This is a genomic window from Hoeflea sp. CAU 1731 (assembly GCF_039888615.1).
Lineage (GTDB): Bacteria > Pseudomonadota > Alphaproteobacteria > Rhizobiales > Rhizobiaceae > Flavimaribacter.
The window spans coordinates 1-55,491 of sequence record NZ_JBDQQS010000024.1; the positions used below are offsets into that span (position 1 = coordinate 1).

Sequence of the window (55,491 nt, forward strand, 5' to 3'; positions counted from 1 at the left end):
AGGCCCCGAACGATGTCGACAACAATGAGGCGTTGCGTCCCAGCCAAGGAGCGGTCTCCTGTCCGTTATTCAGGTTTGTGTAAAAGCTCATCCTACTGGAGGTTCAACCCATATTTCCCGCTCAGCCGCCCTATCAGGCAATCTTTGTGCGTTCCCGGGTTGTTCCCTTCCTATCGTGGAAAGCGCCGGCACGATCACCGGCGAGATCTGTCACATTCATGCACAGAAAGCAGGCGGACCTCGATTTGACAGCACCCAAACCGATGAAGATCGCCACGGATTCGACAACCTGATCCTGCTGTGCCGACATCACCACCGAATTGTCGACTCACAACCAGAGGCATTTTCGGCAGAGGCGTTGGAAGAACTCAAGAAAATTCGGGAAAAGGAAATGGGTAGGCCCGAACAGGCGACAGACGCGTTCTTCGCAAAGATCCTGCTCGGCGACCTAGGGCGTGGTGACGAATTAACTATTTGAGCCAGATTGCGATAGCGGCAAGTTTGACGAAGCCCATGAAGTTGGCGAGGAGCTTGTCGTATCGGGTTGCAACGCGTCGGAATTGTTTGAGTTTATTGAAGAAGCGCTCGATGCGGTTTCGCTCCTTGTAGAGTTCGGCGTCGTATGGACGTTGAGCCTTGCGATTGCGTTTAGGCGGAATGATCACTTCCATGCCTGTTTCTACGATCCTTGCGACGAGATGATCGGCATCATAGCCCTTGTCGGCCAGCATGGCATCGGCCTCGATGCCCTCGACAAGGTCATGAGCCAAGGCGATATCGTTACGCTGTCCGGGCGTGCCGATCAGGCGTATCGGCAGTCCGAGCGCTTCCGTGGCAGCATGGATTTTCGTGCTCAACCCGCCGCGAGACCGACCCAGGCCCTGGGCATCCGCCCCCCTTTTTCCTTGCGAGCGCCGGCCGCATGCTGATGGGCGCGCACGATGGTGCTGTCGATCATTAGCCACTCGAGGTCGGCTTCACGCGCCAGAACCGACAGCATATCGTCGAGCACGCCCATCTCGATCCAGCGGTAATAGCGCCGTTTCACCGAGCGATAATCACCCAGCCGCTCGGGTAGGTCACGCCAGCGCCCGCCAGACCGGGCCATCCACAACAGCGCATCAAGGAAAAGCCGGTTGTTCGTGCGCGGACCTCGTTTGCCTTTGGTTCCGCCGGGCACAAAGGCCTTGATCCGTTCCCACTGATCATCCCGAAGGGCATCGCAATCCATCACTGACCTCCAAAAGCCAGTTTTGAATCTGATTTGCAGACATTTGGGAAGCCTAAAAACTTAAATCGTCACCACGCCCTAAGGCGCGTTATCGTGAACAAGGACAGCGGCAATGTCATTGTCGACAGTCCTGGAGCGATTCAGGCCCACACCGTCAATCTGAGAACGACACGCAAAGCGCTACATATCCAACCGGCAGCTGGAACGATCGGTGCCGATCAGGAGGCCAGTCGGTATGTCCAGTACCTGATCAGCAGGTATAACTAGTTCGCCAGCGCCGACAGGTCGCGTGCAACAACATTCAGCTATGGCGCCATCTCGAAAAATGTTGAGAAATCTTTCGGAGCGCCTTGGAGGATGCTGGCGATAGAGGACTTTGAGCCCGTTTGTGCATATCTCCAGCAGCGTATCGGCAAGACGCGCATCGCAAAATCGAATCTTTCCAAAGGGGCAAGGTCGTTCACGATCTTCGCCGATTTTGGCAAAAAGTCAGGCGACAAAGGGTGAATGACGTCAACGAACTCGGCCCGGGCGTTTCTCCTGGTCGCCGGATGCAATGCAGGCGTGGGACCGCGGGAAGCGAACAGACAACCCTGCACACAATCATGGAGGTTGGCGAAGTTGGTGAACGAATAGGGACGATCGCGCCGCAGTTCAGCGCGATTTGACCTTCCACCCACCGGAGCGTTTAGGCTTTTCCGCAAAACCAAAGCCAGGGTCTTTCCATGCGCGCAATAACGTACCAGCCCGAATTCAACATCGTCGTATTCTCCTTTCTCCTCCATTTCGTATGGGAGTTCGTCCAGGCACCTACCTATGCCGGGATGATCGAGATGAACCATTGGGACGGCATCAAGCTTTGCATGTCAGCGACATTCGGTGATGTCGGCTTTGCCCTTGTTGCTTTCGGTCTCACAAGCCTGGCAGCGCGGACGCGTCAGTGGTTTCTCCGTCCTGCCGCTTGGCAGTATCTGATGTATCTCGGCATCGGGATCGGCCTGACAGTCGGTTTCGAGTATTACTACACGCAGGTCTCGGTGCGCTGGACCTATTCGGAACTGATGCCTCTGGTGCCACCGTTTGGAACAGGTCTGAGCCCTCTGTTGCAGTGGCTGGTCATTCCAACAGTTGTCTTGTGGATCACGCGAAGACAGATCGTCGGAATCAAGGTCAAGGAAACCGAGCAATGATGGACAACAGTCTGGGAAGCGGCATGATGGGATTTGGTGGCATCGGGATGCTGCTGATCGGCATCCTCGTTGTGTTGGCGATTGCGGCCCTGGTCAAATATCTGATGAAGTGATCGCATTCACGTCGCCATCGACCGATCAACGAGCGCGTCGATTGCGCGCGCTCGTTCCTCGTCATGACATCGGGTCTCCACCTGAATTGTTGTAAAGAAAAATCCGAACTCATCCACGAGCTTTCCTTGTGCAATCGTCAAGACCTCGTCCGAATCAACTTCGGCGCGTTTATCCACCATAACATGTGCCGAGAACACATATTTGCCGCTTGTAAGTGCCCAGGCGTGGACGTGATGAACATTCTTCACACCCGGAATTACCGCGAGAGCGGCCTTGGCTTCGGCAAGCGAAATCTCATCAGGCGTTCCCTCCATGAGAAGATGAATGGCGTCGCGCAGTATCCCCCAGCTGGCCCACAGAAGCACAAACCCGAAGATAATCCCCAACAAGGGATCAATTGCGAGGAAGCCGGTAAATCGGATCACCAGTGCAGCGACAATGATTATTAGACTGCCGACGAATGTCTGTATGATGTGCCAATAGGCACCCCGTACATTCAAATCACTGCCCTGTTGCCGGTACAAAAGATACAGCGAAATGAACTCCGTAACGAGGCCTCCCGCCGCTGCAATCAGCATCGGACCGGTGGGAAGATCGATCGGGTTTCCGAGCCGCATCAGTCCCATGACAATCACAACCAAGGCCATGATCAGAAGAAATGCGCCATTCACGAGCGCGCCGATGATTTCGGCGCGCAACCAGCCGAAGGACTTTTGTTCGTCCGCTGGCCTTTTCGCGATGCGGGCTGCGATGATTGCAACCAGAACGCCTCCGACCGCGGAGAATGTATGAAAGGCGTCGGAGATGACTGCGACCGAGCCGGTCCACAATCCAATGCCGAGCTCCACGATAAAATAGACGCCCGTCAGCCACGCGGAAATCGAGAGCGCCCGGCCGCTTGATGGCATATGACCGGCATGGTTTTCTGACATCGGTTTTACCTCCTCTCAGGTCAGTTCGGAGCTAGGTCACAGTAAACTGCCCCATCATGCCACCATCCTCATGCTCGAGAATGTGGCAGTGATACATGAAGGGCGTTCGATCGCCTGCGGGCTGCGTGAAGCGCATCAGCAATTCGGTTTCGCCATCAATGACGACAGTATCCTTCCACCCACTGCTTTCGGGCAGCGGATCACGACCGTTTTCGCGGACGACCTGAAACGACACGCCATGGACGTGGAAAGGATGGGCCAGCATGGTTGTGCTGACGACCCATTTCTCGGTGTCGCCAAGACGCACGCGTTGGTTGACGACGGCCATCTCGAACGGATCTCCGTTGATGGCAAACCCGCCCATCATGGCTCCTCCCATCATGCCTCCTCCCATGCCCATGTCGAGTGAGAAACGCCTGGTCTTGGCAATTTCAAAATCCGCAAGCGAGGGCGCTTTGCCTCCTATCGTATCGGGGATTTTGTCAACCGCGACCGGGAGGCGTTCATCGACAAGGATTGGCAGGACCTCGAAACGCCGCGCGCCCGTCAAACCATCGAGCATTCCCCGCGCGCGGCCCATCATGCCGCCCATTCCCTGATTGGGATCACCGTCACTCACGAGAGAAACGTCATGCCCGCTCGTGAAATCAACCAAGACCTCAGCCCGCTCACCGGGACCCATTCGCAGAGTTTCAAGTGCGATCGGCCGGGCAAGATACCCGCCATCGGTCGCGATGAGATGCATCGGGCGGGAGTCGCTCAGGCGCAACGAATAAATGCGGGCATTGGAAGCGTTAACAATCCGCAGCCTGACAATTCCTTTCGGTACATGCGCCGCCGTTCCAATCTGGCCGTTGACCAGGATCGTATCTCCGGTCATGCCATGCATGATGTCCATCATCGAATTCGCATAGGCCAGCCCCCCGTCACCGGCAAATCTGCGATCCTGAATGACCAGTGTGAGATCGTCCGTGCCATAGGTTTCTGGCAATCCACGCTCCGCATCGTGGCCATCAACGATGTGGATCACTCCGGCCAAACCGGCATAGACATCCTGTGCCGTTCGCCCGTGTATGTGTGTGTGAAAGAAGGCCGTGCAAGGCGGCTGGTCGATCTGCATATCAGGCGTCCAGTTGGAACCTGGGCCGATCGGCAAATGCGGACCGCCATCGTGTTCGCCAGGTACGAGCAGTCCATGCCAGTGGGAACTGACAGGCCATGACAGGGCGTTGGCGACTTTCGGCTGCAACGGCCCCTTTTGAACGCGAACAACCGGCCCGAGATAAGGCTGGTTGAATCCGATTGTCGGTGTCGCCCTGCCACCGATAAAACTGGTCGTGCCGGACTGTGCGGTCACGTCGAAACGCCCCGATTCGGAGGTATCGAGCAATGGCGGCATTTGAAGCCGAGGGAAGCCGGTTGCCCTGGCAAGGTTCACGGACGGCCGTGCGCCCAAAACGCCGTAGGCGGCGGCGCCAGCGGCCAAAGCCACACCTCCTGCAAGCAGTCCGCGCCGTGTTGTCATTAGCGTCTCCCTTCAACATTTTCTGCCCAACCTGCGTTCATCTCGTGTCCCGCGGTTCCAAGGCGTAGCGCTTGTTCATCTCGTCATGGCCGGCGCGGATTTCATCGGGCCAGGTGCTCTTGATGTAAGACAAGACGGCGACGATCTCCCCATCCGACAGAATGCCCTCGTAAGCGGGCATCGCGGATGTGTAATCCTTCAGATTGGCCGCTTCGGCGACCCCAAGTTTGGTGATCTTGAAGAGCAACTCGTCGGGATGATGCCAAGTGTGTCCTGTTTCATCGTGCGGCGGAGCCGGCATCAAGCCGTCGGGTCCCGGGGAACGCCAATCCTCTGCCTGGCCCTGCAATTCCGCTCCGTGACAGGACGCACAGTTGGCAGTGTAGACCTGTTGGCCGAGCGCCACTTTTTCCTGGTCATCCGGCCTAAGGAGAGCCGCGCTTTCCCCATTACCTCGGCCGACCCCAATCATGGCGACGACGCCGATCGCAAGTAATGCCAGACCGGCAAGGGAAATTATCTTCAATCGTCTCATCGACATGGCTTCACCTAAACGACCACCAGGGAAGACCCGCTGGGGACACGGCTGTAGAGATCGATAATGTCCTGGTTCATCAACCGAACACATCCGCTGGAGACAGCCCTGCCGATGGTCCAGTATTCCGGCGAACCGTGAATCCGGTACAGTGTGTCCTCTCCGTCCTGAAAAATGTAGAGCGCTCTCGCTCCCAGCGGATTATCGAGCCCCGGTGGCATGCCGCCATTGCGTGCGCTCCATTTTTCGAGGTCCGGCTCCCGCGCGATCATTTCCTCGGGCGGAGTCCATTTTGGCCAAGCCTGCTTCCACTGGATGACCCCGCGGCCCGACCACGAAAATCCCGCCCTGCCGAGTCCTACGCCATACCGCATCGCCTTGCCGCCCTCCTGGACCAAATGAAGGTAAAACGTCTGCGTATCGACAATCAGGGCACCGACCGAATGAGGGCCCGAATAGTCGACCTGACGACGCCAGAACCTCTCCGGTACCTTGTTCAGATCGACGGCCGGTATCGGAAAACGCTCTCCGGGCATCGGCCCATACATGGTTGCATACGTGCCTGGAATTCTCGGTGCCGGTTGCGGCTCGAGCACCTGTTCGGGTGTGGTGGTTGTACAGCCGGAAAGGGCAAGCAACGACAGGCTGCCTGCCCCACCCAAGAGTTGCCTGCGATTCATTGCTTGCCGGCCTGGTAAAACAGGGTCGGCGTCTCTCCGGTTTTGCCGGTGAAGGCGAGGACGTCGTATTTCGCCTGTGGATCTTCGCCCATGCCCAAAGAACCCATCGGCATACCCGGCGTGGAAATGCCGCGAATATCCGGTTGTTCAGTCATGAGCTTGCTGATCGCTGCAAGCGGGACGTGTCCCTCGAGAACGTATTTGCGATCGCCTCCGATGGCGGCCGTGTGACAAGCTTCGAGTTTTGCCGGCACGCCTGCCTGCTTCTTGATCGAGGAGAGGTCTTCCATATCCTTTGTTTCAACGGTGTAGCCGGCCTTTTCGACTGCATCGACCCAGACCTGACAGCACCCGCATCAGGGTGTCTTGAAGACGGTGATATGCTTGTCATCGGTTTCGCCTGCATGTGCATGCAGCGTTAGCAGGTTGCCGGCCAACCAGGATGCGGCCGCGATTTTGATCAGTGTTTTCATTTCTGGTCTTGTCCTTTGTGTGTCTGATGGCCGTGACAGGTCCGGCCCATGATCTTGTGCATGACGAGGTGTGCCCCAAGGCAAAAGCCGATTGGCGCCAATGCGCCGAGGCGTTCAGCCCAACCTGCGCCAGCGCCCATGCCCCAAAGCAGCAATCCGGCGCCGCCGACCATCTGAATGCAGCATGCGATCATGATCCAGGTGCCGAATTTCCGCGGTTCGGGAACGCCCGTGACGTCATGTGCTCGAATTCTCGGCACCCCGGAGGAAAGTGCATAGGGCGATGGTTTTTGCGGGTCCTGAGCCATCACAGCACGACCACCTTTGCGCCCACCGGAACCCTTTCATACAGGTCCTCGACATGCGCATTGATCATCCGGATGCAGCCGTTCGAAACGGAGCGCCCGATCGAAGATGGCTGAGTGGTGCCGTGAATCCGATACATCGTGTCACGGCCACTGCGGTACAAATACAGCGCGCGTGAACCAAGCGGATTTCTGGGTCCGCCGGGAACGCCTTTTGCATATCTGGCGTATTTGCCCGGCTCACGCCTGATCATGTTCTTGGTCGGGGTCCAACTTGGCCACTTTGCCTTCCGACCGACGGTGGCCGAGCCCCGAAAAGCCAGACCGGCTCGGCCGACGCCGACCCCATATCGCCTTGCTGTTGTCCGGCTTGTTTGCAGGTAGAGAAAGTGGTTGCCTGGATCGACCACCAGCGTGCCGGGACTGTATCCGGAGAATCGAACAGTCTGCGGTTCGAACCGCGGATCAAGTTTGAAGACGCGTTTGTGTGCCTGTGCCAACGAGGCAGGCAGGAATGCAGACGACAAAGCGCCAAGCATGAAGCTACGTTTGGAAAGCATGGTTTCCCTCTCAAATCCAATTACTCGATGAACGCCATTGATGGCGGGCGAAGTAAGATCAGATAGAGATGGGAGGCCTCATATGGACATATATCACTTCCAGAAGCGTCACGGACTGTGCCGGGATTTCAACCGACGCCAAGACAGGCGAATTTTGCAGGGGTGTGAATTCGGGAAGATAATGGCAATCGGCCGCACAATTGCCTTGGCGGTTATCCATGCCGCTTTTCGACTTCTGACAGCACTTCATCGCGGCCGTCTTGTCAGCGGCCAGAACCTCATGAACCTGACCGGTTACTTTCGTTGATGTCATGTCGGCATGCGATTGGATCACAGCCGGCATCATGGCCCCGAGGACCAGAACCAATATCATCAACGATGGCAAAAGTCTGCGCATTTTAGTAACATAGCGTCGTTTCAGTTAATTTTCTACAATCGTCTGAACTGACTTCGAACCATGTGGTCATGCCTGCCGCCGCGTGTTCCAGCATGTGGCAATGATACAGCCACTTGCCGGGAATTTCTGCGACGAAGGCAACCTCCGTCGTCTGCTCAGGTCCAATCAGGAATGTGTCGCGCCAGGGCTTGCCGTCATCGACGTCGGCTCCGGATCGGCTGAGAACACGGAAGTGATGACCATGGACATGCATGGCGTGTACCCAGCCTGTCTGATTTATCGTTTCCAGCAGAACCGTTTCGCCGCGCCGAACCGTGAAAAGCGGGGCCTCTGCCAGGTTTGCTATGCCGTTGAATGCCCAGGACTGGCCCGTTTTGCGGAAATCTTCCCCTTCAAGGCGCTTGCCCTTGTGGGTGATGTACACAAAGCCGCCCATGGCGCCACCTTCCATAACGACCTTCACATTCCGGGCGCCCGTCACATCGGGCTCCGGTATCAGGTTTACCGGAATTGAAGGCGCCGACTGCGCTGTACGCGATATCCCGCCGACGATCCCGTCGACCAGGGGGAATGGCTGATCGCCCGAAATCTCTTCGATCGTGAAATCAGCGTCCGGAACAACTAGCAGGTCGATCCGTTGCGCCGGTCCGAGAAGATGCGGGGAATAAGGCAGAACGACGGATTCCGGCAGCGCCTGTCCGTCATAGGCAATTACCTTTCCACCGAACCGATTGGGATCGAGTTCCAGAACACTGCGTTCGAGGCGTTGATCAGTCTAACGCGATAGGCGTCGCCACTGCGCAGCTTCAAGACCGGACGTGACTTGCCATTCACAAGGAGCCAGTTACCGAGACACCCTCCGTGGCTCCAATCCATCAAGGAACCAAAGCTGCCCGTGTCCAGAACGCCAGGCTGGCGCAAGCGCCAGTCATCAATGATGAGGGTGATGTCATGGTCGCGATCAAAGGTGGAGGTTTGCTCCTCCACGATCAACGGGCCATACAAGCCACGCCCGACCTCATTCCAACTCTTGTAGTGCGCGTGATACCAATATGTACCAGAATCCGGCAGCTCGAATTCATAGATGAAACTGTCTCCGGGCTGCACGGGTTCCTGGGTCAAGCCGGACACCCCATCCATCGCATTTTCGATGCGGATCCCGTGCCAGTGGATGGATGTGGGCTTCTCAAGATTGTTGCGAAAGTTGACGCGTATCCGCTCGCACTTTCGGGCCCGGATTTCAGGACCGGGTACAATGTCGTTATAAGCCCAGAGATCTGAGAGCTGCTGCTCGTAAAGTGCTCGCCGGACCGGTCCTGCGATCAGATCAAACTCCTGCGTACCCCTCTTTGCCACAGCAAGACCGGGCAGGATGCCTGCAGACACGAGCACCCCGGTTCCCGCCAGGAAATTGTGTCTGTCAATCATTCTCCCGCTCCAGCAGAAAGGTTGCGATTGCCGTCAGATCGTCCTGACTCGACACGCTCGCCCGACATGACTGCGACCGGCGTATGGCTGCCCCAGAGTTGCCCGTTGAGCGACCACACATAAGGGCTCATCTGGCCGCCCAGTATGACTATAGGCGTCCGGTACACCGACCGATCCGGTAGAGGGTTGAGGGCGCGGAGCCCCAATTCCGCCGTCATGTCCCCGGAATAGGCAGGGTACTCGGCGTCTGCCATTGTTGAGAGGCGCCGTACCTCGGTGCCGCGCGGGGCAAGCACGATACCGGTCCTTTGCGGCGCGCCTTCGCGCAGGGCGAGGATGGGCAATGCCGAGCCGTCTGCTGGCATATCAATCGCGATGTCGAGCCGTTGCCCTTGCGCGAAGCCGAAGCGCGTTCCTTCCATGGGCTCTACGGCATCTCCGTCGACGGCAACCAGCCGACCGACCACCGATCCGAGATCGACCCAGAATGCCGTCATCGACGCCGCGTTGATGGCACGCAGGAGAACGCGTCCACCCCGCTCGACCGCTATCACCTCGGGATCGTCCAGGGTCCGGTCATTGGCGAGATAGGCATCGAATTCGAAGTCGTTGAGATCCATCTCCATTCCGGAGTCGTGGCCCATCCCCGCCATGCCGCCCGACATCGCGTTCGGCATTGGCATGGACATCGGATCGGATTCGTGATGCCCGACGATCCGCCGCGGGAATTCTCCCATGGAGTGGCTTCCTTCCTGCACCTCGCCATGCGGCATCGCGCGGCCGGACGTGATCTCCTCAAGGACCTCTTCGCCGGAGCGGAAGGAAAAGTCATGCAGGAAGAGAACGACCTCCTGCCTGTCAGCAGCCAGATCTTCGGCACTTCGAACAATCAGGGGCGCTGCGAGCTGATCGACCTCCTGGGCCGGGACATGGCTGTGCATCCAGAACGTTCCGGTACGGGGCGCAAAATCAAAGGATCGGCTGCCGCCCGCCGGAATCATCGGGCTCGTGTTCGACACGCCGTCCTGGGCGTTCGGCGGGATCTGACCATACCAGTGCACGATGGTCTCGACATCGAGATCGTTCGTGAGGTCGACACGAAAGCGCTGACCGGGATCGAGGATCAGTCCGGGCCTTCCGGAGCCGTCGACAAGACCCAGGACCGAGGCGGCACGGCCGTCGACTTCGATCGTGCGACGCACGGCGCGCAATGTGAGCGCATTGGCCTTGGTAGAAGCTTGCGCGTACACGGTGCCGGGAAGCGACGCCATGATGCCGGCGGCAGCGCCGGATGCCAGGAAACTGCGACGTGAGAGTGGAGCCATTTTGACACCTTGAGCAAAAACGCGTTCAATTCCGAATTCAGAGGTCCAGCCGCCGCAATCTGAGCGCGTTGGCGATCACCGAGACCGACGACAGCGACATGGCGGCGGCCGCGATCATCGGCGAGAGCAACAGGCCGAAGACGGGGTAGAGCACACCGGCTGCGATCGGCACGCCGGCCGTGTTGTAGACGAAGGCAAAGAACAGGTTCTGCTTGATGTTGCGCAGGGTCGCCTTCGCGAGCTTTCGCGCCCGTACGATGCCGGTGAGATCGCCGCCGAGAAGCGTAAGGCCGGCGCTTTCCACGGCAACATCGGCGCCCGTGCCCATGGCAATGCCGACATCGGCGGCCGCGAGCGCGGGCGCGTCGTTGACGCCGTCGCCCGCCATGGCGACCGAAAGGCCCGCCGCGCGCAATTCGTCGACAAAGGCTTTCTTGCCTTCGGGCAGCACACCGGCGCGCACGTCGTCGATGCCGAGCCTGGCCGCGACCGCCTCGGCGGTACGCTGGTTGTCGCCGGTCGCCATGATGACCCGCAGGCCCTGCGCGTGCAGCGCGCGGATCGCGGCCGCCGTGGTCTCCTTGATCGGATCGGCCACCGCGACGATGCCGCAGAGCCGCCCGTCGACGGCGACGAACATCGCGGTCTTGCCCTCGGTCCGGAGCGCGTCGGCCTGGTCCTCACCGCCGGTGGCATCGCCGCCGATTGCCTGCATGAGCGCGGCATTGCCGAGCGCGACGGAGCGGCCGGCGACCGAGCCGGTGACGCCCTTGCCGGTCACCGCCTCGAAGTCGGTGGCCTTGTCGAGCGTCACGCCGCGCGCGCGGGCGCCCTCGACGATGGCCTCGGCCAGAGGGTGCTCGGAGCCACGCTCCAGCGCCGCGGCGAGGGCCAGGACCTCCTCCTCGGGAATGTCGCCGAGCGCGATCACATCGGTCAGCTTCGGGCGGCCCTCGGTCAGCGTTCCGGTCTTGTCGACGATCAGCGTATCGACACGCGCCATGCGCTCCAGCGCCTCGGCATCCTTGATCAGCACACCGGCCTGCGCGCCGCGTCCCGCCGCCGTGGTGATCGAGATCGGGGTTGCAAGCCCGAGCGCGCAGGGACAGGCGATGATCAGGACAGACACTGCCGCCGCGATTGCGAAGACGAAGGCGGGACTCGGCCCGGCAAAAAGCCAGACGACAAAGGCGAGGATGGCGATGCCGACGACCGTCGGTACGAAGACTTCCGAGACCCGATCGGCCAGGCCTTGAATGGGCGCGCGCGAACGGCGCGCCCCGGCCACCATGTCGACGATCTGCGCAAGCACCGTGTCTGAGCCGACCGCCGTCGCGCGAATCGCCAGCGTGCCGTTCTTGTTGATCGTTCCGCCGGTCACCCGGTCGCCCTCGGTTTTCTCGATGGGGACGGGTTCGCCCGTGATCATACTCTCGTCGATCGAAGACCGGCCCTCGGCCACTTCGCCGTCGACCGGCACGCTGTCGCCGGGGCGTACGCGTAGCAGGTCGCCTTCGACAATGTTCTCCAGCGGCGCGTCATATTCGGAGCCGTCGGACAGGATGCGTCGCGCGGTCTTGGGCGCAAGGTCCATCAGCGCCCGGATGGCGTCGCCGGTGCGCTCGCGGGCGCGCAACTCCAGCACCTGACCGACGAAGATCAGCGCGATGATGACGACCGCGGCCTCGTAGTAGGTGCCGACCATGCCCCCCATCCGGTACTGCTCGGGAAAGACGCCGGGCAGGAAGGTCGCAACGAGGGAGTAGAGATAGGCCGCGCCGACACCGAGCGATATGAGCGTCCACATGTTGGGCGATCGGTTCTTTACGGAGTCCCAGCCGCGCTGGAAAAACGGCAGCGCCGCCCACAGCACGATCGGCGTGGCGAGGAGAAACTCTAAGTAGATCGCGATCTGATGGCCGATCCAGTCGCGGACGGGAAGACCGACCAGTTCACCCATCGTCAGGATCACCAGGGGCACCGCAGCGGCGGCGCTGATCCACATCCGCCGCGTGAAATCGGTCAGTTCCTCGCTTGGCTCGTCGGACGGCACCATCGGCTCGAGCGCCATGCCGCATTTCGGGCAGGCGCCGGGTTCGTCACGCACGATCTCCGGATGCATGGGACAGGTCCACTGCGTGCCCTGCGGCGCACGCTTGCCGACCTTCGCCGCGTTGCCCGAGGCGTAAAAATACGGATCGGCATCGAACTTCGTCCGGCAGCCATCGGAGCAAAAGTAGAAGGCGTCACGCCCGAAGTCGCGCGTGCGCGCCTCCGGCTTGATCGTCACCGTCATCCCGCAAACGGGATCGGTTGCCGTTTCGCCGGCTTTCGGATTCGGGTGATCATGGCCGGCATGACCGTGGCCATCGTGATTGTGCGACGTTTGGTCGTGATGCTGGTGAGAATGCTGCGCCATTTCGAATGCTTCCTGACTGACTTGGCGCACAAGGTAGAGCTTCCAGTAACTGGAAGGTCAAGAGCCTGATTGTCCTTTTATCTTCCAGCTCAGCCCGAATGATGCATGTGACCGGTCGACGGCGGACGAAGCCGCAGGAATACCGCCTCGAAGGCAAAGACGACGGCAATCCCGCCGACGGCAATGACGACGATCGCCGGGTCCGCCTGCCACTTCATCAGTCCGAAGGCCGCGAGCACCACCGCGTCGAGCGTGATCGCCGTCAGCAGGATCCATGACCGGGCGCCGATGTCATGCCTGAGGTTCCGGTACACACCCCAGTGGATGACCATGTCCATCACCAAATAGAAGAACGCGCCGAGCGAGGCGATCCGGCTGAGATCGAAGAAGATGGTCAGAAGACTGGCGATCACCACAGTGTAGACGAGCGTATGATCACGGATCGCCCCTGGCATACCGAAATGGCTGTGCGGCACGAGCTTCATGTCGGTCAGCATAGCCAGCATGCGCGAGACCGCGAAAACGCTGGCGATCAGGCCGGACGCCGTAGCAATCAGGGCCAGAGCCACCGTCAGATAGAAACCAACCTGCCCGAAGGCCGGCGCCGCCGCCTCGGCCAGCGCATAATCCTTGGCGGCGATGATACGATCGAGCGGCAGGCTAGAGCCGACCGCGAAAGCCACAAGGAGATAGACGACGACGCAGATCGCGATCGAGACCACGATGGCGCGGCCGACATTGCGGTGCGGCTCGGTGATCTCGGCGCCGCTGTTGGTGATCGTCGTAAACCCCTTGAAGGCGAGGATAGCGAGCGCAGCTGAAGCCAGAAACCCTCCCGCCCCGGTCTCGCCGCCCGTCGCCTCGAAGGAAAAACCACCGGCCCAAAGCGCCGCAACGCCGAACAATGCGATCCCGAAAACCTTCAGGAACGCCATCACAATAGACAGCAACCCGACCGACCGGTTTCCCGACACGTTCACAAGCCAGGCGAAGACGATGACGGCAACGCCGATCACCGGCACCAGCCAGCCTGTGGGCTCAATCCCCAATCCCCGCAGCGCATAGGCGGCGAAGGTTCGCGCGACGAGGCTCTCGTTGATTACCATCGACAGCGCCATCAAAAGCGCCGCGCCTGCCGCGACGGTCGTCGGCCCGTAGGCCTTGACCAGGATCATGCCGATGCCACCGGCCGAGGGATAGGCGTTCGACATTTTGACATAGGTGTAGGCGCTGAAGGCCGTGACGATGGCGCCGGCGATAAAGGAGAGCGGAAACAGAGGTCCGGCCAATTCCGCCATCTGCCCGGTCAGAGCGAGGATCCCCGCCCCGATCATGACCCCGGTGCCCATGGCGATGGCGCCAGGCAAAGTAATGCTGTCTTTTTTGTAGTCCGTCATGATCGTCCGCTCGAAATCGCCGTTCCCAGTGTCGGCGAGTGACGCCGAGTCGCTGATCTATTTAAAGGTTCCAGCAACTGGAGGGTCAAGGGTCGGCGGATGGATCAGATCAGGAAGGCCTTGAGCGGCATCCAGATGCCCATGGCCATCATCATGAGGCTTTCGGTCAGGGAGACGAAGCCGAGCGGCACCGACGAGCTGCCCCCAACACAGGCGCATTTAAGCTCGCGCTTGTCGATGTAGACCGCCTTGATGATGCTGACCGCCCCGACCGTGCCGATGAACAGCGCCACCGGCGCCGATATCCAGGCGAGGATGCCGGCCGTCATCAGGATACCGGCCAGCGCCTCGCCAAACGGATAGATCGTGCCATAGGGCACCCACCGGCGCGCCAGCAGGTCGTAGTTCAGGAACATGGTCGAGAAGCTCTCGACATCCTGCAACTTCTGGATCGCCAAAATGGTCATCGACAGCGAGATGAACCACTCAAGCGCCCGCAGCGTCAGCACCGTGCCGTATTGGTTCCAGGACAACCCCAGCGCCAGCAGGGCGGCTACCGCGAAAATGGCGATAACCGGCTTATAGGAGGTGTCGCTTTGCGCCTCCGGCGGCGGATCGATCTCGAAATAGACCCGCAGATCGTCGTAACCACCGACCCGTTCGCCACCGATGAAGGTCTGCGGCGTCGTATCCACACCTTGGTCCTCCATAAAGGCGTCGGTCTCTTCGCGCGTGGTCAAGTGATGGTCCTCAACCTCAAAGCCCCGACGCTCGAGAAGATCCTTCGACTTCAGGCCGTAGGGGCAGAGGTGATCGGGCATCACCATGCGATAGAGTTGCGCGGTCCGGGTTCCATGCTTCGCCATCACCGCCTCCTAGGAGCCCGCGCAGGCGTACTGGCCGCGGAAGCCGGCCTCGTACTCCGCACCGGCCGTCACTACCAGATCGTAAAGATCGCCGCTGTCGGTCTCATGCAGTTCAGCCGAGAGCGGCCCGGCGGTGAACGTGCCCCCTTCGGGGCCGGTTTCGCTTGCGTCGAGGCGAACGAGGTCGCCGCTGATCTTGACCAAAGCAGCCGATCCTTCCGCGCTCTCGCCCGCGACCAGCACGGGCGGGCTGCCCTCGGTATAGGTGAAGCGGCAGGCTGCGCCATCCGGGAAAACCCGAGCGATCTCGTCCTCGGTCAGGAACTCCGGATCGACCTTGGAAAGTTCTTCACTGGCGAGCGCTTCATCAGCGCCGACGAGCTCCGCCGGAGTCGTCGCCGCGCGCTGCGTGGCCTTCCCGTTGGCGTCGATGTCGGCGATCAGATAGCGCATCTCGGCGATCTCCTTGTCCTGAGCGTAGATGATGTCGTCGGCCAGCGTCCGCACCCGCGCATCGGTGATGTTGGCGCGGCTCGACGTCATGATCGCAATCGAATGATGCGGGATCATCGCGCTCATGTAGCTGCGGTCCTCGACGGTCACCTGGCTGCGAACCAGCCATAGTGCAGCAGCGAAGACGACAACCGAACCGGCGAAAATGGCAATGTTCGCATTACGGTTCGTGTACATGCCGAGCATGAAGGCGAGCATGATGACCGCCATGGTCGCGCCCATCACGAGCGCCATGTAGGCCCTCGTCTCCGACCACAATACGTGGCTGAGAAGATAGGTGTTCAGATACATCAATCCGAACATTACCACCGTCGACGTGGCGATCATTGTGAAGAAACGGCCGTAATGCATGTTTCGCCTCCATGTTTTGTTCGCTTTTCCAATTAACGACCTTCCAGCGCAGGAAGGTTCCAAAGTCGGCAAGGGCCTTGACCTTCCAGCAGCTGGAATCCCTATATTGCCGCGCAACAGGAGGATGCGCCCATGAATATTGGAGACGTCGCCGAAGCAAGCGGCCTGCCCGCCAAGACGATCCGCTACTATGAGGACATAGGTCTCGTTCGGCCGAAGCGCGGCCAGAACGGTTACCGCGCCTTCAGCGAGGCCGACGTGCACAAACTCGCGTTCCTGTCGCGTGCGCGGTCGTTGGGCTTCTCGATTGAGGACTGTCGCTCCCTCATATCGCTCTACGAGGATCGCGATCGTGCAAGCGCCGACGTTAGAAATATCGCCAGCGATCACCTAGACCGGATCACGTCCAAGATCGCAGAGCTTCAATCGCTCCGCCGCACGCTCGAAACGCTGATCCATCGCTGCCACGGCGACGATCGTCCCGATTGCCCCATCCTCGACGATCTTTCGGGAAGCGAGGCGACGCAGTGAACAAGAGAACCGTGGCAGTGGGAGCCATCGTCCTGATCGTGGGCGGTGTCGGAGCCTGGTTCCTGCCCGCGCAGGACGAGCCGGCTCGATCGTCGCAAGCCGGTACGACCGTACGCCTGCCCGATCTGGAAGGCGCTGCCGCCGATGGCGCGGACCTTTTCGCGACCAACTGCGCCGTCTGCCATGGCGAGAACGCCGCCGGCACGGATCAAGGCCCGCCATTCATCCACCGCATCTATGAACCCAACCACCATGCGGACATGGCCTTCCAACTGGCTGTGCAGAACGGCGTGCGCGCCCACCATTGGCGGTTCGGAAATATGCCTCCCGTCGAAGGGATAAGCCAAGACGACGTCGAGAAGATCGTCGCCTATGTGCGCGCGCTGCAGCGGGCAAATGGCATCGAGTAGACAACGGAATGACGAAATGGACATCACAAGAAGAACCTTGCTCTCCGGCCTTGTCGCGACCGCGGCCGCAGCGGCGCTTCCCCGCCCGTTGCATGCGCAGACGGAGGCGGCCGAAACGCTCACGGCGCATGCGGCGACTGCACGCATCGCGCCAGCCGACTATCCGGATACGGCGGTGTGGTCCTACAACGGCGCCATTCCCGGTGCTCCCATCCGGCTTCGCCAGGGAGAGCGTCTGCGGCGGCTGTTCCGCAACGAACTCGACCAGCCTGGAACTGTCCATTGGCACGGGATTCGCCTAGACAACGCGATGGACGGCGTTCCCGACCTCACCCAACCCGTCGTCGCCCCGGGTGACAGCTACCTCTACGACTTCGAGCTTCCGGATGCCGGCACCTACTGGTACCATCCGCATAACAGGGCCTGGGAGCAGATGGCGCGCGGCCTGTCTGGCGCCCTGATTGTGGAAGAAGCAAGCGGTGCGCCGGAGGTTGATCTCGATGAGGTCTTGCTGATCGACGACTGGCGCCTCTCCGAAGACGGGCAGATCGCCGGCGGCTTCGACGACATGCATGACTGGGCCCATGCGGGCCGCATCGGCAACTGGGTGACCGTCAATGGCACGGGCGGCTGGCGCCGCATGGTCGCACGCAATGAGCGGATACGCCTTCGCGTCATCAATGCGGCAAACGCCAGAATTTTCAATATCGCCGCTCAGGGTCTCGAAGGCTGGGTCGTCGCGCTCGACGGCATGCCGCTGGACGCGCCCCGGCGCTTCGACCAAATCACTCTCGCCCCGGCGCAGCGCGCCGATCTCATTGTCGACATGACCGCAACCGTTGACGAGAAGGCCTATCTCGTCGGGCTTGAGGGCAATTCAGGCTATGCACTGGCGACCTTCGATGTCGACGGCGAAGCGCATGCCGAACGGTTGCCTGCACCCAACGCCCTGCCCGCCAATCCGGTGTCTGCTCTCGGTGCGGTCAATGAGGCGCGCCGCATCGAATTGCGAATGGAAGGAGGCGCCATGGGATCAATGCGAGGCGCGACGATGTCCGGCCGTATGATGGGAATGTCCGAACTGGTGAGCGCCGGCAAGGTCTGGGCTTTCAACGGCATGGCGGACATGCCCGATAGTCCTCTTCTCGAAGCCCGCGCGGGAGAGACAGTCAAGGTCGCCATCGTCAATGACACGGCCTGGCCGCACGCCATGCATCTGCACGGGCATCATTTCAGGCAGGTCATGCGCGACGGCACGACAGGTCCGCTGAGGGATACGCTGCTGATGGACCGTGACGAGAGTGTTGAGATTGCCTTCGTCGCCGACAATCCCGGCGATTGGCTGCTTCACTGCCACATGCTGGAACATTCCGCCGGCGGGATGATGACCTGGCTTCGTGTGACATGAGGTAAATCCAACCGCACTCGGCAGCAGCCATCGATCGAAAATCCGAGCAACTCACAAATCATCCGCGATTACTCCTAAGCCGCCGGGCAGGAACGAACCGCCGTTCTCCTGACTTTGCACGCTAAGTGTTTGATCCCAGGGATTGATGGTTCATTCTTGTCATCCGAATCAAAGGAGGCACTATGGGCCAGGTTCTTCATGGGAGCGCCACGACGATAAAGGCGATCCAGTTTTCGGGGATCAGAGCATTATGAACTGACCCCTTAAAGTTGGACGGTTGATTGTCTGTGGTGGTTTAAGGGCTAGTTTCTGTATTGTACAGGGCTCAGCCCTTTGAGTTTCAGCTTGATACGATCATGATTGTAGTAGTGGATATAGTCTTCAATTCCGGCTTGCAGCGCGATGAGACTGTCGAAGCGGTTTTGATAGAAGAACTCGGAGCTAAGGGTTGCGAAGAAGTTCTCCATGGCGGCGTTGTCGAGGCAATTTCCCTTGCGTGACATGCTCTGACTTATGTTGCGCGCGCGCAGGATGCGCTGCCAGGCCGGCATCTGGTAGTGGCATCCCTGGTCGGAATGCAGGATCAGCCGATCATCGTCCTGTAATCGGCCCACGGCTTTGACGAGCATGGTTTCTACGAGTTTGAAGATTGGCCGTCTGGCGGTTTCGAAGGCGATGATCTCGCCGTTGTAAAGATCCATGACAGGGGACAGATTGAGCTTTTGGCCGGCCACGCTGAACTCCGTCACGTCGGTCACCCATTTCTGATTGGCTTTCTCGGCCTTGAACTGCCGCTTGACCAGATCGGGGGCGATGCGCCCCGCCTCGCCCTTGTAGGAGCGATATTTCTTCGGCCTGACGGTCGATCGCAATCCGAGTTCGCCCATCAAATGCTGGACGGTTTTGTGATTGACGGTCTCTCCGGCTGCGCGCAATGCAGCCGTCACCCGGCGATAGCCGTAACGGCCCCTATGCGCCACAAAGATCGACCTGATCCTGCCCTTCAGCTCGGCATGCCGGTCAGGCTGGGTTGAGGCCTTTTGCTGATAGTAGAAGGTGCTGCGAGCCAGTCCTGCAAGCTTCAACAGCCCCGCAAGCGGAAAAATTGGCCTTAACGCCTGGACGACTTGCGCTTTTTGGGCGCTTGTTCCCGCGTTAAGGCTTCCAGCTTTTTTAGGTAGGCATTCTCCATGCGCAGATTGTTCAGTTCCGCCAGGAGTTCCTCGCGGCTCTTGGCCTCGTCGTCCACCGGGCTCTCCGCTCCAGGCGGCTTGCGTGACGTCACCAACTTCCGCGGCCTCCCTTTGCGGCGCGGAGCCAGAGCCGCCAGACCGCCGCGTTCATAACGCGCAGCCAGAACTTGGCGCCTTCGGACTGCTTGATCCAGATGCCCAGGATCTCCTTGGCGCCATCGGGCAGGATGCCGAGTTCGATGTAGACGGCCTTGTTTCGAACAAAGCCTTCGTCCCTGATCTTGACGCGGATGGCTTCGAAGAAGACCAGCGAATAGCAAACATCTAGCGGCCTGTTTTGCCATTCGCCAACTTCCTACAGGACGGCATCGGTGACGGCCGAGATCAGATCGGGTGACACGACGATACCGTAGAGTTCCTCCACGTGTCCACGGATCTCGCGAACCGTCATGCCGCGTGCATACATCGAGATGATTTAGTCGTCGAAATCGGGAAAGCGGCGCTGGTATTTGGCGATCAGCTTCGGATTAAACGTGTCGGAACGATCACGCGGTATGTCCAGGCTGAGCTTCGACGTGCCGGTCAGAACCGATTTCTTCGATAAGCCGTTGCGGCGATTGGTGCGACCATCGCCGCGTTCTTCGTCGAGATGCTCATCCAGTTCAGCGTTCAAAATGCGCTCCGACAGAGCCTTCTTCAAATCGTCGAGCAGGCTGTCCTTCGCAAAAACCTTACCCGGATCGCGTCCCGCCAGAAGCCGATCCAGTAATTCCTTCTCAATGGCCATGTGATGATTCTCCTTTCCATCATCATGGCCTCAAGCACAAAATTCCTGACAGTCCCGTGGCCGCAAGATTAGGACTCACCAAACCCAAGCCATGGTTCAAAATCTTCCCAAGTTTCATCCATTGCGTAGGTTGACGACAAGTAGGGTATGCCGAAGTGCCCAAAAACGATCGAGATCTCATTCTCCGCGTTTTCCTCACCGGATTTTGCGATTGCAGCCATGTAGAGCGCGGACACCAGTCCGCTACGATCAGCGCCAGCTTTGCAATGGATCAAGAGTGGTTTTGGAGCGTTCTCCATCAGTTGGATAAGTTCCGTTGCGCGCGCTTTGGAGAGTCGGTGGCTGGCAGACATCCGGAAATCGAAATGCTCGATACCCAGCTTTTCGGATGACGATACTTCGTTATCGTACCAGGGGGCTCCCTCTTGCGAGCCTCTGAGATTGATGACTGACTTGATGCCATATTTTTGTTTGTACGCGGCCAGGCGTTCAGGCGTGACCTGGGCGGATCGGTAAAGCTGTCCCGAAACGACTGTGTGAAAGTTCCCGGACAATCGCTGCGCGCCCAGGAAGCCTCCACCCGCCAAGAGAAGGACAAAACCTACAACAATCAGCTTCGCTAAAACCTTTTTCATTTCGACCGAATATCCAGCTAGAGTCTCAATTTGCTGGCGCCGGTTTGACCGGCGCCAACGTGACGAGAGAATTCAAAACTCAGTCATCATCTCCGTCGTAGTCACTGTCTTCGGGAATTTGCATGGTCTTTCCCGTCGATGCATCGACATAGACTTTATGCTCGGAACCGTCCTGAGCGATGATCGTCACATCGAAGAGACTATTACCCTCCTCTGCATCGAACTGGACTTCGCCAACCTTTCCCGGCTGGATGGATTGAGCCGCCTTTATGGCGTCGACGGCAGTCAGTTTGGCCGAAAGAAGAGCCTTTGCTTCTTGAACATCATGGGTCACCGTAGAGGTTTCAGCCGTAGCCGCCGTTATAGCGGCGAAGCTGGAAGCTCCGACCAGGACGCAAGTTGCGATGATTGCGGGCTTAATCATGTCTTTTCTCCTTTTCTGAATGACACCGTGTCATTTCATGCGGAGATAGATGGCAATCTCAGTTCGCCGCTTCCTTTCATCCGGGTTACAAATTTGTAAGGTCGCCGAAAGCCTCTAGAAAAGCCGTCACTCCATAACCCGAAGTATCAACGACCATGTCGAAAACCGAACATGGCCATGTCGCCTGCGCTCTGAAAAGGAGATGGATCATGCAAAGCGTAGCATCCGCAGAACCTTCACTCGAGAAGGTTTACAATCGGGTTCCAAAGGTTACGACTGATTTCTGGATAGTCAAATTGCTAGCGGTTACAGTCGGGGAAACTGCAGCGGATCTGCTCAGTGTCGATCTCGGTCTTGGTCTGTCCGCCACGTCGGCCATCATGACTGGCTTCCTCATTGCGATACTGATTATACAGTTCTCGCAGAGGCGTTATGTTCCGGCCATCTACTGGCTTGCGGTGGTTGCAGTGAGCGTTGTCGGCACCTTGCTCACGGACAAGCTTGTCGATGATTTTGGCGTCTCTCTGGAAATCGCCACCATTGCCTTCTCGATAGCGCTGGCTGCAACATTCTACGCCTGGTATTCGGTGGAAAAAACGCTTTCAATCCATACGATATACACTCTTCGGCGAGAAGCTTTCTATTGGCTTGCGATACTGCTTACATTTGCTGTCGGCACAGCAGCAGGCGACCTTGTCGCTGAGAGTTTGGGATTGGGTTATTTTCCCGCAATGTTGCTCTATTTCGGGGTAATCGCCGTGATCGCCGGTAGTTACTATCTGTTCGGAATGAACAGTGTTCTGGCCTTCTGGCTGGCATACATCTTCACCCGGCCGTTGGGCGCGTCTCTGGGCGATTACCTGGCGCAACCGGTGGATGACACAGGTCTGGGATTCGGCACGATCACCACGAGCGCCATATTCCTTGGGCTGATCGTTGTCTTCATAACGTATATGATGCTGTCACGGGACGGTGAGGAAACTGGACACAAAACTTCGACAAGTGACCAGATTTCCACAACCAGAGGAAAATCCTATGCAAAATAATCCTGAAAACTCGAGCGTCGTCAACAAGATCGCAGAGGTCACGATCCTCTTCTGGATCCTGAAGATAATCGCGACGACCCTGGGAGAAACCACTGGTGATTTCATTTCCCAGACATTGAATCTCGGATATGTCGCCGGACTTGGAATCACCGGCGTAGCGCTGGTGTTGATATTAGCTGCGCAGATCCGCGCGGATCGCTTTCATCCCGCTCTTTTCTGGGCTGCGATCGTAGCAACGACAACAGCCGGCACGGAAGTATCCGATCTCATGGACCGGACACTGGGCCTTGGCTACACGTCAGGCTCACTGATCCTTACCGCCGGATTGCTGATAACTTTGGCCGTTTGGTACATGCGTGACGGGAACCTGAAAGTCGATCCGATTAACCGGAAAGACGCAGAGCTGATGTTCTGGATCGCCGTGGTGTTTTCCAACAGTCTCGGAACAGCGTTCGGTGACTACCTCGTCGACGTCGCGGGCCTCGGTTACGTCAATGCCGCATTGGTCTGCACAGGTGTAATCGGCCTTGTGCTGGTACTGCACCATACAAAGGCTATGAACGACGTCATCCTGTTCTGGGTAGCCTTCATATTCACGCGGCCATTCGGCGCGACATTCGGCGATTTCCTCACCAAGCCAATCGCGCATGGTGGCCTCGATCTGGGCACCTACAATGCATCGGCGATCTGTCTGTTGCTGATGGCAGTGCTGATAGTGGCCGCTGTGCGTTATAGGAAGCGGCTGGAAAATCGCTATTGACCTCCAACATATCGCCGGGCTCAATCGAGCCTGGCGGTCAAGTTTCGGAATTATGTCAGTGCGGATATTGATCCTGGAAGATGACTTGAAGACATCGAATTATGTAAAGTCCGGATTTGAAGAAGCCGGTCACGTATGCGATGTGCTGTCGAATGGGCATGACGGATTGTTTCAGGCAGTCCGCGAAAGCTATGACGTTGTCGTTGTCGATCGCATGCTGCCCGGAATGGACGGGATGGCGATCGTCAAGGCGATGAGAGCTGCCGGAAACCAGACACCGGTTATTTTTCTTACTTCAGTCAGCGGCGTGGACGATCGCGTCGAAGGCCTCGAGGCTGGCGCTGACGACTATCTGGTCAAACCATTCGCGTTCTCGGAGCTGTCCGCCCGCGTCAGCGCGCTGACGCGACGCCCGTCGCTCCAGGTCGAGCAAACCGTTCTCAGGGTTCATGATCTAGAGATGGATCTGGTCCGAAGGCGTGTAAAGCGCGCGGGTACGACAATCGAACTCCTGCCAAAGGAATTCACACTCCTGGAAGCGTTGATGCGAGCTGAAGGCCGGGTGCTCACGAGGACGATGCTTCTCGAGAAAGTCTGGGATTTTCATTTTGATCCCGAGACGAGTGTTCTGGAGACCCATGTGAGCCGACTGCGGGGAAAAATCGATCGCCCATTCGATATTCCCTTGCTGCATACAGTTCGCAACACAGGTTACACGCTGCATGCTCCGGAGTAGGTTGAGAAGCAGCGGTTTCAGGCTTGCACTCTATTTTCTCCTGTATGTCCTGGCAGCCGTTGTGATTGCCGGAACCGCCGCGTTCTTCGTTATCCAGGAAGAGTTGTCCCAACGGCATGAGCGGATGGTCGACAGGGAATACACTGTACTGAGCAACATCTACTCAAGAAGCGGCGAGGACGACCTGATAGAAACTCTCGGAGTTTTGACACAGTCGTCGCGTCGGGCTGACTATGTCTACTCGCTGTCCGATCCGGACGGCGGACAGGTGATCGGCAATATTCGTCCTCCATCAGAGAGTCAATCGACCGGCGAAGTCGACTCGCAGGAATTGGGTCTGGACAGGGACTTTCGCTATTTTCTGAAAACAGGAAAAGTCGGTGAATACACGCTGACCGTTGGAAGCAGCGCAGAGGACATCAGCGAAGTTGAGGAAGTTTTCCTTCAGGGAGCCGGCTGGGCCTTCCTTGTGTTGCTTGCGATTTCATTGGCCGGCGGCGTCCTTCTTTCATCCCGGATGAACAGTCGAATACAGGAAATACAGATCGCGATGCTCAAGGTCGCAGATGGTGATTTCCAGACCAAAGTGCCGCTGACCGGAAGCGGAGATGACGTTGACCGTATCGCGGCTTTGATCAACACCACTGTCGAGAAATTGGGGACGGTTGTGGAAATCAACAGGCGCATTACGACAGACATCGCCCACGATCTCAAGACGCCCCTGAACCGCTTGAAGATTAGCGTTGAAAAAGCAATGGAATCGCACCTGCGAGGTCAGGCGAACGATGATGAGCTCTCGGAAATAGAGAAGGATTGTCGGGTCATAATCTCGACTTTCGACGCCCTTCAGAGGATATCGCAGATTGAAGCCGGCGCTCGTCGATCCAGGTTCCGATCTACCGATATTGGCAAAGTCCTGTCCAATGTAGTGGAATTCTACTCAACCCATGCAGAAGTAGCCGGGGGGCATATTGAAGTTGAAATTGAACCGGGTATCCCCTCAGTGAGAGGTGATGACGAGCTGCTTACGCAGCTTTTCGTGAATCTGATAGAAAACTGCCTGAAACATGCCGGCGGCGCGCCGAACATCAAGTGCCGGGTGCGTCACGCGAATGGCTTTGTCACGGCGAACTTGGATGACAACGGACCCGGAATTCCCGAACGTGAAAGAGAGAACGTGTTCAGGAGCATGTATCGGCTTGAGAAGTCTCGGACAAAGCCAGGAGCCGGCCTAGGGTTAAGCCTAGTAAAGGCGATCTGCGACCTTCACGAAGCGAAAATCACACTAAACGAAAGTGATTCGGGCGGTCTTCTGGTGTCTATCTGGCTACCGGTGTAAGTATCGTGGTATATGGCCCAGGTCTCATGCGGTCTAATGTCGATCGCTCCACAATGTCCGTGAATGACGATTCGTCCATTATTGAAAGTACATGTCGATGGTGGCGCTCCTGCAGTGAGCCAATTTTTTACCGCCGGGAGTTGCAATTTTCCGAACTTGTCACGACGGCGGGCTGGTGAGGTGTTTAGATCCTTCCAAGTAGTGTGCTCGTATTATCTGACCAATAGGCGCCCAAGGCAGCACGCGATGGCCCAAGAGGATGGTGCTCCACTTGTATCCGGTTGGAGCCTCGCTCCCCACCATAATCCCGATTCACGGTCGCCAAACGGCTGCTGGCAAGCGCTGTACCAAACTACAACTCGGCGTATGTTTGGTTGCCCTCTCTACGCACGGTATCCGCACTTGCATTCAACTGCTTGTCGGCAGATGAGCTGTCTTAATTGGCGGTTATTTTTGCTCCGTCAGGGATAATGCCATCCTCGATGAACCTTCAAAACGCTACAGCCAGTTTGCGAGTCAACGCAACAATACCAACATTTCCAGATCGGCTTCCGCGTCCTGAGAATGAGACTGGTACCATTGGGTCAACCGGCTTTGTGGTTGATATTTGAGCCAGCACCAGGCCAGTTCGATAAGCATGACACGAGCCTGCTTGTTTCCCGCTTTGCTGATGCTCTGAGCCCTTAAAACTGGATCGTTTTTAATTGGAGTTTTCCGCGGTAATTTTCCTGGCTGGGAGAAGGAGCGGAAGCGATGAAAGCATCGAAGTTTTCGGACGCGCAGAAAGCGTTCATATTGAAACAGGGTGATGATGGCGTGCCTGTTGCTGAGATCTGCCGTAAGGCGGGGATCAGCCCGGCGACGTACTTCAACTGGAAAAAGAAGTATGCGGGTCTGCTGCCTGACGAGATGCGTCGGCTGAAGCAACTGGAAGACGAGAACAATCGGCTCAAGAAGATCGTGGCGGACCTGACGCTGGATCGCGAGATGCTGCAGGATGTCATTCGGCGAAAGCTCTGAGGCCTGCCCGGAAGCGCAAGCTGGTCGACGGAATGCTGGTGGACTGGGGCGTATCAATCAAACGGGCCTGCAAGGTCCTGACGTTCGATACCTCAACCTACCATTACAAGTCCCGACGCACCGGTCAGGCCGGCCTTGAACTGCGGATCAGGGAGATCTGCGAGACGAGGGTGCGCTACGGCTATCGGCGCGTCCATGTGCTGCTTCGCCGTGAGGGCTGGAGGGTCAACATGAAGAAGACGCGCAGGATTTACAAGGAGTTGGGACTGCAGCTCAGGAACAAGCACCCCAAGCGCCGGGTGAAGGCGAAACTGCGAGAGGACCGTCAGGAGGCCGTCGGGCCGAACGATATCTGGGCGATGGATTTTGTGCACGACCAGTTGGCGACAGGTAAGAAACTGCGGATTTTGACGATTGTTGACACGCATTCACGCTATTGCCCGGCAACGGATCCGCGCTTTACCTATCGTGGTGAGGATGTCGTTCAGACTCTCGAGCGGATCTGCAAAAGCAGTGGCTATCCGAAGACAATACGGGTCGACAACGGCAGCGAATTCATCTCCCGCGACCTCGATCTCTGGGCCTACGTGAACAACGTCACATTGGACTTCTCACGGCCTGGAAAGCCCACCGACAACGGCTTCATCGAGGCTTTCAACAGCAAGCTCCGGGCGGAATGTCTGAACGCAAATTGGTTCATGACCCTTGCGGATGCCCGTGAAAAGTTGGAGTTTTGGCGTCGACACTACAATGAGGACCGTCCTCATTCGGCAATCGGATACAACGTCCCGATTGCGCTGCATAATCCCGATGGCGTCACCAGTCCGCCATCGTGAAAGAGCCGGAAAATTCCAACTCCCGGCGGTCCAAACAATGGGCTCACTGCAAACGAGGCCGGACTCTAATCCAATCTGGAGGAAATTACCCGTGGCAGGTCACAGTTAGCCGGAAGGCGCGGAATATATGCAATATCTATTGGATTACGGCGACCGGGGAGCAAAACATCTTGCTGTAATACCCATTTTCCATCCAATTCGTCTATACTCGCAGACTCCAGTAAGGAAGTTGACACTACAAGAGAGGCGTCAATAGACTTAGCGATACCCTCAAGACGCTGAGCAACGTTCACAGCATCTCCGACCACAGTAAATTCGTCTTGAGTGCCACTCTTGAGGACGCCGCCGACAATGAGGCCAAAATGTAGTCCGATGACCGCATCAAAAGCAACTTGTTGCCCAATCAGCCGTCGATGCCTCCAATCGCTGAGCACTTGAATTAGATGCATTGCGCAAGCTAAGGCTTTAGCTGCATCGCCGTCCGAGGGTTTAGGCTGACCAAATACGGCCATTACGCCATCCCCAACGAATTTGTCGATTGTTCCTCCAAACTGAAAAATAACATTTGCCACCAAATCACGATATTCTGCAAGAACCGAGGCAAGCTGGGAAGCCGAGGCACTCTCTGCGTAAGTCGTGAAATCGCGTAGATCAACGAACATGATTGCCGCGTGTCTTCTTTGGAGACTTCGGTGTGCGCTGTCGTTTTCCAAATACGACACTACAAATGGAGAGAAAAAACGCGACAGATTACTTCGGCGCTTCCCAAGCTCTGCAGCTTCCCTTTTGGCCTCTTCCTGTTCAGAAACAAGGATGCAGACAGCCCATCCGGTAAAAGCAAAACTCATTGCCAAGGCCAAATCTACGTTCAAGAATGCAGAAACGAATGTGCCTGCTTGAAGACTTTCATGACGCCATGCCATAATCGCAATCATGGCAACCCATGAAATTGCAACTATACCGCTGTATATGAAAATAAGCCGCCTCTGTAAATTTAATGCAGTATGAATCAACAGAATAAACGCAATAACCAATCCTGTCGCCGTCACGCTATGGTCATCTGTCACTGATGTCGCAAGAATATGTTGATAAAGCACCGCAACAACAAACAGTGCATCTACGACTACCACTAAACTTTTATATTCCCTGTCCGACAATATTAGTGCCGAGACGACGGCATACAATGCACAGGCGAGGACGTAAGATATTGTTACGCCTATATGAATCCAAAAGTCGCCTTGGCCGAGGACAATGTTGAGCGTTAGTGCCAAGATCGCAGTAATGCGCAAAGATGATGTACGCAGTTTGCGCACCGCCCTTTGTTCCTCGTTTGGGAATTTGTTGATGACAAATCCCGTCATGCTGTGAATGCTGAGGTTATTTGCGGTTGTCTGAAAAAACCGCGGTTCTCGTTTGCCAGGACACGAATTGGCATAGGCATCTTCGGCATTCACGCGTTCAAACGGCAATTAGGATATAGAAGCATGGGAATTCGTTATCTCTAGATCTACTGGGAGAATCCTGGTTCATTTTGCCTCTTGAAAGACATGCAATTCAGCGTTCTACCGAAAATGCACGTCCGCGAAAGCTGCAACAGTAAAGTCGGTAAATTCGACACTGAAGCTTATTTCAGTTCCCGAGACTAAATCCTTTCTCAATTCCTGCACTTCTACGACAAGGTGGGAAGTCTCAGCGTCAAAAGTTTCTCCCAATTTGATAGGAACATAGGATACAGATTCATAACCTGATTCTGGCATCCTCATCTTTATCTGGGCGCTGCTCGCAATATCCGTGCTAATTTTCACCAGGTAGAGATTATTGGCTCCTAAATTCGCAACTCTAAATCGGAGACGTGCATTGCCTCCTGATTTTCCAGGCTCAATGACTGCGTTCTCGACCAACACATTGTTCAATTGTTCTGTGGTTATGTCGGCTGAGGCAATACTGGACTGAAACAGAAGAATTGTGGTCCCAACGGCCACACATGCGCCTTTCCATATATCAACAATTGCACCCTTTATTCTTTCGATCATCATCACGCTCCTGTTCTTTGACACTACACCAGGTGGCAGGCGAGATTTCGCCTGCCACTTGAAAATTTTAGCACACTACTTCTTGATCTCGATCACAGTCAGCTTGCCGTTGACACGATCTGCGATGAACTCGATGTCCTGCCCCTCCTCGATCGTGTCCAGCATTCCATCGTCAGCGGTGCGAAAAACCATTGTCATGGCTGGCATATCGAGGTTTTTCAGCTCTTCATGGATGATCGTCACCTTTTTAGCCTTGGCGTCGATTTTCTTGATTTTTCCCTTGGTGTACTCTTCTGCAAGGGATGTGGTTGCGGCTACGATCAGCATTAGAAACGCCAATGCGGCATTAATGATGATTTTCATGTCTTCTTCCTCTCAAGAAAAAAATGTGGCTACTTCGCGGAAACCTTCAGGTCGCCCTTCATTCCTGCGTCGTAGTGACCGGGTATCAGGCAAGCGAACTCAAACTCCCCGGCATTGGAAAACTTCCATATGACTTCGCCGCGCTTGCCTGGCTCGAGACGGATGGAATTCGGGTCGTCGTGTTCCATCTCGGGGAATTTTTCCATGACGGCTTTGTGCTCCATAACGTTGTCATGGTTGTCGAGAACGAACTCATGAACGAGTTCGCCCTTGTTCTTGATGATGAATTGCACGGTCTGACCTTCATCGACGGATATGGACGATGGCTGGAAAACCATCTCACCGTCGTCGGTTTCCTTCATCGTCAAGCTAATTCTCTTGTTGACCATGCTTTTGTTTCCAGGCTCACCGACCGCCATCTTCTCGTGATGATCTTTTGAGCCTTCGCCATCGTCGTGGCCGCCGGAGTGAGAACCGGCGGCGAGTGCGGCGTTTGTCGAGAAGAGTGCAGTCAGCATCAAAATTGTTGTCCGTTTCATTTTAGTCTCCTTGTTTTGGATTGGGTTTACTTGGAACTGAGTTCGATAGGGTTCGGTGTTGTGAGGCGCGTTTTCGCATCGGCCGCCTTCTCGACATTTGGCAATTCGCCAGTCCACTCGTACGCTTGGGTGCCAGGGGGATTTTCATACCAACCGGGGTCGCTGTAATCCCCGGCGGATATGCCCTCGCGCACTTTCACAACGGAAAACATCCCGCCCATCTCAATTGGACCGTACGGTCCCCAACCAGTCATCATTGGCACAGTGTTGTCGGGAAGCGGCATGGCCATCTCCGCCATGTCGGCCATGCCTGTTGTCCCCATCGGCATGTATTCCGGTTGGATGGTCCTGATTTTTCGCGCAAGGGCAGACTTGTCGACGCCGATAAAAGTAGGCACGTCATGACCCATGGCGTTCATCGTGTGGTGAGACTTATGGCAGTGAATCGCCCAGTCTCCCTTATGAACGGCGTCGAACTCGTACGCCCGCATCGCGCCAACCGGAATGTCTATCGAAACTTCTGGCCAACGCGCCTCGGGGCGCACCCATCCCCCGTCCGTGCAGGTCACTTCGAAGTCGTAGCCATGCATGTGAATTGGATGGTTGGTCATGGTCAGATTTCCGACCCTGACACGCACACGATCATTCCTGGAAACAACAAGGGGATCTATGTCCGGAAATATACGACTGTTCCAGGTCCATAGATTGAAATCAGTCATCTCCATTATTTTCGGCACGTAAGATCCGGGATCGATGTCATAAGCGTTCAGCATTATGAGGAAATCCCGGTCGACCGGCATGAAGGAAGGATCCTTGGGATGGATAATGAACATACCCATCATTCCCATGGCCATCTGTACCATCTCGTCGGCGTGCGGGTGGTACATGAATGTCCCGGATTTCACGAGATCGAATTCATAGACATAGGTCTTGCCAGGAGGGATGGCGGGGTGGGACAATCCGCCCACGCCATCCATCCCGGACGGAAGGATCATTCCGTGCCAATGAACTGATGTGTGTTCAGGCAGTTTGTTCGTCACGAAGATGCGTACGCGATCGCCTTCCACGGCTTCTATCGTTGGACCGATGGACTGGCCGTTGTAGCCCCAAAGATATGCGATTGTTCCTTCTGCGAGCTCCCGCTCCACGGGTTCCGCCACCAGATGGAATTCTTTCACGCCGTTGTTCATTCGAAACGGCAATGTCCACCCGTTCAATGTGACCACCGGATTGTAATCGGGTCCCGTTGACGGCATGACGGGAGGTTGCGTCCCGGCGTTGTCCATCAGTGCGGCTTCTGGAAGCCCGGCATTCGTCGATTTCGACCAGGCCGTTGTAGAGACCATGGCGGCGCCTGCCGCGCCCGCGCCCAGCAATTGTCTTCTATTCATCATTTCTGCATCCTTTCCTCAATGACCGCCGCCGCCGGCGTCGGCGACCGATATCGAGCCGCCCCCACCTGCTTCTGCTTCGCCTCCGCCATAAATCGCAGCCGACAGGTCGACGTCGGCCAGCCAGAATTCTTTCTTGGCGTTGACGGAAAGCAGCAGTGTGTTGATCTTGGCTCGTGTATCGGCGAGCAACTCGAAGGTATTGGTTATCATCCCGTTGTATGTGAGGAGGGATTCCTCCTCGACTGTCGTGCGCAAGGGCACAACGGAGTTTCTGTAGTGTCGAGCTATGTCGTAGTTTGATCTATAGGCAGTGTAAGCGGACCTCGCCTCCGAACGGACATTGACCGCCTTCTCGGCAAGCTGGTTGGCGGCTTGCATGTAGGCAAGTTCCGCCTTCCGCATTCTTGCTTTGCCACTGTCAAAAATGGGAATGGCAAAATCGATTTCGAATTGTGGCGTGTACCTCGTCTTCTTGGAAGAACGTTCTTCAAGGCTGTCGCCGTCGAGCTCATACTCGGTCTCGATTTCCCGCTCGGCCTCAATTCCTGCGACAAGCTCGAGATCCGTGACGTAGCGCGTCGCTTCCGTCAGGTTGAAGCTCCTTGCAACGGCTTCAAGTTCAAGTTTTGCGACACGCAAATCGGCGCGGTTGCTCAACGCCTCGGCTTCGATACTATCTCGTTTTTGAACCGCACGGGGCAATTTCGGCAGACTGTCGGGGACAAAGTATTCAACTTTTTCTCCCCATAGGCCCATGAGGCGCGTCAAACGCTCCTTGGCAAGCTTTGCTGCAAGGCGGGCTTCCGCCCTTTGACCGGTCAGTTCTGCATAGAACGCATGCTCCCTCGCCTGGCCTCCCTTGGGCAAAGCACCGCTTTCTCCGAGCTTCTTCGCGAGTTCCGAAGCGGCGTCGGCCGCAGTCTTCGCTTGATTGAGATATGCGACCGTTTCGAACGCGGACACTGCGTCAATCCAGGCGCGTCGAGTATTAGCGGCCAAGGTCAGTGTGTCATTTACCGCCACCGCCTGAGCCTGCCTAAACCTCGCTTCTGCGACATCGACCCGCTTTTTACGGGTCGCAAGCGAAAGCAAGTTGGCCGCGACTACCGCTTCCACCGACCGAAGCACCTCAAGCTCCGGAGCGCCTATTCCAAACAGGCCCACGGAGACAACCGGATTTTCAAACATGGTCTGTTGCCAGGCTTCTGCTGCGCTGACACCCAGATTTGCGTAGGACGCCTGCAGTCCGCGATTGTTCAAAAGCGCGACCTGCACCGCCGTATCGGCGCTGATCGTTTTCTTGTGAACAAGGGAGTGCACCTGGGCATCGAGCTCTTCCGCCTGGCTTCTGTTTTGAATCCAGACCGAACGCTTTCCGCCGGTGGCGATGCGGGTTTCAGTGGTTACGTTGTCAAACCCTGCTTCCACGTCCGAAAAAGAAGCGATCTGTTCACTGGAAACACAGCCGGCAGCAGTCAGACCAACTGCGAAAATTGCAATTACTTTGAACTTCATCCTTCGCCTCCTTTCACAGGAGACTGGCTGTCGTTCTGCTGGCGCCATGGTTTGGGATCTACGGGAAGGCGAGGATTATAGTCGCCAACCGGGTTCACGTACCCGACAACCGGTGTGGCTGTGGTGTCTGACTCTGGAGAATTGTAGGTAAGGACTTGTGGCAACGGCGTACTGGCGCACGCAGCCAAGATAAGCGGTGACAGCACCGCCGGTATTCGAAAGCGCATGAGACTTCCTCTGATCTTCAGTGGCTAATTTGAGCCCGCGCACACTTTGCGCGCGGAATTATCCGCTTCAGAATCGAGGAGGCCGTTCCAAAGGCAGCTTAGGCCTATCAGGCGGGAACAAAACAGGGTTAGGACCGACTTTAGTACGTCCTAAAAATGCACTTTTCGTCGAATTGCTCGGTAAAAGCGTGGGGCTACAGGTCGTCGTACAACAATCGTTGCTCCCAGATCCCGACTGGCCATCCTGTGACACAGTAAGAATCTGACCTATTTCAATAACGTCAGAAGAGTCACCTAAATCGGTCTGGTGCTTCACTTCAGAAGCATACAGTGCATTATGATGGTGAGACTGTGTGCTGGCCATTGCAGCAGGAAAATGTGGCAAAACCACAGCAGTAACAAAGGCTACGGCTACAAGCACGCGAATCAAGCCAATACGCTGTAGTCTCAGTTTTCCCATAGTGGTGGGATATGCTAACATACACCGCATTGCAAGTGGTGTTTTGGTTTTTCGTTCACGTTGAGTTTACAACCTCTTCATCGTCTATTCAAATGGTGTTCGGGAAATGCCGGAGGTGGTTGCATAACCTCGATCCCGTTGTAACGAGGCCCCCATCGCGCCCATATTTCCTGATCGGTCGTGAACTCATGATTATGTCAGAGTTGCTGGAAGCCGCCGCCTTGACCGACCTGGTGGCAGTCGATCTGCGTCGTCGCGAGGTTAAGCCGACCGGTCGCCGAGGGCTCCCTGCCGAGTGCGTTCTGCGGTGTGCCGTGCTGAAGCAATATCGGCAACTCAGCTATGAGGAATTGGCCTTTTATCTGTCCGACTCGATGTCCTTCCGCGCCTTCGCCAGACTACCGGTAAACTAGTTCCCAAGAAGTCGGCCCTGCACAAGACGATCAGCGCCATCCGATCGCAAACGTGGGAAGCCATCAACCGTCATCTGCTCAAGACCGCCGCCACTGACCGGATTGAAACCGGTCGGGTGATACGGCTCGATAGCACGGTGACCCTCTGCCCGATCCACCAACCGACCGACAACAGCCTGTTATGGGACGCCATGCGGCTTATGGTTCGGTTGCTACGGCGTGTGCAAACCGTGCCTGGTGTGCCGAAGATGCACTGGCGCAATCGCAGCCGGCAGGCCAGGAAACACAATCGGGCCATCGAATACAGCCGCGGCCAGACCCGGCGGTTGCACCACTACAAAGTCCTGATCAACGCATGCCGTGCCAGCCGGCAAGATCTTTACCTGGTCGAAACCAGGCTGGCCGGTCTACCTGCCGCCTTCGCCGCAAAAGCTGGTCAGCCTGATCGAATCTCATACCGACATCATCCGCAAGGGCGGCCGCGATGTTTTCTACGGCCACAAGCTCAGACTGACCACTGGTCGCAGCGGTTTGATCCTCGACATGATCATCAAAGATGGCAATCCGGCGGATGCCGAGCGCTTCCTTCCCATTCTCGATCGACATATCGAACTCTACAACAAGCCGCCACGGCAGATCGCCGCCGATGGTGCCTATGCCAGCAACGGCAACCCGCAGCAGGCCAAAAGCAAGGGGGTGCGCGATGTCGCTTTCCACAAGAAACGCGGCTTCGCCATCGAAGACATGGTCAAAAGCGGTTGGGTCTACCGAAAGCTGCGCAATTTCCGCGCCGGGATCGAAGCAGACATCTCCTGCCTCAAGCGCGCCTATGGTCTGGATCGCTGCACCTGGAAAGGGCTTGACCGCTTCAAGGCTTATGTCTGGTCTTCCGTCCTGGCTTACAATCTTGCCCTGATGGCCCGACTCAAATCGGCATAAGCGGCGACAACAATCCGAGTTATCAACCCCGCAAACGATCCCGCACCTCCGATCGTCACCAAAAGCGCACCTGCCGCCAACAGAACGCTCCAAAGCTTCCTGTATTCCATGCAACCATGACTACACGGCTTCAAACCAACATGATTGCAGCACTCAAATCAGTGCTTTGCGGATGGACAACAGCGACGAGGCAATTCTCAAGGCCCAGATGAACAAGAATTCCACGACATTGTCGAGGATACTAGACAAAAAGTTGCCGGAATATGCTACTATAAGGTGAAAAATCGTTATGGAGGGGATATTGGGTTCAATCCTCATAGCGTAAGAAAGGCAGTATGGGTGGGAAATATCGCGATTTCTATGTGCTGGCAGTTCATGTTCACGATCTGATCCTTCGTTTCGGGAGAACGGCGTCTAAATCTGTCAACCTGTCACCTCGCGAACTGGAGTGTTTGCAATGGATCGCGAAGGGCAAGACAGCCTGGGAATGTGCCGCCATCCTAAGAATGTTGCAGCATACCGTTCGCTGCTATCGTGAGAGCGCCAGCAAGAAGCTCAACGCCTCCAGCAACACCCATGCCGTTGCAATCGAATACAGAGCTGGTCTGCCTATCCTGCCGCTGTAAACCCTGCCGATGAGCCGGATTTCCGGGCCGAAGTATTACCGATAACTGGTGTCTCCGTTGTCAATTACCGAACGGAGACCACAATTATAATTTTCACAATCGAAAGCGCCGATCAGGACAAATACTCTGAACTGATCGATGAAATGTTCCGCATGCGTGCGGAAGTCTTTTCCGGCCGATTGGACTGGGAAGTCAGCCTCGAGAACGGGCGCGAAATCGATAGTTTCGATACCGAAGATACGCTTTACCTCCTGACTCTCGATGAACAGTCTGGACAGCTGCGCGGGGCGGTACGACTTTTGCCGACGACCGGCCCCAACATACTAAGGGATATCTTTTCCGTGCTCTTGCCAGGCGGCGCCGTCGAGAGCCCATTGATCTGGGAAAGCTCGCGCTTCGCGGTCAATCCACGTATACTCCAGCCGAAGGACCGGGCCGAAGCAAATCAAACCTTGAATCGAACCACGGTGGAGCTGTAGTAGGGATGGTTAAGACCGCCCAGCGGGCGGGTGTCGAACACATTGTGTCTGCCTTTGACGCGAGAATGGAACGAATTATCAGATCGATCGATGGTTGCTTCGAGCAGCTTGGCGCGCCTGTTAGAATCAGCAGGACTATGACCCATGCTGGTTTGTTCGAAATGAACGACGATATGAGATCGCGACTCGGCGCCGCTGGCAACTTCCAGTTGCTCGTTCTTGCCGATGTTGCGGCGGCGACAACGGATCCAGCCGAACAAATGGTTGTTGTCGAGTAATTCCAATGCAAACCTACAGTTTGTCGATTGGTGTTCGCTGATCCGATGAATTAAACTCGGCCCAGAGGCGGTACGCGCCCCCTGCCGGGCTTTGCAACCCTGACCAGCCGGCCCGTCAGGGGGCTGATCATATGAGCAAGTGGCACCCTTGACGTGTCGCATTTCTATCCGGCTGAAACTGTCGCGTCTCTAACCAGCTTTGACAAGCGTCTCGTCCCTGCAATTGCCATCAAGTCACGGCAGCGAGGTATACACCGAGTGATGCCAGTCATTTTTAGTCGGATATCCTCGCTTACGCGGCGAGTGGCCCTATCCAATCCTGTAAACCCCGCTGAACAGCCGGATTTCGGCAGGAAGCGATGCTCGATACCAGGTTTGTCCGTCGTCAAATTACGAACGGAGAAAACTATGATCATCACTGTCGAGAGCGTCGATCGAGACCAGCATCCCAAACTAATTGATGAAATGTACCGCATGCGTGCGGAAGTCTTTTCAGGGCGGCTCGGCTGGAACGTTACCGTTTCCGACGGTCGTGAAATCGACCGTTTCGATGATGAAAATCCGCTTTATCTGCTTTCCCTTGACGAGGCGTCCGGAGAACTTCGCGGTGCTGTGCGGCTGCTGCCGACGACCGGGCCGAACATGCTGCGCGACGTGTTTCCGTTGTTGATGCCAGGCGGCACCATCGAGAGCCCGTTGATATGGGAAAGCTCACGTTTTGCTGTCAATCCTGGTATTCTGGCCGACCGGGAACGCAGGGATGCCAATCATATCGTCAATCGCGTAACAGTCGAACTGCTATGTGGAATCGTGGAAGTTTGTCAAGCGGCCGGTATGGAGCATGTCGTTTCCGTATTCGACGCGCGGATGGCACGCATTTTCAGGTCGATCGAATGCAGGTTCGAGACGATCGGCAGACCTGTCCGGATCGACAAGTCGATGACCTATGCAGGCCTCTTCGAAATTAGCGATGAGATGCGGGCGAGGCTCGGAATTGCAGGCGCCTTTCCGTCACCAGTTCTTGCGTCTGCGAAGCCGGCCACTGCATGCCGAGGCCTGGTTGCTGTTGTTGTGGACTGATACAACGCTGACCAGGCGATGTACTCACCTTAAAATTGCTCCAAGCAGCCCAGAGATTATGAATCGTCTCTGGGCGTTATTATATGACGCGTCTTTGCCTACGGCATAAGCATCGCAATGGTTTTCAGTCGTCAAAAGCGCATCGTTTTCTGTGAACTTCTTCTGGCGGCTATTTCTGAGTGGTTCTCGACAAATATCGCGATCTAGCACCTTCAGATCCGCCCGTTGTCAAGCATGCAGACTTTGCCAGGTCGCTTCGGCCAATCATCATTCGAGCGCTCAGCCGGAAGCCAGCGAGACACATATACGAAAGGTGTTAGTGGGCTTTCGATTCGGAAGGAATGTTAGGCACATAACCCAAAGCATCAATGACAATGCGGACCAGCTCGTGGTGGATCTTCAGTTTGAGCAAAGCGTGGCGGTACGAATGGCGAAGCTCACGCAAATCGTCCTCTGACGCACATGAAGACTGGCATGCCTCGATCTGGTCAAACAACAATTGCGATCGCTCGAGGTGTTGATGGTTCTCCCGAATGCAATCTGTGACGAGCTTCGACAATTCTTCGGATGTCAGATCTTCGAGAATCATGACAATCGACCGGTCATTGATCTCACCGTCAAAATTGTTTGGCATACATCTTCCCGTGGCTTGAGCCGCGGTGCGCCCCCGCGACAATTAAAGATCTCGACCCCAAGCCGGGGATTGGAAAACCGTCACAGACGGTCCCTGCGACCTTTAGCACCGAGGCACCTGGACATATGTCGCAGGCCCCCGGCCGTTGGCCGAAGGATCCTTGGTGCCGTAACGGCCGGCACCAAACCGCTGTGAAGGGGTTTCCAAGCCCCGAGTCGGCGCGTACCGCCTCGCGACCTTCTATATTGCACCCGACCATGACTTTCCAGCCAAACCGGACGAATTGTAGGGCGATGCATGAAGTCACATCACCCCATGACGGAGATGCAACGGACCGGGGCAGAAAGCTTTATAGTTCGTCAGTTATCTGTCACGTGTCCACGCGATCTGTGAAACTGTCAAAATGGTGAACCGACTGCAAACGCAAACCAATGGCAGATGTTCGAGGCTCTCTTCCCCTTTTTCAAGAAAGAGGAGGCGTCGAGTGAGCAGGAAACAGGTGTTTGGACGTAAAGGGAGCTTTAGAGGTCCGGAGGAAACAAACCGGCTCGGTGCGCGATCGAGACAGCATGCGTATTGCTGGCGGCGTTGAGTTTCGAGCGCGCGCTCTCGAGATAACAGCGGACCGTATGTTCGGAAAGACCCAGGATCATCGCACACGCCCAGGCAGTCTTCCCTTCTGCCGTCCATTGCAGGCATTCGAGCTCCCGCGGTGAGAGTTTGCGGCGATTCCGGGAGTTCCCAGCAAGGTGCAAGACCCGATCGTGGATGTGCACCGCAAGGACCTGGAAGTCGCGAGAAATTTCGAGTTTTTCTTTTTTCCAAACGCGTTCAGAGAGATCAGACGTGATTGTAACCAGGCCATGGTCACCGCTGCGTCCGTGGACCGGAACAGTCAACCCGCGACGTCCGAGGCCGAACTCCGATGCCTCGCCGAAAAATGTCTTGAGTACTCCTTGAGGATTGCCGAACTCGGTCCAATCCATCGGAAGCAGCCGCCGCATTCCCCTGTGAATGACCGGATCGATGTCAACATAGTTGCGCTGCTTGTAGTGTTCGACCCAGTCTGAAGAGTAGGTTACAGCGAGATAGGGCTCTGCTTGACGGGTTCCGGCCAGACCCGTACCAAGATATGCCGCCGACTTGACGTCGTAGCGAGACGCCAATCGACTCATCGCTGTCTCCAACATTTGGTGGTCGGTTGCCGCGGCAATTTCGGCAAGCGAAACAGACAGGGCGGTACTATCAAATTCATTCATGAACGGATGCTACTTGGATTGCTTCTAACGATAATCGCTTAAGAATTGGTTGTAGTGATCAGATGATCGAATTTCATTCTGGTCTGGCGTGGGTTGCCCTGGATCTCTGGTACCATGATGATATCCTTAAGAAATTCGTCAGAAATGTGGTGCGCAGATTATAGTTCCGCTAACACCATTGATTGCTTTTCTCTTAGTAGGGAATGTCTCGTCAGGGGCTGTTCCGTAGTGCGGCTTGGTGTCTGAAGGACGCAGGACACCGTTGAGCTTATGGCGGGACAGGACGCTGTCGCAGGCGAGTTGCATCGACGACAGTGAGGCCGGTCGTAACATAGGCGCGAAAAACAAACGTGAGCACGCAATCGTTCGTGGGAACGGTTGCTACTTCTCACGTAGATCGATTCTTCACCGCTTCGTGAACCCGGCAGGTAGTCGACGTGCAGGAATCCTGCTTTTCAAATCAGGCCAAGTCGTATGGCGTTCGAGGCAGCCTGCCGGGCAGTTGGCAGCGCCAGGTTTTCGCGTCTCCTCATCGAGATAGCAGCGGACCACCAGTCCGAGGTGTTGCGGCAATGTCAGGCATCGACATGCCATCGGCAAACCACCTCATGCATTCTGGTTCCTTGGGAGAAAGTCGGATTTCACAAGCGAGGCACGTGTCCGCAGTCACTGATCCGAGACGCACGTGGACGAACGTAACCGCAACCGCTGTCGTTATTGGATCGGGGTCTGGTTCGATCGATATGTGCGGCTTGTCAGAGGCCAGCGTGAATAACATACGGTACCGGAAGCCGATCGGGACGGAGACCAAAGACCCTGATTGAATGCCAAAGAGGTCCGCATCCTTGTGAAACCGCATCTTGTTTCTGCGCCGAATACGGCGGGTTGCCCGCCCCGATCACGAGAACATCGCCGGTCCACGTTGGTCCTTGTCACAACCGGATCAACGTTAAGGAAATTCATCTCAACGTACCGGTCATGCCACTCATATTGATAGGTCGGTTAGGCCTCTCCTGCCGCTTAGATGCAGATAGGAATAAGAGTCGGACCCGGCATCCGCCGCGATTTCGCGCAAGATACGGCGTGTTGCGCGCTCGTCGAGCGGCAGCGACAGTTCGTCGATGAGATGCAACAACAGCTCATTCAATATTATGTACATCCAGCACAATGCGCCGCATTAAGCAGATCCTCCTGGTGCAAAGGGGCGTATCGCGAAGAAGCGTCAGCTTCAACGATAGGTTTGCGGAAACACGATATCCTGATCGACCAGAATATTAAACCGATAGCCGGGACGGATCTCCAAGGTTGGCTGCACATTGAGGTTCTTCGACACCGTTTGTTCCGAAATCTGGCCAAACGTCTCGGCGAAGGATCGCCTCGCCGCGTCGCTGGCGCTGTCCACCGTCGTCGACGTGCTGTTGTCGTCGGGGAGCAGCATGTCGGTGCCGGCGCCGATGAGCGCCACCAGGATCGCCGACCCGAACGTACGCAGATAGTGGTTATCGACCTGATCGTGGAAACCGCCATAGCCCGCCCCATCGGTTCCAGCCATGCCGCCAATCTGGAGCGTTGAGCCATTCGGAAAGATGATGTCCGTCCAAACGACCAGCACCCGGTTCTGGCCGAATGTGACCTCGGAGTCGTAACGCCCGAACAGCTTCGCGCCCTGCGGAATCAACAACCGCCGCCCCGTCGCGCTGTCATAGACGTTCTGCGAGACCTGCGCGGTGATGCGGCCGGGAAGATCGGAGTTGATGCCGGTGATGAGCGTGGCCGGAATGACCGAGCCGCGCTTCAGCTCGAACGGCGACATTTGTGGCACCACGGAGTTCGGCAGATAGCCGAGGTCGGCGATGTCCTGGTTGAAAAACTGCTGTTTGGATGCCTGCCCGTTCGGATCGGCGTTCTGCCCGATGCCGGACTGGAGAGCGGCGCTATAGAGATCGAGCGCGCTTGCCGGCCGGTTCGCGGTCGTCACCCCTGCTTGCGGAGAGGACGGCGTCGCCGCAACACTCGTGTTTTCGAGGTCCTTCAGGTTGACTGCGATCGGAGAGTCAAATGCCGCGCCCTCTGCCTGGATGCTCGCCATCCGCTGGCGCTGGTATTCTCTGAGCATCTGTTCGTCCTGTTCGCGCTGCAGGCGCGCCCGCCACACCTCTTCCGGCTCAAGCGTCGGCTGAGGGGCGGTTACGACGGTCGGCGTCGGTTCAGGCTCCCGCTGAAACGGGTTCCTCGGTCGCTCGGGCTCCGGACTTGGCGTCGGTTGGACCACGACGGGCTGCGGCTCGCCGATGATCCCGTCCGGCACGCCCTGTTTCAGCCGCTCGGCGTCGTTGGACGCGGGCCGCGCCGACGACGGCTCGATCTGTGGGTCTCCGCCGAAATGCAAGCCTCGCGACGACAGCCCATAGAAGATGACCGCCAGGAAAGTCACGACCAGCAGGATGGCGACGATCACCGGAACGCGATTGAGGCGCCTGATGCTCGGCCCGTCCTGCGGACCGGCGCCGCCGAGTTTCAGCGACTCTGTCATGACGCGCCCTCCGATCCACGCTGCATGACAGAAAAGGGACTGGCCGGTGTCGCGCCCGTGGCGCTGAGCGTGTACATGCGGGTCAGCTCGACCTGCAGGGTCGAGAGCCGCACCAGCACGTCACCCTCAAAGGGATCGATCGAATAGGCCAGCGGCGTCACCGCGCCGCCATCGGTCGCCTGATTTGTGACGACGGCATAGCCCCATTCGCGGAGCGCCGCCTCCAGGGCCGGGCCAAACAGGTCATCATCGCCACGCAGCTCGATCGTGGTCGTGCCCGGCCCCACATGCTCCGCCAGCCGACCAATCATATCGCCGGCAATGGCAGTCGCCGATTCCGGCGTGAGTTCGGCCGTGACTTCGCTCCGGATGAGGCCAGGTCCGCTAATGGTTTGGCACGCGGCGAGCAGGGCCAGGAGCACCAGGGCAGCTGGCAAACGGAATAAGGTTCTGATCGCGCGCATTCCCCTACCCTCCCCGCCGGATGGTGATCTTCTGTTGCTGGCGGCCGACGCCCGAGACCAGAACCGCCCGATCGATGTTGTAGTCGACGACCATCATCGTGCCGTTCATGCGGTAGTTGACGATCCGGTTTTCGCCTCCGGAGACGACGAACAGGACGGGCGTCTCCTGCCCCGACAGGGAGGACGGAAACTGGATGTAGGTCTTCATCCCGTCGCTGTAGATCCGCGTTGGCCGCCAGCGCGCCGAGCCGCTCACATTGAACGCGAAGTCGAGCTGGTCGGCCGGAACTCCGGCGCCGGGCACAACGCTCGCCTCGATGCGCGCGTTGATTTCCGCGAAGCGCGCATAGATGTCTTCGGGATACTCGAAGCCGACGCGCGCCATGTACTGGCTGTGATGCGATTTGAGCTGAATATGATAGGTCCGCCGCGACGTGGTCACGACCATTGACGTAACGAGACCAGCTTCGGACGGTTTGACGATCAGGTGGATCGCCTGTCCGCTCGGCGCACCCGAGGTTGCCGGTTCGACCTTCCAGCGAACGGTGTCGCCAAGAAGGACGTCGCGCACCACCTCCCCGCCCTGGAGCTCGATATCGCAGACCTGCAGCGGTGAGCAGACGACCGATGGCTGAACCTCGCCAAAAAGGAAGATCACCTTGCCGTCGGCGCCGCGCGTTACCACACCTTGCCGATGTTGCCACTGGCCAGAGAGCTGGGTGCCGCGCGCTTCGTTGCTTGTCAGCTGTTGTCCCTGTGCGGGCAGCGTCGCCACCGTAATCATCACGCCGGCGCAAAGCGCGATGCCGCGGATATTCTCTTTTCTCATTCACCTATCCTCCGGGGCACTTTCAGTTGGGCCGCGTGTCTTTGTCCCAGACGTTGCAGTCTGGCGCGAACGCGGCTCAGAGCTGCGCCGTCCAGTCAAAATCCTTCAAATAAAGTCCGATGGGGTTGAGGCGGATCACCGCCTCGTCCTGTGGCGGGGTCAGGGTCACGGTTGCGACACCACGGAACCGCCTGGTGGCGACTTCCTTGCCCTGCCGGTCCCGCTCATATTCGGTCCAGTCGATCTGGTAGCTCTGATTTGAGAGCGGCACGATATTCGTGACCTCGATCGCCACGGTCTTTTCGCGCGCGCGATCGAAGGGCGAATTGCTCCGGAACCAGGCATTGATCTTCTCGGTCGCCGGATCGGACGACCTCAGCAGCGCATAGGCGCGATCGATGTATTGCTTCTGGACGACAGTGTCGGGCGTGACCGAGCGGAAGTTCGAGATGAAGCTTCCAAGCGTCGCGCGCACCACGCGAGGATCCGCATATTCGATCTGTTGCGGAAATCCTGTGGTCGCCGCCGTGCCCAGCTTATCCACTTCAACGATATAGGGGACCAGCTTGACCTGCGTGCTCTGATAAAGCGCGTAGGAAAAGCCGATCACCGCCATGAGCATGCCGGTGATGCCGACGATCCGCCAAGCGGCCGCCGCTTTCACATAGGAGCCATAGCGCTCGTTCCATTCCTGGCGCGCGGCGAGATAGGGATTTTCCGGGATACTGGTTCTGGCCATGGTCTTTGTCACGCTTTCTCGTCACGGTTCGGGCGGGCAGCGGGACGGCCCTGGGACTGGTCCAGTTTCGCGTTGGCGAGGCCCAACGTGGATGCGCCCCAGGTGCCCGGGACCCCGATCGCCTTGTCGCGGGCGGCAGAGGCGGCCGCGCCGCCGGCGGCGCCCATGCCGCTCGCCATGCCCTTGAGCGCTGCCCCGCCAAAGGAACTGCCGGCGGCGCGGGCATCGGACCAGGCCGCGGCCCCTGCCCTCGCCCCGCCCACGGCAAGCGCTGCGCCGCCCGCCGCGAAGCTTGCCGCCTGGGCGCCATGGCGGATGGTTTCCATTCCGCCCGTGACCGAGACGCCCTGAACCATGCCCTGCACGATGTTGGGGACATACATGGCAATGACGAACACAACGACCGAGATGCCGGCGATCGCCAGCGTCGCCAGAAACTCGTCGCCCGTCGTCGGCGAATTGGCGAGGTTGATCAGAACCTCCGACCCGATCCGCGCGATCATCACCAGCGCCATCAGCTTCATGCCGACCGAGAACGCATAAATGAGATACCGGACCGAGAAATCCTTGGTGAAGCTCGAACCGCCGAGCCCGAGCATGATCATGCCGGCCAGAAGTCCGACATACATCTCGACCATGACCGAGACGAAGATCGCTGCAACGAGGCTGAAGCAGATGACCGTGATGACCATGGCGAACACGGCGGCGATCGCCAGTGCATTGTCCTCGAACAGCCCGAACTGCGCCTTGGCCGACATGGCGCTTGCGACCTCAAGACCGGCGTTGAAGACATTGGCTGGCGAGGCGGACCCGCCGCCGGCTCCGATCTGGAACAGGCTGTCGACGACCGCCTTCGCAAAATCCGGACCCTCTTCCAGAATGAAGACGAACAGGCCGATGAACATGATGCGCCGGACAAGCTCCGCGAACCAGGTGTCGAGAGAGGCCGCCGAGATTACCAGCCAGACCGCGGCGATGCCGACTTCAATGCCGGCGAGAATCCAGAAAAGCGATCTGGCCGCGTCGAGGATCGTCGTTTCCCACCCCTGAGCCGCCGTCGCGATCTCGTTTTCAAGCGTCGTCAGTAAGGTGCCTTCCTGAGCCAATGCGGGATTGGCCCAGAGGGCGACGCTTGCGATTGCGAAGAGGGCGAGCCTAGTTTCCGGACGTGCCATCGGCCCCGCCTTCGTTCCTGCCCCAGCGCGGTCGCATCTCCTGGCCGCCTTCGAGATCGTAGTGCTGCCGTTCCGGGGCGGTCGCCGCAGGTGCGTCCGGTTCGGTGGTCGTGTTCCAGACAACGATGCCGACGACGACAACGACGACCGCGCAGATCGCAATGATGAAGAGCCTGGTCACCAGCGCGGCTCCATCGTCTGCCCGCCCGATGTCGAGGGCGTGGTTGAATTGAAGAATTCCTCACGGCGGTTCTGTGCGAGGTCTTTTGCGGCCTGTTCGGACTGATACCAGGTGCCCATCATCGTCACCTGCTGTGAGACGAGCCCGCGCAGCTTCTGGGCCTGGGCGACCTGCTGGGCGGCGATCTCATGACCGACCTGCAGCGCCTGCATCTGGCCGACGGACGATTGCGACATCGACCGGAGCTGGCTCATCGTCGATTCCTCGGAGCTGAACTGGTCGGCCGTCAGTCCCGCCGCCCTGAGCGTCGCGCCAATCGTGTCACGGTTCGTGTCGGACCAGTCCTGATAGCTCGACGAAAAAGTCTGCCCGTTGGCGAGGCCCGACTTGAAATCGGCAAAGCTCTCGAAACGCTGCCGCAGCACGTCATCGGCATTACCCATCGAGAAGGCGATCGATTGACCCTGCTGGACGAGGCTCTGCAGCTGCATCAGATCGCTCTCGACCTGACCCCAGACATGGCTCGGCAGCGTCAGCGTGTTCTGCAGCATGTTCTCGTAGATCCTCAGCTGGTTCTGGATCTGCTCGGCCAGCTGCGTGATCTGGGTGACCTGGTTCTGAATTTGCTCGGCCGATTGGCCGACGAGACCGACCAGTTCGCCATTGTTGAGGATCTGCGTGAATTCCGTCGCTCCGAAGAACCCGCCACCGCCGGCATGGGTACTTGTGGCCGACGTAGCTGAGAGGATTGCGGCTATCGCAATCCTAGCTGTGCGTGAGAATGCGCTTGGCATCATCCACTCCCCTTTCCTCCAGCCAGGCCGCTGGCCATTCCTCGCCATGCGCCTCGCTGAGCTGATCAATGCGTTTGAGATTGTCCTTTCCGGACGCGCCTACGAAGGCGAGCGCCACGGGTCCGAGCGCCATATCAAAGAGCCGCCGGCCTTCGGGCGAGGCGACGTAGTATTCGCGCTTGGGAACAGCCGTCGCGACGATTTCGATCTGCCGGTCGTTGAAGCCAATGCGCTCGTAGAACTCGCGTGTGCCCGATTCCCGCGCCGCGCCATTGGGCAGGCAAATCTTGGTCGGGCAGCTTTCCTTGAGCACGTCTATGATGCCGGACTGCTCCGCATCCGAGATCGACTGCGTGGCCAGAACGACCGCGCAATTGGCCTTGCGCAGCACCTTCAGCCATTCGCGGATCTTGTCGCGGAACATCGGATGGCCGAGCATCAGCCAGGCCTCGTCGAGGATGATGAGACTCGGTGCGCCGGTGAGGCGTTTTTCGATGCGGCGGAAGAGATAGAGCAATACGGGCACGAGATTGCGCTCGCCCATATTCATGAGTTCCTCGACTTCGAAGGTCTGGAAGAACCCGAGAGTCAGCCCGTCCTCTTCCGCGTCGAGGAGCTGCCCCATCGGCCCGTCGACCGTGTAGTGCTGCAGGGCCGTCTTGATCTCGCGCATCTGAACGCCGCTGACGAAATCGGACAGCGAGCGCCCGCGGGCGTCGGCAAGCAGACCGATCTGCCGCGCAATCGCGTTGCGGTGGTCCGGCGTAATGGTCACGCCCTGCATGGCGACGAGCGTCTCGACCCACTCGGCCGCCCACGCGCGGTCACCGTCTGTCAAGAGCTCGGCCAGCGGGCAGAAGGCGAGCGCTGTCCCCTCCCCCGCTCCGATCTCGTAGTGATCTCCGCCCGCGGCCCTGGTCAGCGGATAAAGCGACTTGCCCTTATCGAAGGCGAAGATCTGCGCATGCTCATAACGCCGGAACTGCGCGGCGATCAGCGCCAACAATGTCGACTTGCCCGATCCCGTCGGGCCGAAGATCAGCGTGTGGCCGACATCGTCGACGTGAAGGTTCAACCGGAAGGGAGATGAGCCACTTGCGACCTGCATCAGCGGCGGAGCGTTGGGCGGATAGAAGGGACACGGCGCTGTCGCGCTGCCGGCCCAGACGGAGTTGACCGGAATGAGATCGGCAAGGTTGCGCGTGTTGATCAGCGGTTCGCGCACATTGGCGTAAGTGTTGCCCGGCAGGCTGCCGAGATAGGCCTCGGTGGCGTTGAGGGTTTCGATGCGGGCGCCGAAGCCCTCGGCCTGGATGAGCCTCCGGACAGCCTCTGCCTGATCGCGAAGCCGGGCTTCATCCGTGTCGAACATCACGATAACGGGCGTGTAATAACCGTAAGCGACGAGCTGGGACGAGGCCTCGGCGATCGCGTCTTCGGTTTCGGCAACCATGGTCATGGCGTCCTGGTCGACCGAACGGCTCTGGGTCTGGAAAAGCTGATCGAAGAAGGGTCGCACTTTCTGCTGCCACTTCTTTCGCGTCCGCTCGAGCTTTTGCCGCGCTTCCTGGTCGTCGAGGAAGATGAAGCGGGATGACCAGCGATAGGTCAGCGGCATCAGGTCGAGCGAATTGAGGATGCCGGGCCAGCTCTCGGCCGGAAACCCGTCGATCCCGACAACGGCGAGGTAGCTGCCGTCGACCATGGGCGAGAGCCCGTGATGAAACTCGGCCGTCACCAGCCAATCGAGATACATCGGGATCGCCGGCAGTCTGACCGGATGGTTTTCCCCGAGGATGCAGAACCGGATGAACTGGAAGAGTTCGTCGTAACGCGCCTCGTCGCCGCTCTCGGGATGAACAACCGTCCGCGTGACCATGCGGCGGATCATCAGAACATTGCCGAGATATTGCTCGACCTCGCGGATCGAGGTCTGGAAGGAAGTGAGCACCCCATCGGCATAGGTTTGCGAGCGGCTACCCTCGTCGGAATAGATGTAACGGGCCATGGCCGAACGGCGCGGTTCCGGCGGCCGATAGGTCAGGATCAGTGCATGCTGGCTTTCATAGTGGCCGCGCTCGGCCATGAAATGGTCGCGCCGCTGATCGTCGATCGCGCGGGTCACCGGGTCGGGAAAGTGGCAGTCCTCGCGCGCGGGATAGGCCGTCGTGGGCACGCGAACCGCCTCGACCTGGATCATCCAGCCGGACCCGAGCCGCGAGAGGACGGCGTTGATTTGTCGCGAGACCTCGTTGCGCTCGATATTGGTGGAACTCTCCGAATCCGGCCCGGCAAAGTACCATCCGGCCATCAGCGAGCCGTCCTTCAGCAGGATGACACCGTTGGCGACCAGACCGGCGTACGGCAACAGGTCGGAAAAGGACGGCTTTGAGTTTCGGAACTGTTTGAGCGTCACCATGGTCGGTCAGTACCTCCGCCAGGGCGACGAGGTTGGCCGATAGTTCGGGCGGTATCCGATATGGCGCAGATAGACCTGCCGCATCATCGGGTCGGCTTTCGCCATGATGCGCAGCACGCCGACAACGCCGATCCAGATCGCAATGCCCAGCAACACCGAGAACCAGGTCAAGACGACGAAGATCAGAATGACCGTCGCAAGCCCGGTCAAAAGCACCAGTTCGCGGTCGGCGCCCATCAGATGGTTCGGCCGCGACAGCGCGCGATGGATCCGCGCGGTTGCGAGGGGAGCAACGGTTTCAGCCATCGCTCCCCTCCCCCGCCGCACTCAGGTCCGCCTGACCAGGGAGATCAATCGAGGCGCCCGATGCGCCGAACAGGCCAACGATCTGTGTGGCTCCGAGCAATATACCGGCAACAAGCACGACATACATCAGCCTGCGCGCGAAGTCGTTGAGTTCGCCACCAAAGATCAGCATGCCGCCGGCGACAGCGACGGCGGCAAGGGCGATGAAGCCAGCCACGGGGCCGGTGATGGATTCCTGGATCTGCTCGAGGGGACCTTCCCATGGTAGGCTGCCGCCGGAACTGGCAAGCGCCGGCGACGCGGCGACCCAAACGACGGCTATCATGAGCCCCAAAGTCGCGGGGCGGCGGAATTTATGCGGCATGGCTGTCCTCATCGATCTGTGCGTGATGGTCGGTTTCGTAGGTCGCGCCGTCGAAGCCTCTGAGCCGCATTACGTCGCGGACACGGCGACCGGTGGCGGTGCGTTCGATGGAAACGACGAGATCGACCGCTTCCGCGATGACCTCGCGCATTGGCTGCTGGCTTGCTTCTGCGGTGAGCTGCTCGAGGCGCCTCAGAGCGGAATGCGCGTTGTTTGCGTGGATTGTCGTGATCCCGCCCGGGTGACCGGTGTTCCAAGCCTTCAGGAGCGTCAGCGCGGCGCCGTCCCGAACCTCGCCGACGATGATGCGGTCCGGTCGAAGACGCATGGTGCTCTTGAGCAGGCGCGCCATGTCGACTGTGTCCGTCGTGTGCAGGCAAACCGCGTTCTCCGCGGCGCACTGGATCTCGGCGGTGTCTTCGAGAATAAGCAAACGGTGTGCGGGTGTTTCGCAGACGATCTCGGCAATCACCGCATTGGCCAGGGTCGTTTTGCCCGAGCCGGTTCCACCCGAAACGACAATGTTCAGGCGATCGTGGACTGCGTGGCGAATCAGGCTGGCCTGCATTTTGGTCATGACACCGCTGGACACATAGTCCGACAGCGGGATCAGGCGGGACGCGCGCCGGCGGATCGTGAAGCTCGGTGCGCTCACGACCGGCGGCAAAAGTCCTTCGAAGCGATGACCGTCGATCGGCAACTCACCGGAGATAATGGGTTGTTCCTCATCGACCTCCGTTTGCAGGGCATGGGCAACGCTGCCGATTATGATTTCGGCTGCGGCAGGCTTGAGCTCACCGATGGGCTCGATCCCCTCCCCGAGCCGTTCGATGAAAAGACGTCCGTCCGGATTGAGCATCACCTCGACGACATCGGCGTCTTCGAGCGCGGCACAGATCGTCTCACCAAGCGCATCACGCAGCTTACGGATCAGCCGTGACCGGGAGGACGACGCGGTCATTGCGTTCCTCCTCTCGGTGCAACCTCGGCACCATCGTTACGACCAAACAAGGTTTGCATTACATCCGCCGCTGCTACTCAAAGGTGAGTTCCGGCTTTTGCCGCAGGAAGCGGATTCGGTCATCCCGGCAGTTCTGCCGGGGCTGTGTCCTAATTGGTGATGGAACCGTCCTTGCCGGGGCATTGAGGCGACTCACTTTGCTGAGTCGGGGTCAAATTGGCGGATTTCTGCAGATTTTTTTGCCAGAGCCGGTTTCTCGAATTTGTCGCCATGTTTTGGTCCCGGCAAAACTGCCGGGGAAATTGCAGGAGACATTCAGGTCCGTTGTTGCGGTAAAATACTGAAAAATATATAAAAAGCGGAAGAGCGACGTTTGAGCTCTCTCGGATCGCTGTGGACTGTTAAGGGTTCATTAACCAAAAATGGCTGGACGCAAGCTTAGAATCGTGGATGGTGTAAATCGGGTTATACGCAGAATAACGCACCTAACCCGATAGGGATAAATGCACCAGATGATTGCGATGTCGCACGTTCAGAGCGGACCAGAGACACCGGAAGAGAAGATCATGCGACACGCTGGCCTCCTCTCAGGTCAGCTACAATCGATTCGGGAACGGATGTATCCCCCGGAAGCACAGAAGTCTCTCAGGCGGTTGATGACCCACGAGGTATCAAAACTGACGACCATTCCCGAACCTACCCTACGATCATTGTCAAATGAGGGAAAGGGTCCGGTACCGGATCGGCTAGACAACAACTATCGGGTCTATACACTAGACCAGGTCAATGAACTGCGCCGCTTATTCGCTGAACAAAAGCCGGCAGATGCGCTTCGCTATCTTCCTCACCGCCGGCCGAACGAGCATCTGCAGATCCTCGGCGTCATTAACTTCAAAGGTGGTAGCGCCAAAACGACGACTGCTGCGCATTTGGCTCACTACTTGGCCTTTCAGGGCTATCGCGTTTTGGCGATCGACCTTGACCCGCAGGCATCGCTATCCGCGATGTTCGGTGCCCAGCCGGAAATGGATGTTGGTGAGAACGAGACCATTTACGCGGCTCTTCGCTATGGCTCGGAGCGCCGGCCAATGCGGGAGATCGTCCGCGAGACTTATTTTCCCGGGATTGATCTCGTTCCGGGCAATATCGAGGTTATGGAATACGAGCACGAGACGCCTCACGTACTTGCCAACAAATCGGCCTCTCGAGAAACCATATTCTTTGAACGCCTCCGGCTCGCAATTGGAGAAGTTGAGGACAACTACGATGTGGTTGTTCTTGATACCCCCCCTTCCCTCGGGTTCCTGACCCTTGGTGCAATCTACGCAGCAACGGGCATTATCGTGACAGTGCATCCAGCAATGCTGGATGTCATGTCGATGAGCCAGTTCCTCCTAATGATGGATGGGCTCATAGGTGCGATTCATGCGGAAGGCGGAGAACTCAAGCAGGATTTTTTCCACTACCTGATTACCCGGCACGATCCCAATGACCAACCGCAGGCTCAGGTCGTGTCTATGTTGCGCCATTTGTTCGCCGAAGATGTGCTTGCTCCGACCGCGGTCGAAAGCACGGCGATTGAGAGTGCGGGACTGGCCAAGAGGACGCTCTATGAGCTGGAGTCCGGGAACGTGGGCAGGGATACTTTCCGACGTGCCAAGGATTCGATCGACGCTGTGAATGATCGGATACTCGAACTTGTTCGCCAGAGTTGGGGACGGACATGACCAAGAAACCCAATTCAAAGTCTATTATCGCCAATTTCGGAGCACTATCGTCAGCGGCTCCGGATGAACCAGAACCTGCGGTGGACGGTCATAAAGCACCCCAGAGAACGTCGCCAAGGGTCGGCGCAGGAATTATCGGGGCGACACAGCGTTCTATGGCTGAAATTCGCGAGGAACGGGATCGGCTCCTTACGCTCGTCGAAAGTGGTGGCGCGATCCAGGAAATTAGCCCCGACCTTATCGAGCCCTCACCTTTTCCGGATCGGCTTGAGGACGACGACGCCGAAAGCTTCGAGGAATTTAAGAAGCGCTTCGACACTGAGGGTCAGAAGGTCCCCGTTCAGCTAAGGCCTCATCCTTTGGATGATGGGAAGTACCAGGTCATATTTGGCCACAGACGGTGGAGGGCGGCAAGAGAACTCGGTCGGAGCCTCAAGGCCGTCGTTACGACACTGACGGACTCTGAGCTCGTCATTGCGCAGGGCATTGAGAATTCCGATCGGCAAGATCTCACGTGGATCGAACGCGCCTTGTTTGCCATGCGTATGGATGAACAGGGCATCAAGCCGCGTGATATCAAGGCTGCACTGTCAATTGATGACGCAGAGCTGGCGAGACTTCGCCAAGTTCACCGCTCTGTTCCAATCGATGTCATTGAGTCAATTGGCCGGGCACCGAAGATCGGGCGACCGCGTTGGGTATCGTTTGCCCAAGCAGTTCAGAAGGACAGTAAGGCAGTGGCGCGCGTGCGAGAAACCTTGTCAGCTGACAAGGTCTGTTCGTCTGACGAGCGATTTCAGGCCGCGCTTGCCTCTGCTCTCGATCAGAGTGCGGCAGAAAGCAAGCAGACCGAATTGGATTTGCGTGACGCTGCAGGCGCGGTTCTGGCCAAGGCTACTTTTCGAGATCGTGACATACGGCTGAAGCTGTCCAAAGATAGCGCCGATGCCTTCGGTGAGTTCATGCAGGCGGAGTTACCAAAACTGGTTGAGCGCTTCCACAATGATGGTGGCGACTCATGAGATCGCCGATCAACCCTGTCAGCTGACAAGGTTGATCGGCGGTGCCGCGTCGCGGCTGACTAGAGGTGAATGGAAGGAAAGGACCAACGGCAAAAAGAAAAAGGCCCCCGAAACGACATCCCGGAAGCCCTTCTCAAAGGTTTAGCAGCTAGAGAATCGCACTTCCCGGAATCACAGTCAAGGCTCTTCTTGAGTCAGATACGTCGATTCGGCGAGCAGTTTTCTATTGCCTAGCGATAGGTGAAAGAAAATGCAGACGCATAACACAACGACGCCCTTTGGGCGGCGGCCGATGACGCTTGGCCTGATGGCAAGTCAAGTCGCCGCCAAATCCATGCCGCAAGGCGCCAGGGTCGAAAAGTGGAAGACCTTTCACGCGATCCGGGATGCCAAGGAGCCGCTTGGCACCACAGATCGTGCTTTGGCAATCCTCAACGCGCTGTTGTCGTTCCATCCGGAGAGTGAACTGACATCTGAAGGTGAACTGATCGTTTGGCCTTCCAACGAGCAACTGACCGCTCGAGCCAACGGCATGTCGCCGGCGACGCTTAGACGTCATCTGGCCTGTCTGGTCGACTGCGGGCTGATCATCCGCCGCGACAGCCCGAACGGAAAGCGGTTCGCGCGCAAGGGCAGGGGTGGTCAGGTCGAACAGGCCTATGGCTTCGATCTCTCGCCGATCGTCGCTCGCGCCGACGAGTTCGCGGAGCTTGCAGAGGCAGTCCAGGCCGAGAAGCGCGCCTACAAGGCCGTCAGAGAGCGACTGACCTTGTTGCGGCGGGACATCGTCAAGATGATCGACGCCGGCATCGAGGAGGGCGTACCGGGCGATTGGGGCCTGATGACACGAACCTATCAGGAAATCATGTCCAAGCTTCCCCGGACGGCACCCCGTCAGGTTCTCGAGGACATCTGCGAGGATCTCGAATTGCTCTGGGTGGAAGTGCATGAAACCTTGGAATCATTTGCGAAATCAGAAAACATGAGCGCCAATGAGTCTCATTCTGAGCGCCACATACAGAATTCAAACCCAGACTCCATATCTGAATCTGAAAGAGGCTCTAGAAAAAAAGATGAAGCGAGCGGCACGCCCACGGAAAACGACAACCTGCGGACCTTGCCGAAGCGGGAATTGCCATTGGGTATCGTGCTGGATGCGTGCAAGGGCTGGCGCGATCTGGCCAAAGACGGGGAAATCCGAAACTGGCGGGACTTTCTGGCGGCGGCGGAGGTTGGCCGCGTGATGCTGGGGGTCAGTCCAAGCGCCTGGCGCGAGGCCTGCGAGGTTCTCGGCGATAAGCACGCGACGATTACGCTCGCTGCGATCTATCAGCGGACCGATCAGATCAACAATCCCGGCGGCTATCTGCGCAGCCTGACCGACAAGGCGCGGGAAGGCAAATTCTCGGCCTGGCCGATGATCATGGCTCTGCTGAACGCCAAGCTCGAGGCGGACAAGGCCGCGGCCCAGGCGTCTTCTCAGGCCCAGCAAACACCGGAGGGCCGGGAAGGGGGATTCGAGGTGTCTGATGCTCTTCGTCAGTCGATGAAAAAGTGGGATTCATGACGCAGATCGGGGGGAGAGCCGGTTCTCGCCAGAACCGTGCGTCACTGGCTGTCGACGAGGCTGTCAAAAGCATCGAGGAGGGTGTCGACGATCGTCTGGCCAAGAGAATTGGCCGCGCCGGAGAGTTGCGTTTCGTCACCGGATCGGGCGGCCGTGGCAAGCGCAGAGCCTTGCTCAACGATGATCGTGTTGGCGCGCTCAATGGCCCATTGCGCGAATTCCTCGCGATTGTTGATGACCATCGTATCCATGATTGTGCTCCCGGCTTTACGGTTTGTTTGCCATGTTTCGCCTACGGTCGAGGCGCGCGATTTGTACTGCGTTCGCGCCAATTGTTCACCCCGGCACTTCTGCCACGGCATCGTCGATCAGGCCACTGCGTTTCGCACGGTCGATCAGGTTTTTGACGGAAGAGGGCGCCCATTTCGTACCTCCGCGCGGCGTGCGCTCATGCAGCCGTTCGAGTTGAGAGCCAATCTCGCGCAGTGTGAGCTCCGGATTGGAGGAATGGATCCCCGCCACGAGCGTCATGAGACGATGCTCCGGCGTCCGCGGCGGCGACTTTCGCAGAAGCGACGCATCAGCCATGCCTTCCGAAACCATCCATTTGACCGCCCGTCGCAGCCGTTCCGGCGTCCAGTCGAAGCCGCGCTGTTTCAGGAAACGGGCAATGTCATCCCATGTGTGGTCCGGGCGCATCCGCTTTACGGTCGGAAGCCATTGCGACGCTGTTGCCTGAAGACGTTCGCCATAGGCCGCTTGTTGCGCCAGCTTCATCTTCGAGAGCATCTCTGGCCGCCGCTCG

The 55,491-nt window shown here is 57.7% G+C and carries 58 protein-coding genes and 3 pseudogenes (1 of these 61 only partly in view); 18 read left to right on the forward strand and 43 right to left on the reverse strand.

The window, feature by feature from the left end; all coding sequences use genetic code 11:
- Positions 1 to 175: 175 nt before the first annotated feature.
- The gene (locus AAFN47_RS25390) at positions 176 to 478 is read left to right on the forward strand and encodes a hypothetical protein (RefSeq protein ID WP_499812051.1); all 303 of its coding nucleotides are present in this window, start codon (positions 176 to 178) and stop codon (positions 476 to 478) included.
- Here AAFN47_RS25390 and AAFN47_RS25395 read toward each other — a convergent pair.
- Positions 471 to 1,231, reverse strand: a protein-coding gene (locus tag AAFN47_RS25395) for an IS5 family transposase (protein WP_499812052.1) whose coding sequence is annotated in 2 segments (ribosomal slippage) — positions 471 to 892 and positions 892 to 1,231 — 762 coding nt in all. Because the reading frame shifts where the segments join, the coding sequence is not laid out codon by codon here. The genes AAFN47_RS25390 and AAFN47_RS25395 overlap by 8 nt on opposite strands.
- Positions 1,232 to 1,588: 357 nt before the next feature.
- Here AAFN47_RS25395 and AAFN47_RS25400 point away from each other — a divergent pair.
- Entirely contained in the window at positions 1,589 to 1,738 is a 150-nt protein-coding gene (locus AAFN47_RS25400) for a hypothetical protein (protein ID WP_499812053.1), read from the forward strand.
- 218 nt (positions 1,739 to 1,956) lie between these two features.
- Positions 1,957 to 2,421, forward strand: coding sequence for a hypothetical protein (locus AAFN47_RS25405; protein WP_420406481.1), 465 nt, complete (start codon positions 1,957 to 1,959; stop codon positions 2,419 to 2,421).
- Between the two features lie 119 nt (positions 2,422 to 2,540).
- Here the strand turns inward: AAFN47_RS25405 and AAFN47_RS25410 are convergent, their stop codons facing one another.
- The 15 genes from AAFN47_RS25410 to AAFN47_RS25480 form a co-directional block, all read right to left on the reverse strand.
- Positions 2,541 to 3,467 carry a cation diffusion facilitator family transporter gene (locus AAFN47_RS25410; protein ID WP_420406482.1) on the reverse strand — a complete coding sequence of 309 codons (927 nt, stop codon included), beginning with the start codon at positions 3,465 to 3,467 and terminating at the stop codon, positions 2,541 to 2,543.
- 31 nt (positions 3,468 to 3,498) lie between these two features.
- On the reverse strand, positions 3,499 to 4,992 hold the full coding sequence (locus AAFN47_RS25415) for a multicopper oxidase family protein (protein ID WP_499812054.1): 1,494 nt from the start codon (positions 4,990 to 4,992) through the stop codon (positions 3,499 to 3,501).
- A 37-nt stretch (positions 4,993 to 5,029) separates the two neighbouring features.
- Entirely contained in the window at positions 5,030 to 5,527 is a 498-nt protein-coding gene (locus AAFN47_RS25420; protein WP_499812055.1) for a c-type cytochrome, read from the reverse strand.
- 14 nt (positions 5,528 to 5,541) lie between these two features.
- Positions 5,542 to 6,207, reverse strand: a complete 666-nt coding sequence (locus tag AAFN47_RS25425) for a L,D-transpeptidase (protein ID WP_499812056.1) — start codon at positions 6,205 to 6,207, stop codon at positions 5,542 to 5,544.
- Positions 6,204 to 6,497, reverse strand: coding sequence for a DUF411 domain-containing protein (locus AAFN47_RS25430; RefSeq protein WP_499812057.1), 294 nt, complete (start codon positions 6,495 to 6,497; stop codon positions 6,204 to 6,206). The genes AAFN47_RS25425 and AAFN47_RS25430 overlap by 4 nt, the downstream gene beginning before the upstream one ends.
- Before the next feature lie 179 nt (positions 6,498 to 6,676).
- Positions 6,677 to 6,988, reverse strand: coding sequence for a hypothetical protein (locus tag AAFN47_RS25435; RefSeq protein ID WP_499812058.1), 312 nt, complete (start codon positions 6,986 to 6,988; stop codon positions 6,677 to 6,679).
- On the reverse strand, positions 6,988 to 7,545 hold the full coding sequence (locus tag AAFN47_RS25440; RefSeq protein WP_499812059.1) for a L,D-transpeptidase: 558 nt from the start codon (positions 7,543 to 7,545) through the stop codon (positions 6,988 to 6,990). Before AAFN47_RS25440 ends, AAFN47_RS25435 begins: the two co-directional genes overlap by 1 nt.
- A 58-nt stretch (positions 7,546 to 7,603) precedes the next feature.
- Positions 7,604 to 7,942: a hypothetical protein gene (locus AAFN47_RS25445; RefSeq protein ID WP_499812060.1), complete on the reverse strand. Its 339-nt coding sequence runs from the start codon at positions 7,940 to 7,942 to the stop codon at positions 7,604 to 7,606.
- A 1-nt stretch (position 7,943) separates the two neighbouring features.
- The gene (locus AAFN47_RS25450) at positions 7,944 to 8,423 is read right to left on the reverse strand and encodes a multicopper oxidase domain-containing protein (protein WP_499812061.1); all 480 of its coding nucleotides are present in this window, start codon (positions 8,421 to 8,423) and stop codon (positions 7,944 to 7,946) included.
- A gap of 230 nt (positions 8,424 to 8,653) precedes the next feature.
- A complete protein-coding gene (locus AAFN47_RS25455; protein WP_499812062.1) occupies positions 8,654 to 9,370 on the reverse strand; it encodes a multicopper oxidase family protein in 717 nt (238 codons plus the stop codon).
- Entirely contained in the window at positions 9,367 to 10,695 is a 1,329-nt protein-coding gene (locus AAFN47_RS25460) for a multicopper oxidase family protein (protein WP_499812063.1), read from the reverse strand. Before AAFN47_RS25460 ends, AAFN47_RS25455 begins: the two co-directional genes overlap by 4 nt.
- A gap of 37 nt (positions 10,696 to 10,732) precedes the next feature.
- Positions 10,733 to 13,114: a heavy metal translocating P-type ATPase gene (locus tag AAFN47_RS25465; protein ID WP_499812064.1), complete on the reverse strand. Its 2,382-nt coding sequence runs from the start codon at positions 13,112 to 13,114 to the stop codon at positions 10,733 to 10,735.
- An 89-nt stretch (positions 13,115 to 13,203) separates the two neighbouring features.
- Positions 13,204 to 14,511: an APC family permease gene (locus tag AAFN47_RS25470; protein ID WP_420406492.1), complete on the reverse strand. Its 1,308-nt coding sequence runs from the start codon at positions 14,509 to 14,511 to the stop codon at positions 13,204 to 13,206.
- A gap of 104 nt (positions 14,512 to 14,615) precedes the next feature.
- Positions 14,616 to 15,377: a MauE/DoxX family redox-associated membrane protein gene (locus tag AAFN47_RS25475; protein WP_420406493.1), complete on the reverse strand. Its 762-nt coding sequence runs from the start codon at positions 15,375 to 15,377 to the stop codon at positions 14,616 to 14,618.
- Positions 15,378 to 15,386: 9 nt separating this feature from the next.
- Complete coding sequence (locus AAFN47_RS25480) at positions 15,387 to 16,241, reverse strand: DUF305 domain-containing protein (protein WP_420406494.1); 855 nt, start codon at positions 16,239 to 16,241, stop codon at positions 15,387 to 15,389.
- 132 nt (positions 16,242 to 16,373) lie between these two features.
- Between AAFN47_RS25480 and cueR the strand changes: the two genes are divergently transcribed.
- From cueR to AAFN47_RS25495, 3 genes are read left to right on the forward strand one after another with little or no spacing between them, the layout of a single operon-like run.
- Positions 16,374 to 16,772 (forward strand): Cu(I)-responsive transcriptional regulator, encoded by a 399-nt coding sequence (gene cueR, locus AAFN47_RS25485; RefSeq protein WP_420406495.1) that lies wholly within the window; start codon positions 16,374 to 16,376, stop codon positions 16,770 to 16,772.
- Positions 16,769 to 17,182 carry a c-type cytochrome gene (locus tag AAFN47_RS25490; RefSeq protein WP_420406496.1) on the forward strand — a complete coding sequence of 138 codons (414 nt, stop codon included), beginning with the start codon at positions 16,769 to 16,771 and terminating at the stop codon, positions 17,180 to 17,182. The genes cueR and AAFN47_RS25490 overlap by 4 nt, the downstream gene beginning before the upstream one ends.
- Positions 17,183 to 17,198: 16 nt before the next feature.
- Entirely contained in the window at positions 17,199 to 18,590 is a 1,392-nt protein-coding gene (locus AAFN47_RS25495) for a multicopper oxidase family protein (RefSeq protein ID WP_420406497.1), read from the forward strand.
- 302 nt (positions 18,591 to 18,892) lie between these two features.
- Here AAFN47_RS25495 and AAFN47_RS25500 read toward each other — a convergent pair.
- The 4 genes and pseudogenes from AAFN47_RS25500 to AAFN47_RS25515 all read right to left on the reverse strand — a co-directional run.
- Positions 18,893 to 19,938, reverse strand: a pseudogene (locus tag AAFN47_RS25500) (IS3 family transposase); the annotation flags it as partial.
- Positions 19,929 to 20,570: pseudogene (locus AAFN47_RS25505) on the reverse strand (IS256 family transposase); the annotation flags it as partial. The pseudogenes AAFN47_RS25505 and AAFN47_RS25500, both read right to left, overlap by 10 nt.
- 68 nt (positions 20,571 to 20,638) lie before the next feature.
- Positions 20,639 to 21,205: a dual specificity protein phosphatase family protein gene (locus AAFN47_RS25510; protein WP_499812065.1), complete on the reverse strand. Its 567-nt coding sequence runs from the start codon at positions 21,203 to 21,205 to the stop codon at positions 20,639 to 20,641.
- A gap of 79 nt (positions 21,206 to 21,284) precedes the next feature.
- Positions 21,285 to 21,629: a PepSY domain-containing protein gene (locus tag AAFN47_RS25515; RefSeq protein ID WP_499812066.1), complete on the reverse strand. Its 345-nt coding sequence runs from the start codon at positions 21,627 to 21,629 to the stop codon at positions 21,285 to 21,287.
- A gap of 209 nt (positions 21,630 to 21,838) precedes the next feature.
- On the opposite strand from AAFN47_RS25515, the gene AAFN47_RS25520 reads away from it, so the two are divergent.
- Genes AAFN47_RS25520 through AAFN47_RS25535 form a run of 4 tightly spaced genes read left to right on the forward strand, consistent with a single transcriptional unit; the run spans position 21,839 to position 25,510 of the window.
- Positions 21,839 to 22,675 carry a COG4705 family protein gene (locus tag AAFN47_RS25520; RefSeq protein WP_499812067.1) on the forward strand — a complete coding sequence of 279 codons (837 nt, stop codon included), beginning with the start codon at positions 21,839 to 21,841 and terminating at the stop codon, positions 22,673 to 22,675.
- Complete coding sequence (locus tag AAFN47_RS25525) at positions 22,665 to 23,435, forward strand: COG4705 family protein (RefSeq protein ID WP_499812068.1); 771 nt, start codon at positions 22,665 to 22,667, stop codon at positions 23,433 to 23,435. Before AAFN47_RS25520 ends, AAFN47_RS25525 begins: the two co-directional genes overlap by 11 nt.
- Positions 23,436 to 23,487: 52 nt before the next feature.
- On the forward strand, positions 23,488 to 24,171 hold the full coding sequence (locus tag AAFN47_RS25530) for a response regulator (RefSeq protein ID WP_499812069.1): 684 nt from the start codon (positions 23,488 to 23,490) through the stop codon (positions 24,169 to 24,171).
- Between the two features lies 1 nt (position 24,172).
- The gene (locus AAFN47_RS25535; RefSeq protein WP_499812070.1) at positions 24,173 to 25,510 is read left to right on the forward strand and encodes a sensor histidine kinase; all 1,338 of its coding nucleotides are present in this window, start codon (positions 24,173 to 24,175) and stop codon (positions 25,508 to 25,510) included.
- 516 nt (positions 25,511 to 26,026) lie between these two features.
- Here AAFN47_RS25535 and AAFN47_RS25540 read toward each other — a convergent pair.
- Positions 26,027 to 26,149: a hypothetical protein gene (locus AAFN47_RS25540; RefSeq protein ID WP_499812071.1), complete on the reverse strand. Its 123-nt coding sequence runs from the start codon at positions 26,147 to 26,149 to the stop codon at positions 26,027 to 26,029.
- Positions 26,150 to 26,263: 114 nt separating this feature from the next.
- Here AAFN47_RS25540 and AAFN47_RS25545 point away from each other — a divergent pair.
- Positions 26,264 to 27,366, forward strand: a protein-coding gene (locus AAFN47_RS25545) for an IS3 family transposase (RefSeq protein WP_499812072.1) whose coding sequence is annotated in 2 segments (ribosomal slippage) — positions 26,264 to 26,525 and positions 26,525 to 27,366 — 1,104 coding nt in all. Because the reading frame shifts where the segments join, the coding sequence is not laid out codon by codon here.
- A gap of 65 nt (positions 27,367 to 27,431) precedes the next feature.
- On the opposite strand, the gene AAFN47_RS25550 is transcribed toward AAFN47_RS25545, so the two are convergent.
- The 6 genes from AAFN47_RS25550 to AAFN47_RS25575 all read right to left on the reverse strand — a co-directional run bounded on the left by AAFN47_RS25550 (position 27,432) and on the right by AAFN47_RS25575 (position 33,210).
- The gene (locus AAFN47_RS25550) at positions 27,432 to 28,727 is read right to left on the reverse strand and encodes an adenylate/guanylate cyclase domain-containing protein (protein ID WP_499812073.1); all 1,296 of its coding nucleotides are present in this window, start codon (positions 28,725 to 28,727) and stop codon (positions 27,432 to 27,434) included.
- Between the two features lie 201 nt (positions 28,728 to 28,928).
- Positions 28,929 to 29,402, reverse strand: coding sequence for a copper chaperone PCu(A)C domain-containing protein (locus AAFN47_RS25555; protein WP_499812074.1), 474 nt, complete (start codon positions 29,400 to 29,402; stop codon positions 28,929 to 28,931).
- A gap of 72 nt (positions 29,403 to 29,474) precedes the next feature.
- Complete coding sequence (locus AAFN47_RS25560; protein WP_499812075.1) at positions 29,475 to 29,762, reverse strand: copper-binding protein; 288 nt, start codon at positions 29,760 to 29,762, stop codon at positions 29,475 to 29,477.
- 29 nt (positions 29,763 to 29,791) lie between these two features.
- Positions 29,792 to 30,301 carry a cupredoxin domain-containing protein gene (locus AAFN47_RS25565; RefSeq protein ID WP_499812076.1) on the reverse strand — a complete coding sequence of 170 codons (510 nt, stop codon included), beginning with the start codon at positions 30,299 to 30,301 and terminating at the stop codon, positions 29,792 to 29,794.
- A gap of 26 nt (positions 30,302 to 30,327) precedes the next feature.
- Positions 30,328 to 31,695, reverse strand: a complete 1,368-nt coding sequence (locus tag AAFN47_RS25570) for a multicopper oxidase family protein (protein WP_499812077.1) — start codon at positions 31,693 to 31,695, stop codon at positions 30,328 to 30,330.
- Positions 31,696 to 31,710: 15 nt separating this feature from the next.
- Positions 31,711 to 33,210, reverse strand: coding sequence for a TolC family protein (locus tag AAFN47_RS25575; RefSeq protein WP_499812078.1), 1,500 nt, complete (start codon positions 33,208 to 33,210; stop codon positions 31,711 to 31,713).
- A gap of 806 nt (positions 33,211 to 34,016) precedes the next feature.
- Between AAFN47_RS25575 and AAFN47_RS25580 the strand changes: the two are divergent.
- From AAFN47_RS25580 to AAFN47_RS25590, 3 genes and pseudogenes are all read left to right on the forward strand, one after another.
- Positions 34,017 to 35,249, forward strand: a pseudogene (locus tag AAFN47_RS25580) (transposase).
- 335 nt (positions 35,250 to 35,584) lie between these two features.
- Positions 35,585 to 35,875 carry a helix-turn-helix domain-containing protein gene (locus AAFN47_RS25585; protein WP_420406514.1) on the forward strand — a complete coding sequence of 97 codons (291 nt, stop codon included), beginning with the start codon at positions 35,585 to 35,587 and terminating at the stop codon, positions 35,873 to 35,875.
- A 134-nt stretch (positions 35,876 to 36,009) separates the two neighbouring features.
- Positions 36,010 to 36,354, forward strand: a complete 345-nt coding sequence (locus AAFN47_RS25590) for an acyl-homoserine-lactone synthase (protein ID WP_420406605.1) — start codon at positions 36,010 to 36,012, stop codon at positions 36,352 to 36,354.
- On the opposite strand, the gene AAFN47_RS25595 is transcribed toward AAFN47_RS25590, so the two are convergent.
- Positions 36,321 to 36,638: a hypothetical protein gene (locus tag AAFN47_RS25595; protein ID WP_420406515.1), complete on the reverse strand. Its 318-nt coding sequence runs from the start codon at positions 36,636 to 36,638 to the stop codon at positions 36,321 to 36,323. The two genes, AAFN47_RS25590 and AAFN47_RS25595, sit on opposite strands and share 34 nt — an antisense overlap.
- A gap of 147 nt (positions 36,639 to 36,785) precedes the next feature.
- Between AAFN47_RS25595 and AAFN47_RS25600 the strand changes: the two genes are divergently transcribed.
- The gene (locus AAFN47_RS25600) at positions 36,786 to 37,712 is read left to right on the forward strand and encodes an acyl-homoserine-lactone synthase (protein WP_499812079.1); all 927 of its coding nucleotides are present in this window, start codon (positions 36,786 to 36,788) and stop codon (positions 37,710 to 37,712) included.
- Between the two features lie 316 nt (positions 37,713 to 38,028).
- On the opposite strand, the gene AAFN47_RS25605 is transcribed toward AAFN47_RS25600, so the two are convergent.
- From AAFN47_RS25605 to trbB, 13 genes are all read right to left on the reverse strand, one after another.
- Positions 38,029 to 38,346, reverse strand: coding sequence for a transcriptional repressor TraM (locus AAFN47_RS25605; RefSeq protein WP_420406517.1), 318 nt, complete (start codon positions 38,344 to 38,346; stop codon positions 38,029 to 38,031).
- Between the two features lie 521 nt (positions 38,347 to 38,867).
- Positions 38,868 to 39,605: a helix-turn-helix transcriptional regulator gene (locus tag AAFN47_RS25610; protein WP_499812080.1), complete on the reverse strand. Its 738-nt coding sequence runs from the start codon at positions 39,603 to 39,605 to the stop codon at positions 38,868 to 38,870.
- 1,228 nt (positions 39,606 to 40,833) lie between these two features.
- Complete coding sequence (gene trbI, locus AAFN47_RS25615) at positions 40,834 to 42,138, reverse strand: IncP-type conjugal transfer protein TrbI (RefSeq protein WP_420406519.1); 1,305 nt, start codon at positions 42,136 to 42,138, stop codon at positions 40,834 to 40,836.
- Positions 42,135 to 42,602, reverse strand: coding sequence for a conjugal transfer protein TrbH (trbH, locus tag AAFN47_RS25620; protein ID WP_420406520.1), 468 nt, complete (start codon positions 42,600 to 42,602; stop codon positions 42,135 to 42,137). The genes trbI and trbH overlap by 4 nt, the downstream gene beginning before the upstream one ends.
- 4 nt (positions 42,603 to 42,606) lie before the next feature.
- Positions 42,607 to 43,386 (reverse strand): P-type conjugative transfer protein TrbG, encoded by a 780-nt coding sequence (trbG, locus tag AAFN47_RS25625; protein ID WP_420406606.1) that lies wholly within the window; start codon positions 43,384 to 43,386, stop codon positions 42,607 to 42,609.
- A 121-nt stretch (positions 43,387 to 43,507) separates the two neighbouring features.
- Positions 43,508 to 44,170 (reverse strand): conjugal transfer protein TrbF, encoded by a 663-nt coding sequence (locus tag AAFN47_RS25630; RefSeq protein WP_420406521.1) that lies wholly within the window; start codon positions 44,168 to 44,170, stop codon positions 43,508 to 43,510.
- An 8-nt stretch (positions 44,171 to 44,178) separates the two neighbouring features.
- Positions 44,179 to 45,345 (reverse strand): P-type conjugative transfer protein TrbL, encoded by a 1,167-nt coding sequence (gene trbL / locus AAFN47_RS25635; protein ID WP_420406522.1) that lies wholly within the window; start codon positions 45,343 to 45,345, stop codon positions 44,179 to 44,181.
- The gene (locus AAFN47_RS25640; RefSeq protein WP_420406523.1) at positions 45,326 to 45,526 is read right to left on the reverse strand and encodes a TrbJ/VirB5 family protein; all 201 of its coding nucleotides are present in this window, start codon (positions 45,524 to 45,526) and stop codon (positions 45,326 to 45,328) included. Before AAFN47_RS25640 ends, trbL begins: the two co-directional genes overlap by 20 nt.
- A complete protein-coding gene (gene trbJ, locus AAFN47_RS25645; protein ID WP_420406524.1) occupies positions 45,523 to 46,320 on the reverse strand; it encodes a P-type conjugative transfer protein TrbJ in 798 nt (265 codons plus the stop codon). Before trbJ ends, AAFN47_RS25640 begins: the two co-directional genes overlap by 4 nt.
- Positions 46,292 to 48,739 carry a conjugal transfer protein TrbE gene (locus AAFN47_RS25650; protein WP_499812081.1) on the reverse strand — a complete coding sequence of 816 codons (2,448 nt, stop codon included), beginning with the start codon at positions 48,737 to 48,739 and terminating at the stop codon, positions 46,292 to 46,294. The genes trbJ and AAFN47_RS25650 overlap by 29 nt, the downstream gene beginning before the upstream one ends.
- 6 nt (positions 48,740 to 48,745) lie before the next feature.
- On the reverse strand, positions 48,746 to 49,045 hold the full coding sequence (locus AAFN47_RS25655) for a conjugal transfer protein TrbD (RefSeq protein WP_420406526.1): 300 nt from the start codon (positions 49,043 to 49,045) through the stop codon (positions 48,746 to 48,748).
- Complete coding sequence (locus tag AAFN47_RS25660) at positions 49,038 to 49,409, reverse strand: TrbC/VirB2 family protein (RefSeq protein WP_420406527.1); 372 nt, start codon at positions 49,407 to 49,409, stop codon at positions 49,038 to 49,040. The genes AAFN47_RS25655 and AAFN47_RS25660 overlap by 8 nt, the downstream gene beginning before the upstream one ends.
- Positions 49,399 to 50,370, reverse strand: coding sequence for a P-type conjugative transfer ATPase TrbB (gene trbB / locus AAFN47_RS25665; protein ID WP_420406528.1), 972 nt, complete (start codon positions 50,368 to 50,370; stop codon positions 49,399 to 49,401). The genes AAFN47_RS25660 and trbB overlap by 11 nt, the downstream gene beginning before the upstream one ends.
- 503 nt (positions 50,371 to 50,873) lie before the next feature.
- On the opposite strand from trbB, the gene repA reads away from it, so the two are divergent.
- The 3 genes from repA (at position 50,874) to repC (ending at position 54,686) form a co-directional block, all read left to right on the forward strand.
- On the forward strand, positions 50,874 to 52,097 hold the full coding sequence (repA, locus tag AAFN47_RS25670; RefSeq protein WP_499812082.1) for a plasmid partitioning protein RepA: 1,224 nt from the start codon (positions 50,874 to 50,876) through the stop codon (positions 52,095 to 52,097).
- Positions 52,094 to 53,119: a plasmid partitioning protein RepB gene (gene repB / locus AAFN47_RS25675; RefSeq protein WP_499812083.1), complete on the forward strand. Its 1,026-nt coding sequence runs from the start codon at positions 52,094 to 52,096 to the stop codon at positions 53,117 to 53,119. The genes repA and repB overlap by 4 nt, the downstream gene beginning before the upstream one ends.
- 250 nt (positions 53,120 to 53,369) lie before the next feature.
- Positions 53,370 to 54,686: a plasmid replication protein RepC gene (gene repC / locus AAFN47_RS25680; protein ID WP_499812084.1), complete on the forward strand. Its 1,317-nt coding sequence runs from the start codon at positions 53,370 to 53,372 to the stop codon at positions 54,684 to 54,686.
- Between the two features lie 41 nt (positions 54,687 to 54,727).
- Here the strand turns inward: repC and AAFN47_RS25685 are convergent, their stop codons facing one another.
- Positions 54,728 to 54,937: a hypothetical protein gene (locus AAFN47_RS25685; RefSeq protein WP_499812085.1), complete on the reverse strand. Its 210-nt coding sequence runs from the start codon at positions 54,935 to 54,937 to the stop codon at positions 54,728 to 54,730.
- A gap of 85 nt (positions 54,938 to 55,022) precedes the next feature.
- Positions 55,023 to 55,491, reverse strand: partial view of a recombinase family protein gene (locus AAFN47_RS25690; RefSeq protein ID WP_499812086.1) — the end only. Its footprint extends 473 nt past the window's final position; only the last 469 of its 942 coding nucleotides appear in the window; its start codon lies beyond the right edge, outside the window; it ends in the stop codon at positions 55,023 to 55,025.

What these genes read in the sequence shown, in the direction of transcription:
- AAFN47_RS25400 (WP_499812053.1), top strand. Translation starts at nt 1,589, where the DNA reads ATGCTGGCGATAGAGGACTTTGAGCCCGTTTGTGCATATCTCCAGCAG.
- AAFN47_RS25405 (WP_420406481.1), top strand. Translation starts at nt 1,957, where the DNA reads ATGCGCGCAATAACGTACCAGCCCGAATTCAACATCGTCGTATTCTCC.
- AAFN47_RS25410 (WP_420406482.1), bottom strand. Translation starts at nt 3,467, where the DNA reads ATGTCAGAAAACCATGCCGGTCATATGCCATCAAGCGGCCGGGCGCTC.
- AAFN47_RS25415 (WP_499812054.1), bottom strand. Translation starts at nt 4,992, where the DNA reads ATGACAACACGGCGCGGACTGCTTGCAGGAGGTGTGGCTTTGGCCGCT.
- AAFN47_RS25420 (WP_499812055.1), bottom strand. Translation starts at nt 5,527, where the DNA reads ATGAGACGATTGAAGATAATTTCCCTTGCCGGTCTGGCATTACTTGCG.
- AAFN47_RS25425 (WP_499812056.1), bottom strand. Translation starts at nt 6,207, where the DNA reads ATGAATCGCAGGCAACTCTTGGGTGGGGCAGGCAGCCTGTCGTTGCTT.
- AAFN47_RS25430 (WP_499812057.1), bottom strand. Translation starts at nt 6,497, where the DNA reads ATGGAAGACCTCTCCTCGATCAAGAAGCAGGCAGGCGTGCCGGCAAAA.
- AAFN47_RS25435 (WP_499812058.1), bottom strand. Translation starts at nt 6,988, where the DNA reads ATGGCTCAGGACCCGCAAAAACCATCGCCCTATGCACTTTCCTCCGGG.
- AAFN47_RS25440 (WP_499812059.1), bottom strand. Translation starts at nt 7,545, where the DNA reads ATGCTTTCCAAACGTAGCTTCATGCTTGGCGCTTTGTCGTCTGCATTC.
- AAFN47_RS25445 (WP_499812060.1), bottom strand. Translation starts at nt 7,942, where the DNA reads ATGCGCAGACTTTTGCCATCGTTGATGATATTGGTTCTGGTCCTCGGG.
- AAFN47_RS25455 (WP_499812062.1), bottom strand. Translation starts at nt 9,370, where the DNA reads ATGATTGACAGACACAATTTCCTGGCGGGAACCGGGGTGCTCGTGTCT.
- AAFN47_RS25460 (WP_499812063.1), bottom strand. Translation starts at nt 10,695, where the DNA reads ATGGCTCCACTCTCACGTCGCAGTTTCCTGGCATCCGGCGCTGCCGCC.
- AAFN47_RS25465 (WP_499812064.1), bottom strand. Translation starts at nt 13,114, where the DNA reads ATGGCGCAGCATTCTCACCAGCATCACGACCAAACGTCGCACAATCAC.
- AAFN47_RS25470 (WP_420406492.1), bottom strand. Translation starts at nt 14,511, where the DNA reads ATGACGGACTACAAAAAAGACAGCATTACTTTGCCTGGCGCCATCGCC.
- AAFN47_RS25475 (WP_420406493.1), bottom strand. Translation starts at nt 15,377, where the DNA reads ATGGCGAAGCATGGAACCCGGACCGCGCAACTCTATCGCATGGTGATG.
- AAFN47_RS25480 (WP_420406494.1), bottom strand. Translation starts at nt 16,241, where the DNA reads ATGCATTACGGCCGTTTCTTCACAATGATCGCCACGTCGACGGTGGTA.
- cueR (WP_420406495.1), top strand. Translation starts at nt 16,374, where the DNA reads ATGAATATTGGAGACGTCGCCGAAGCAAGCGGCCTGCCCGCCAAGACG.
- AAFN47_RS25495 (WP_420406497.1), top strand. Translation starts at nt 17,199, where the DNA reads ATGGACATCACAAGAAGAACCTTGCTCTCCGGCCTTGTCGCGACCGCG.
- AAFN47_RS25510 (WP_499812065.1), bottom strand. Translation starts at nt 21,205, where the DNA reads ATGAAAAAGGTTTTAGCGAAGCTGATTGTTGTAGGTTTTGTCCTTCTC.
- AAFN47_RS25515 (WP_499812066.1), bottom strand. Translation starts at nt 21,629, where the DNA reads ATGATTAAGCCCGCAATCATCGCAACTTGCGTCCTGGTCGGAGCTTCC.
- AAFN47_RS25520 (WP_499812067.1), top strand. Translation starts at nt 21,839, where the DNA reads ATGCAAAGCGTAGCATCCGCAGAACCTTCACTCGAGAAGGTTTACAAT.
- AAFN47_RS25525 (WP_499812068.1), top strand. Translation starts at nt 22,665, where the DNA reads ATGCAAAATAATCCTGAAAACTCGAGCGTCGTCAACAAGATCGCAGAG.
- AAFN47_RS25530 (WP_499812069.1), top strand. Translation starts at nt 23,488, where the DNA reads ATGTCAGTGCGGATATTGATCCTGGAAGATGACTTGAAGACATCGAAT.
- AAFN47_RS25540 (WP_499812071.1), bottom strand. Translation starts at nt 26,149, where the DNA reads ATGCTTATCGAACTGGCCTGGTGCTGGCTCAAATATCAACCACAAAGC.
- AAFN47_RS25550 (WP_499812073.1), bottom strand. Translation starts at nt 28,727, where the DNA reads ATGACGGGATTTGTCATCAACAAATTCCCAAACGAGGAACAAAGGGCG.
- AAFN47_RS25555 (WP_499812074.1), bottom strand. Translation starts at nt 29,402, where the DNA reads ATGATGATCGAAAGAATAAAGGGTGCAATTGTTGATATATGGAAAGGC.
- AAFN47_RS25560 (WP_499812075.1), bottom strand. Translation starts at nt 29,762, where the DNA reads ATGAAAATCATCATTAATGCCGCATTGGCGTTTCTAATGCTGATCGTA.
- AAFN47_RS25565 (WP_499812076.1), bottom strand. Translation starts at nt 30,301, where the DNA reads ATGAAACGGACAACAATTTTGATGCTGACTGCACTCTTCTCGACAAAC.
- AAFN47_RS25570 (WP_499812077.1), bottom strand. Translation starts at nt 31,695, where the DNA reads ATGATGAATAGAAGACAATTGCTGGGCGCGGGCGCGGCAGGCGCCGCC.
- AAFN47_RS25575 (WP_499812078.1), bottom strand. Translation starts at nt 33,210, where the DNA reads ATGAAGTTCAAAGTAATTGCAATTTTCGCAGTTGGTCTGACTGCTGCC.
- AAFN47_RS25585 (WP_420406514.1), top strand. Translation starts at nt 35,585, where the DNA reads ATGGGTGGGAAATATCGCGATTTCTATGTGCTGGCAGTTCATGTTCAC.
- AAFN47_RS25605 (WP_420406517.1), bottom strand. Translation starts at nt 38,346, where the DNA reads ATGCCAAACAATTTTGACGGTGAGATCAATGACCGGTCGATTGTCATG.
- AAFN47_RS25610 (WP_499812080.1), bottom strand. Translation starts at nt 39,605, where the DNA reads ATGAATGAATTTGATAGTACCGCCCTGTCTGTTTCGCTTGCCGAAATT.
- trbI (WP_420406519.1), bottom strand. Translation starts at nt 42,138, where the DNA reads ATGACAGAGTCGCTGAAACTCGGCGGCGCCGGTCCGCAGGACGGGCCG.
- trbH (WP_420406520.1), bottom strand. Translation starts at nt 42,602, where the DNA reads ATGCGCGCGATCAGAACCTTATTCCGTTTGCCAGCTGCCCTGGTGCTC.
- trbG (WP_420406606.1), bottom strand. Translation starts at nt 43,386, where the DNA reads ATGATTACGGTGGCGACGCTGCCCGCACAGGGACAACAGCTGACAAGC.
- AAFN47_RS25630 (WP_420406521.1), bottom strand. Translation starts at nt 44,170, where the DNA reads ATGGCCAGAACCAGTATCCCGGAAAATCCCTATCTCGCCGCGCGCCAG.
- trbL (WP_420406522.1), bottom strand. Translation starts at nt 45,345, where the DNA reads ATGGCACGTCCGGAAACTAGGCTCGCCCTCTTCGCAATCGCAAGCGTC.
- trbJ (WP_420406524.1), bottom strand. Translation starts at nt 46,320, where the DNA reads ATGCCAAGCGCATTCTCACGCACAGCTAGGATTGCGATAGCCGCAATC.
- AAFN47_RS25650 (WP_499812081.1), bottom strand. Translation starts at nt 48,739, where the DNA reads ATGGTGACGCTCAAACAGTTCCGAAACTCAAAGCCGTCCTTTTCCGAC.
- AAFN47_RS25655 (WP_420406526.1), bottom strand. Translation starts at nt 49,045, where the DNA reads ATGGCTGAAACCGTTGCTCCCCTCGCAACCGCGCGGATCCATCGCGCG.
- AAFN47_RS25660 (WP_420406527.1), bottom strand. Translation starts at nt 49,409, where the DNA reads ATGCCGCATAAATTCCGCCGCCCCGCGACTTTGGGGCTCATGATAGCC.
- trbB (WP_420406528.1), bottom strand. Translation starts at nt 50,370, where the DNA reads ATGACCGCGTCGTCCTCCCGGTCACGGCTGATCCGTAAGCTGCGTGAT.
- repA (WP_499812082.1), top strand. Translation starts at nt 50,874, where the DNA reads ATGCACCAGATGATTGCGATGTCGCACGTTCAGAGCGGACCAGAGACA.
- repB (WP_499812083.1), top strand. Translation starts at nt 52,094, where the DNA reads ATGACCAAGAAACCCAATTCAAAGTCTATTATCGCCAATTTCGGAGCA.
- repC (WP_499812084.1), top strand. Translation starts at nt 53,370, where the DNA reads ATGCAGACGCATAACACAACGACGCCCTTTGGGCGGCGGCCGATGACG.
- AAFN47_RS25685 (WP_499812085.1), bottom strand. Translation starts at nt 54,937, where the DNA reads ATGGATACGATGGTCATCAACAATCGCGAGGAATTCGCGCAATGGGCC.